Source organism: Streptomyces vastus (genome assembly GCF_039532825.1).
Lineage (GTDB): Bacteria > Actinomycetota > Actinomycetes > Streptomycetales > Streptomycetaceae > Streptomyces > Streptomyces vastus.
Genome location: NZ_BAAASJ010000020.1, coordinates 55,988 through 111,857, shown reverse-complemented (window position 1 = coordinate 111,857; position 55,870 = coordinate 55,988). Strand labels below are relative to the sequence as shown.

Here is a 55,870-nt window from a genome sequence, read left to right as displayed (position 1 = left end):
TGGAGCGGCACCCGGTCGTCTCCGGGCGTCTGTGAAAGGCCCGAGTTCCGGTGTCATTCGCCTTGGTGGAGGCGCTGCAGGTCGATGAGCTGGATGTCGCGGTCGCGAGCTGCGGCTTCTCGCAGGTCGTCGGTGAGACCCGCGCCGCTGAAGCACATGAGGCGTGCCTGATCGGCCGCGGCGCTGCCTCGAAACGGCCTTGCCAGTCGTGTGGGTGGGAAGGTATCGGGGCACTGTGGGACGGTGCCCGCGAGCACGGGATTGCCACCCTGACCACCTGTCAGGACTGGCTGCCGCAGTGTCTCTGGCCTTGCCTTGGGCGGCTTGGCCGCGGGTCAGGTCCAGGCAGCGAGGAGGTCTTCGGGGGTGAGGCTGGGGATGCCTGGGGCGGTGCAGCCGTTGCGGGTGACGGCGAGGAGGGGGGTGGTGTCGTCGGCGCCGGGAAGTTGGGAGCGGTGGGTGATGAGGCGGGCGAGGTCGCGGGTGTCGAAGGATTTGTTCTCGAGCCATTTGATGGATCCGATGAGGGTGATCTTTTTGGCGATGGGGGAGCGGTCGGCGGCGATGATGTCGATCTCGGGGTTGTTGGTGCGGGTCCAGTAGCCGCCGATGGCGTTGCTGTCCGCGGGGAGCCGGTCGTCGGCGAGACGCCAGAGGGCTTCGCGGACGACCGGCTCGATGGCGCGTCCGCGCCATGCCGTCCAGCTGGTGCGGATGGCGTCCAGGACGCGGTCGCCGCGGCCTCGTTCGACGGCGGGGATGCCGGGGCCGATGAAGGAGAGCCAGAAGCGTAGGTAGGGGTCGTCGATGCGGTAGCGGGTCTCGCGGCTGGGGCGGGTGGACAGGGGGAGTTCGGCGGCGACCATGCGGCGTGTGGTGAGCAGTTCCAGGGAGCGGGTTACGGAGCCGGGGTTGAGGCCGCCGGCTGCCCGGCCGATCAGGGTGAAGGTGCGTTCTCCGTGGCCGATGGCGCCCAGTACGGTGCGGGCCTGCGCCTCGGTGGGGAACTCGGCGGCCAGGGTGCGCTCGCCACTGACGAGCAGGGCCGCGGTCGGTCGGCGCAGAGCTGATGCGAGGTATTCCCACAGGTCGGCACCGTGCGGCCACTCGTCGAGGATGAGCGGGAGCCCGCCGGAAACGAGGTAGGCGTCGAAGGCGTCGGCTGCGGGCAGGCCGAGCATCGCGGCGACGTCGGCGGGGCTGAGCGGGGGGACGACCATGTCGGTGCCGCGCTGGTAGAAGGGCCGTCCGTAGGTGTTGAGTTTCTCCATCATGGCGATGTCGGAACCCACCAGGATCAGGAGCACGGGCAGCTTGGACAGGGTCCGGTCGAAGACCTTCTGCAGGGCGCCCTCGAAGCTGGGGTCCTCGCGTACGAGGTAGGGCATCTCGTCCAGGACGACCACGCTGGGTCTGTCCACAGGGAGCGCTCCGGCGAGCAGGCTCAGGGCCGCGTCCCAGGTCTGCGGCGCCGTGAAGTCGGCGAAGCGGGCCGCATCGGGAAGGGTAGAGACCGCCACCTCGGCGGCGAAGCCCGCCAGATCCTCTTCCTTCGAGCCGCCGACAGCGGTGAAGAAGACGTGGGGCAGCCCGGCGCGCTCCAGGAACTCCTCCACCAGCCGGGACTTGCCCACACGTCGGCGCCCCCGCAATAGCACGGCCCGGCCGGGCCGCCCGCTGCGTCCGCCGGTCCGCACGGGGGCGAGCAGATCGTCCAGAAGGCCGAGTTCGGCCCGGCGGCCGATGAATCCGTTCACGGCGACCGACCTCCGTCACGACAGGGTGGGAAACTTGCATCGATGATACTTTCATGGATGCACCTATCGCAAGCCGCAGCCAACAGGGGCTGCCTGTCCGAGTCCGGTCCTGGCAGCTGCGGGGCGCACCGGCATAGCCCCGGACCGGCCCGTCGTGGTCGCGGCCCCATCAACTGCGCTTCCGCGATGAGTACCACCCGCTTTCCCGGCTGTTTGTAAGCACTTCCGTCGGGACCACGGTTCCAAGGTCTTCTGGTACCACTCTCGAACGGGCGGCCGACGGGTCACCGGGCTCCAGACGGCCTCTTCTCGCTGGCCATGCCTGTGCATCAGCCCCACGCCGACCCGGCGGCCGAACGCCTGTCGGAGCCGAAAGAACCTGGTACGGCGGTACCAACGGACCTTGCTACAAACACCCGGCCGCTCCCACTGCACCTCGCGAAGCTGGCCGAGGAGTACTTCCTGCCTCTTTCCGTGGCCCCGACCTCGGCTCCGGTGGCCGGGCAGGGCTCTGAATAGTCGTCTGCGACGTGATGTTGGCAGCTTTGCGGTTTGCTCGAGCTGTGGAGCGTCACCCGGTCGTCTCCAGCATGAGGCGGAAAAGCCCCTGATCATCAGGGGCTTTTCCGCTGGTGCCGAAGGGTGTGGCGCTCCACGGATCGGAAGCCCGTGAGGTACTTGATTCCAGGGTTCTGCACTCTGTCGGAACGCCTGCTGTGTTGTCCTCTGGGCCAGTTGGACGGGCTCGGAACAGAACTGACCCGTCGGTCGAGGAAAGTGGAACGGCCCGCTAAGGCGTGTGCTTTGTTCGCTTCTCTGGCCACAAGCACGCAGCTCGCAAGCGAGTTGTGCGAGTTTTGGATCGAAAAAACCCCGATTCCGGCGTCTCCGTCCCGCACATGTCCCGCAGGGGGCGATGTCACGGGATCGGACAATTGGGGCTTAGGTTGAGCAGTGCGGTAAAACTCCAGGTCGGAGTACGTGGACTGGTGAGCGCTCATAGCCTTGTTGGCCGTTGCTGTTTTGACATGCACAAGAAAGGCCCTGACCGGCGTTTCCGCTGGTCAGGGCCTACATTTCCGGTGCCCCCGGCAGGATTCGAACCTGCGCACACGGCTCCGGAGAGCATGCTCATGGCGTGCTTCGTTGGGGCTCTGACCTGCACGGGAGCCGGACGGGCCGTGACATCTCGTTCCGCTCACACGCTCACCACACGAACGCGGCCGGAGGCGTGCGCGGTCACCTCCAGTTGCTGAGTCTGCGAACGAACCCTCTGCCACCTTTCGGGCCGGCGGTCCGAGCCGAAGGGCGGGCGATGGAGCCCATCGCGAGCTTACCGAGACGGTAGATGGGCAAGGCTCGTGTCACGAGCCACATACGGTGTACCTCTGATCTGCCTCAAACTGCGCTGGCGTGCGATGCAGTGGTACGAGGATGACGCCATGTCGAACTGGTACCAGGCTCATGGCGGTGTCCGCACTCACTGGAAGTTTGTTGTTACGCCTGCCGGGATTGCCCTCACCTACTGGAGCAACGGCCTGTACTACACCCACAAGGCTCCAGGGGTGGTTCTGTTCCTCTGCGGCCTGGCGCTCATGGGGATTGGGCGGCGACCTTGGCAGAGGATCGCAGAAAATTGGCAAACCCCTAAACGTATCCGCCACTGGCTGGGCACGACTTTCGAAAGCCCGGCGTGGATCAGTTGCTGGGGATACCTGAAGCTGACAGTCTGGGGCGTGATCGCGTTCAGAGCCGCTCTGTATCCGCTCAATCAGTGGGACAGGATTGTGGCGGACCCGCATCAACTGATCGACTACTTCAAGAATGCCCAGTTGATGCTGGTATTCTGCTTTGTGTTCCCTTTCTTTACTCGATGGATAGCGCCTAAGGATGACCTGCTCGAACGGTTGGAGGGGCGTCTGTGGCGGGCCATGATCAGCCGGACGCTGGCGAACTTCAATGGTGCTTGCGGCTTGGCGCTGTTGCTGTACGCGTTGTTGTCCATGCTCTCTCTTGGCTACGCCAAGGTGTTGCCAGCTCTGGCTCTCACGATTGGCGTCGCTACGGTGGTGGCAACGCACAAAATGTGGGCCCGCTTTCGAAAGCTTTGCACGCAGGCTCACAAGGACATCCAGGCGCTGATTCGGACCCTGGAGAAGCCTCCCAGCGAGGATGGCGAGTACGAATTCACGGTCCTGGAAGCGTGGGACCTGGTCGAGCGGGACCTTCGCACTCGGGTTGACACGGGGTACGGATTCGGCACGCGGCTTGCTCCGAAAGCGGTCATTGCCGCACTAGATGAGAAATTGGTGGCAGTGAGCAAGGGGGCGCCAGGCGGCGAAGAGGCGCGTGACCAGGCACTGGACGTCTTGAAGGCCATTCGGGATGTCTGTGAAGGACGCATCGATGCAGTGGCCTGAGAGGGGAGACGGGCGTGGCTGCAACACCCCGGGTGTTGCAGCCTGGTACCCCGGGCCGGACAGCTGGGACGTTGGCGAATCTCGCTGTTCCGGCCATTCAGGGCTCACGCTCCGTTGTCACGGGGAGTGTGAACGGGGCAGGTGCGAAGAGTGGAGCCGTCGGGTACATAGACCCCCTGACATTTATCCATCGTGCACTCGCTCAAGACATCGAAAATAGTGCCGCAATAAAAACACAAGGCGACTTCGTCGTCGGGTGACTTAGCGGTCCTGGCTTTGTGGACAAGTTCATCCTCGTCACAGATCGGGCAGCGTTGCGGAGAAGGCGTTTCGGCATCCGGCGAGTCTAGTTCGTACTCCCACCGATGCCAGCGATCCTCTAAGTAGATTTCTGCCCCGAAAGATTGCTCACAGCACCTGCATGCAACAGCGTTGTATCTGTCTCCTTTTCCGTCAACCAGGGCTGCCCACTCGCGGCAGAACGGGCACCTGACAACGCGATCTAGCTGCTTTCCGATTACGGAACGCGCGCGCTTCGATCGCCGCTCTAGTAGGGTTCTTATCTCCCGAGCTTTATTTTCCACTTCCTCTATGGTTCTGATGATCTCCTCGGTTTCGCTCACAGGGCCGTAGTCTGCGGTGAAGAGGTGTTGGCGGACGAAGGACAGAAGGAAGGCGAGCACGTACACGGCTTGTGCCTCTACGCGATAAGCTGAGGCGGTCAGGCCGTAGTGTTGGAGAGCATTGCGTGCCTCCGCCAGGGAGTCGATAGCTCTGGCGTCCTTCTCCTCGATGCTAACCTGAGCGATGTTCCGCAACCGGACGATTACGTCCCTCATGCCGCAGCTCTCGAATGAACCTTTCCTGAAGTCCTCGACGCTAGCGCGTGCTGGGTCTTTGAATACCAAGCTGAAGTGTTCGAGCTCTAGTCGTGCCTTAAGTAGAACTTCAGTGGCCGCCTGAAGGTGCAGCACGGCGTATTTCAAGTTACGAGGATCGGGATTGTCTGCCAGGTGGTCTACAGCGCTGAGCAAGTAATCCAGTCCGTTAAGGACTAGCGGGTAGTGAACGTCTGGCCGAGTCCGTATGGGTTCCATGTGCTCATGTGCTGGTGACCTTTCTTCGGTGCCCCGTTTTCCCTCCATGGCCCCTCCCTACGCAACTGGATGGCTTAAGACCGACTCATCATCTCCCTCGGGCTTGCCTTCCTGCTCCCTCTTTTCGTGGGACTGTCTAAGCCGGAGCCGACAACCCCCTGACTGCCCGGCTTGGCCCGGGGCGCCGCTCTGCTGTTGGGACAGGTGGGACAGCCTGGTTTCTTGCTGTCCCACCTGTTTGCGCAGGTCACTCCGGCTGCTGGGACAGTCGGACAGCTAGGACACCGTCTGCTCGGCCATGTCCTACACAGCACGTGGCACTCTTGGCAGCGGGCAGTGAAGGCAGTGAGAGGAGTAGGAGTGTCGGAGGCCAGTCCGCGCGGAACCTACCTGGTCATCTCAGAGAAGCTACGTGAGCGGATCGGGGCAGACGAGAACGCCGAGGTGCTCCCGTCGGAAGCTGATCTGATGCGTGAGTATGGTGTCGGCCGGAACACAGTCCGGCGGGCTCTGAACGCTCTCCAAGCAGAGGGCGTCCTGGAGTCTGCTCCCGGAATCGGGTGGCGCATCGTGCGGGACGGCGATCGCCGTTCCCTCGCGGAGCGGATGTCTGACCTGATCGCGGAGGAATCGCTGTCGGTGGGCGACCCGTACCCGTCCGAGTCGCAGCTCTGCAACCGCTTCGGCGCCTCCCGCACGGCCGTACGTCGCGTCCTAGCGCAGATGGAGGGAAACGGTCTGTTGGCCACCGTCCATGGCAAGGGGCGTACGGTGCGCGCTCTCCCGACTCCCGCCGTCCGGCCGTAGTCTTGGCCGCCATGGGACTCACTGAGTGGGCGTACTCGCTCTCCGAATCGCTGCTGTCCGATCCGCTCCCGCGTCGGTGGGCGCACTCTTTGGGGGTCGCCAAGCGCGCTCGCTCCCTGAGTCCGATCCTGGGCGACGATGCTGAACTTCTGGAAGCCGCCGCCGTGCTGCATGACATCGGCTACTCACCGACCATCGCCATCACGGGTTTCCACCCGCTGGACGGCGCGCGGTTCCTCAGGGACGAGGAAGGGGCAGACGAACGCGTGGTTCGTCTCGTCGCTCACCACTCCTGTGCGCTTCTGGAAGCTGAGGAACGCGGGCTGAGGCACGAGCTGGAGAGCGAGTTCGAGCTAGAGCGTCCGGACCTCGTTGACGCGCTGCTCTACTGCGACATGACCACGACGCCGGACGGGACTCAAACCACGCCGGCCGAACGGCTGGACGAGATTGTGCAGCGGTACGGCCCGGACACGATTGTGGGGCGGTTCATTCAGCGTGCGGCCCTCGAGATCCACGGGGCCGCGAAACGTGTTGAAGAGCGCGTTGCGCAGGTCTCCGCTGGCGATCAGCCGACGTAGGGCTCACGTCCCGAGTCGTTGAGACCGTGCTGGATGCGCAGCATCATCGACGGGTGAATGTCCAGTCCATCGAGGTCCGTTGGGGCGACCCAACGGACCTCTTTCGATTCGCTGCTTGTGCGCAGGGAACCGCCGACGGGGTGGGCTCGGAAGCAGATGGAGAACTGTTGTCGGACCTCTCCGTCGTCGTACGCCATGACGTGCTCAGGGTCGGTGTAGAGCCCGATGATGTTGTCGACCTTTACCTGAATGCCTGTCTCCTCCAAGACCTCACGGACGACCGTGTCGCCGATGCGTTCGCCGATGTCGTGGCCACCGCCCGGCAGTGCCCACAGATCGTTGTCGGTCTTGTGGATGAGCAGAAGTCGTCCCGCATCGTCCCGGACGACCGCCGTGACTGAGGGCACTACCGAGTTGGCCTTCGGGGCGTTCGGGTCACGGAAGTAGTCGATACGGCTCATCGGTTCGTGCCTTCCCAGTCGGCGGGCGAAGAGATCGGCCGGGCCGATTCCCAGACGCGTTCCACGCTCTCAGCGTATGCGTCGAAGAGTTCGCCACCGGGAACGCGTCGGAGGTGCAACACGGGGGCCAGGTAGGCGCCGACGCCGTAGATGTGGCCGTTCGCCAGCATCTCGTCATCAGCTCGATAGATCGAGTTGTAGAGGGTGGTGCTGTGCAGCCGGAACTCAACACCAGGCAGGCCGAAGAGTGGGCCGTAGTTGACCAGGGCGTTCCGGACCTTCGCTGCCATCGCCGGGCCGATCCCCTCGTCGTCTCCGCGTACGGCCACTGCTGGTGACGTCGGCTCTCCCAGCATGAAGCGGATGGCCACACCCTCGGCTGACTTCTCCTTCACGATGCGGTGGAACGTCGCATCTTCCGTCAGCCAGAAGCCGGAGTACACCAGCACATCGAACTGGCGCCTCGCCTTGGAGTAGAGGTCTGTCCAAAGGGTCTGCATCACTACGGAGCGGTGCGGATAGAGCCTCACCAACTCTGCGTTGCCAGACGCCGTGACCTCGGCCGACGTTCGCTCGTCGGGCCACAGATACGACACCTCGCACTTCAACAGCGAGGCTGTCGCGTACTGGAAGCGTCGGTATGGCTTGCGATCGGGCTCGTTGATCCAGCGTTCGACTGTCTTGGCTGCGACTCCGAGCCGTTGCGCGACTTCGTCGAGCGTCAGGCCCAAGTCCACTATGGCGCCTCGCAGTCGCTCGTTGGGCACGTCAACCTCCGCCTTACTGGGACGACTTGGTAGGACTTCACGCTAGCGAAGGACGACCTGAGCCGTACAGGTGCGAAGTCGAGCGTCGTCCGCCCCGGCAGCAGTCTGTAGGTACATCGAGCGAGGGGCTCGCAGAACCCAAACAGCCGAAGGGCTTGACGGGCTGAACTCCTCTCTGCAAGATGAGGAACACGTAATACATGTTCCTCTCGGTCTGGAGGGCTCCGTGAAACGGGCCTGAAGGAAGCCGCTGACCTTTGACAACTGAATGGGGATCATGCCGCCTCTCCTCGGCCAAGTAGGCGGCCATGCGGGACTTCGTTCCGCGTGAGGTACAGCGCAACTCAACCCCTTCGCAGTGCTTCGGCGCTGCGGCCGGTTGCCTCCCCTGCTCGTCTCGTACGAGCGGGGCTGAGGGGAGCCGGAATATCCCTTCGCTTCCTCGGAGTCCTTCATGAGCGCTTCCTGTGTCTTCTGCGCGATCGTCGCCGGGCAGGGTCCGGCTTCCGTCGTCCGCGAGTGGGACGACGTGATCGCGATCCGTCCGCTCAACCCGGTCACGCCGGGGCATGTGCTGGTCATCCCGCACGCCCACGTGGCCGACGTCGGCGAGGACCCGGCCGTCTCCGCGCGGGTCATGGCGTGCGCGGCGGAGCTGGCCGGGATGCTCCCGGCCGCGAACGTCATCACGTCCAAGGGGGCTGCGGCCACCCAGACCGTCTTCCACCTGCACGTGCACGTGGTGCCGCGCGCCGAGGACGACGCGCTGCCGCTGCCCTGGACGCCGCAGCAATCCGCCGCCTGATCTGCCCTCTTCGCCCTTCAGCCCCGATGGTCGCAAGGTCGGGTTCGACTCCCGGCCGGGGCACCGCCCCCGCCGCATCTGCGGCTGGGGCCCGGAGCGGTCGTCGTCTCGCCAAAGGCCTGCGGCCGCTCCTGTTTCCCGTCCCTCCGATTCAGGAGCCCTCATGCGTACGTATATCGGCGGTCATCAGGCCGTCTCCGTCAACGACTTCATTGAGCTGGCCCTTGGCACTCCGGCTGAGCTGTGGCTGGGTGTCGAGGGTGAGACGGGCGAAGAGCGAGCGGCCCGGCTGGACGCGGCCCGCGACATCCTCGCCGACAACCCGGAGCTCCCGGACGACGTGACCCGCGTCGTTGCCGAGGTGATCGAGGCGCACGCCCCGGAGTTGTTCAACGTCGTCCCGCTGACCCGTCCGGTCGGGCTTCGTCGGCCCTCCCGGAAGGGAGCGGCGGCATGACCTCTCGGGTTCTGCGGGCGCAGATCACCTTGCGGTGCTGCGGCACGGCGATTCCGGAGCGGACCGCCGGGCCGTGCTGGCAGCTCTTCGTCGTGATGACCGGATTGGTGAGTGACTGGCCTGTCTTCACGTGGCCCACGTCGCCGCAGGTCCCGACGGTCGGGGAGCGGGCCAAGTCGCTTGCCTCGCTCGGCTTCACGCTTGCCGAGGACGCCGAGTGGGAGTGGTGCGAGAGCACCACCTCGGAGTTCCACTCGCACCCGGTGCAGGTGGAACTGATGGCCGCGGCTCAGATCCGGCCGCTGGACGGGGGTGCGGCATGACCACCACCGAAACGACACCGGCCATCGAACGTCCGGCGGTGCCGCCGCTGACGAAGCCGGAGATGGGGCTCGCTGGGATCGGCGCGCTCGCTGCGGCCGGAGTCGGCGCGCTCGGCTTGGCCTCATCCTTCGACGCCCTGTCGGCCGCCGCCGAGCAGTGGGACTTCGCCTCTCCGTGGATGCTGCCGGTCGGTATCGATGTGGCCATTCCGGTCTTCACCGTGGCCAACCTGCTGCTGATCCGGATGGACATGGCATGGGCGTGGGTGCGGTGCGTGCCCTGGGTTCTCACCCTGATCACGTGCTGGCTGAACGTCGCGGCCGGACACTCCCTGTCGGCCAAGGTCGCGCACGGCACGATGCCGCTGCTGTGGGTGGTGTTCTCCGAGATCGGTGCGCACATCTACGCGGTGCGGATTGGCGCGGCCACCGGCCGCCGCATGGAGAAGATCCGGTTCTCTCGCTGGTTGCTCGCCCCGCTCTCCACGTTCGCGTTGTGGCGCCGGATGACGTTGTGGGAGGTCACCTCCTACGGCGTCGCGCTCGCCTGCGAGCGGGACCGGCTGCTGTCCCGTGCGGACCTGCACGAGCGGTACGGCTGGACGTGGCGGTGGAAGACCCCGCGGCGCGAGCGCGTGATGCTGCGCATGGGCGAACTGGCCCCCGCCGGCGACGACGTACCGGTCAGGCCGGAGCCCAAGCACGCACCCGAAGAGCCGAAGCGCGAGACGCCCAAGCCGCCGCGCAAGCGGCCGACGGGCAAGGCCAAGACGGCGCAGCGCACCCCGGCCGAACTGCTCGCCGAGGCGCGCACCATCACGGCCGACTGGAAGGACGCCGCGATCAACGCCGAGGCGCTGCGCAAGGCGCTGCACTGCGGCTCCCGTCCCGCCCGCGCCGTCCGTGATGCCCTGCTTGCCGAGCGGGCCGACGGGCGCGCACTGCACCCCGTCCACGCTGCCGACGCCACGGCGTCCGGCGACGGTGCCGAGGGAGTAGCGGCATGACGGCCTTACGGATCGGTTCTGTGTGCACCGGATACGGCGGCCTGGACATCGCCGTCCAGGCCGTGTTCGGCGGGGAGCTGGCGTGGGTGGCGGACAACGACCCCGGCGCCGCGCGCATCCTGGCCCACCATCACCCCGAGGTGGCCAACCTCGGGGACATCACCGCCCTGGACTGGCACGGCGTTGAGCCGGTGGACATTCTCACCGGCGGCTATCCGTGCCAGCCGTTCAGCACCGCGGGCAAACGGAAGGGAACCAAGGATGCCCGGCACCTCTGGCCGCACATCGCCCGCGCCCTTGGGGTTCTACGACCCCGGCTCGCGGTCTTTGAAAACGTCGCAGGGCACCTTTCACTCGGCTTCGACACCGTGCTTGGAGACCTTGCCTCCCTCGGGTTCGATGCGGAGTGGTGCACTCTTCGTGCGGACCAGGTCGGATGTGCCCACCAGCGCAAGCGGCTGTTCTTCCTCGCCCGCCTTGCCGACCCCGAGAGCGCGGGACGCGAAGGGGCGGGGGTATGCGGACGGACTTCCGGCCACGGTCTCGCTGCTGCCCACCCCGTCGACCTCGGAGGCGACCGGGGTGGGCAGGCCGGACGGGAACCGCAACGACACGCTCCGGGCCAGGGTGGCGCTGCTGCCCACCCCGCGGGCGTCGGAGAGCGAGAACCGGCAGACCAAGCGCAGCCCCTCGCAGGAAGCCGGGACGCACGGCAAGAGCCTGGCCGCCGAGGTGGGCTCGCTGCTACCGACCCCGCGCGCGACGGACGGGGAGAAGGGTGGCCCGAACCAGCGCGGCAGCAAGGGGGATTTGACCCTGCCCTCGGCAGCGCACCGGATTGGGGCGAGTATGCCCCCGCGATCCGGCGGTGGGAAGCGGTCCTCGGCCGTCCCGCCCCCGGGCCAGTTGACGCTCTGGGACGGCTGAACCCGCCGTTCGTGGAATGGCTGATGGCCCTGGATGACGGCCACGTCACCGCCGTGCCCGGCTTGTCCCGTACGGCTCAGCTCAAGGCGCTCGGCAACGGGGTGGTGTGGCCGCAGGCCGTTGCCGCCCTGCGCATCCTGCTCAGCCGAGCCGAGCCCGACGCGTGGGGGAGGGCCGCGGCGTGAAGTCTCAGCCCATCGTCGGCGCCGCCGTGTTCGCCACGGTGATGGAGGCGGCCGGCTACCGCTGCCAGTGCGAGGGCGAGTGCGGCCAGCCCCACACCAAGGGCGACGGCCGCTGCCCACACGAGCACGACGGCTACACGAGCAAGCACGGGCGCCGGGTGCGGCTGATGGCCGCGCCGATCGACCCGCTCGCCACCGATGTCGCCGCCGCTCGTCTCCCCGCGAGCGAGTTGCGCGCGTGGTGCCTCGACTGCCACGGCGCTGCCGCCCGGCGCGCCCGCAAGCAGCTTCCCCCGACTCCGACGGATCAGTGCGGCCTTTTCGAGCTGTAGCCGCGTCAAGTGGGATCGAGGGTCATTTCGGGGGTCATTTTCGTCGCCGCTTTGCACGCCATACCGCAGCACTGGGAGGGCGCAAGTTGGGGCGAATGGAGGAAAGGGCCAGATCAGTCGGTTCTAAATGACCCCCGATATGAGCCCCCATCGGGGTAGCGGCGCCACCGAGATCAGTCCCAGAGTCATGCACGGGCCCGGCCTCCACCTCCTACAGCGACGGCCGGGCCCGCTCTCCCTCACACCCGAAAGTGGAAGGAACTGCCAGTGAAACACCCCGACGACGACAACGAACTGTTCAACCGGCTCGAAGCCGAGATGGCCGACTCCGGGGGCGAGGTGGTCGACCTCGACAAGGCCCGATCGGCCCGTACCGAGTCGGCCGACCCGACCGCCCGACCCGACGCCGACTCGTCGGCCGACTCCGGGCCGGACCGGTCGCCCGACTCGGCCGACGACGAGTCGGATGGGGAGTCGGGACGGTGGGCCGACGGCCCGCAGCCCAAGGACCCGGGTCTGTTGGGTCAGGCTCGGGAGGCCGGGCGGCGTGCGGTGCTGCCGCCGTGGCTGCGCTCGTGTGCCGAGCTGAAGACCGCCGCTGTGTGGCTGGCGGGCTATCTGTGGCACATCGTCGCCTTCCACGCGGTGCGCTCGCCCGTGTACGCGGGCCGCCTGCTGGCCCGCACTCCGCGCGGAATCGGCCGCAGCCTGTCCGGCTGGCGCCGGTGGGCGGCCGATGCCGAGTCGGCCCCGCTGCGGTCTGCGGAAGCCTTCAAGGAGCACACCGAGGAGTACCTGAAACTCTCCCGTCAGCGGGACCGTCGGGTGCGCTGGCGCGGCATGGTCAGTGCCGTCGCCTTCCCCGTCCTGCTCACCGCCGCGCTGTTGCTGGTGTTCGCCGCACCGGTCTGGCTGCAACTGGCCGCCTGCATCCTGGCGGTTGGGGTGTTCGGGGTGGTCGGCTCACCGGCCGATGCGCCGATCTCCTCGCACGCGGTCGTCAAGGCCGAGGCGCCGAAGCTCACCGCGACCATGGTCGTCACCGCGCTGGGCTCGCTGGGCATCGACAAGCTGAACGCCGCGGTCAAGACCGGTACCGGGATCGGCTTCCCCTCCGAGATCCACCGGGACGGGCCGGGCTGGCGCGCGGACATCGAGCTGCCGCACGGCGTGACCGCCGAGGACGTCATGAACCGGCGCGAGGCTCTGGCGTCCGGGCTGCGGCGCAAGCTGGGCTGCGTGTGGCCGATGCCCAACCCGGACGAGCACGCGGGCATGCTGATTTTGTGGGTGGGCGACAAGCCGATGAACGAGACCAAGCGGCCGGCCTGGCCGCTGGCCAAGTCCGGCACGGTCGACCTCTTCCAGCCCGTGGCGTTCGGCAACAACCAGCAGATGAGCTGGGTGTCCGTGACGCTGATGTTCGTGTCCATCGTCGTCGGGTCCATCCCGCGCATGGGCAAGACCTACCTGATGCGGCTGTTCCTGCTGATCGCCGCGCTGGACCCGCGCGCGTGGCTGTACCTGTTCGACTTCAAGGGCGGCTCGGACTACCGGCCGTTGGAGAAGGTCTCGCACCGCTGGCGCTCCGGTGAGGACGACGAGGACGTCAAGTACTGCCGGGATGCCCTGGTGGAGATCAAGGATGAGCTGAGCCGCCGCGCCAAGGTCATCAAGTCGCTGCCGCTGGCCCGCTGCCCGGAATCCAAGGTCACCCCGGAGCTGGCCAGTGACAAGCGGCTCGGGCTGCACCCGATCGTGGTGTGCCTGGACGAGTGCCAGAAGGCGTTCGAGCACAAGCAGTACGGGCCGGAGATTACCGAGATCAGTGAGGACCTGGTCCGGCGTGGTCCGGCGTTCGGCATCATCGCCATGTTCGGCACCCAGCGCCCCGACAAGGACTCCATCCCCAAGGGCATCAGCGCGAATGCCGTGCTGCGGTTCGCGCTGAAGGTCACCGGCCAGACCGAGAACGACATGATCCTGGGGACCTCGATGTACAAGGCCGGGTACCGGGCCACGATGTTCTCCTTCAAGCGGGACAAGGGCGTGGCCTGGATGGCGGGCGAGATGGACGAGCCCACCATCGTGTGCGGCACCGAAGTTGACGCGGTGGGCGCCGAGCAGATCACGGTGCGGGCGCGCAAGCTGCGGGAGGCGTACGGCAACGTCACCGGCTACGCCTGCGGTGAGGACCTGACCGCCGACCCCACGGCCGGGCGTGACCTGCTCGTCGACATCCTCACCGTCACCCCGGCCGACGAAGCCAAGGTGTGGAACGAGACCACCGTCGACCGTCTCGCCGAGATGTGGCCTGCCGTCTACGGCCCGTGGGCGGAGATGAAGAGCGAGGACAAGACCGCGCACCTGACGGCCGCGCTGAAGCCGTACGGCATCAAGACCGCTCAGGTCGGCCGCCGTATCGACGGCAGCAAGCCCGTCAACAAGCGGGGCTTCGAGCGCGCCCACATCACTACCGCGATTGCGGAGCGTGACCGAAAGCGGGACGCGAGCTGACCGCACGGGGCCGCTAACGATAGCAGGCCACCCCGCTAACCGTTAGCGGCCCCGATAGCGGCCCACACCCCACGTGATCAGGCCATTAGCTGTTAGCGGCCCAGCTGCGAAAACCCCCGGAAACCCGCCCTGGAGGGCCCCTGATGACCCCTGCCCTGCTCGCTATCACCCTCATCTTATGCGTCACGCTGTGTTACGTCTCTGTGTGTGCTGCCTCGCCGTTCGGGCCCTGCCGCAAGTGCCGCGGCTGGGGCTTTGAGATGAAGACCGACCGCAAGGGGCGGCTCAAGCGCGGCAAGGACTGCCGCCGCTGCAAGGCCACCGGCAAGCGCATACGCGTCGGCCGCTGGCTCTACAACCGCTGGCTGCGCACCTACCGCACAGGCACCGACACCCCCAGCCCTGCCGCTGCGAAGCGGCCTGCCCCGAAGGGATAGATCCGATGGCCATCACCGTCTCCCTGGTCGCCCTGTTCGGCCTGGTCCTGTTCTTCCTGCTCCGCTCCAAGACCCTGGGCTACGGCTCCGCGTTCATCGCCGTCATGTTCGGGTTCTACCTCGCCTCCACCGGCGCCTCCGGACCCATGACCGAGCTGACCGCTGCGGTCGTCGACGCCGTCGGCAACCTCTAGGAGCCCGCCGTGAGCGAACAGATCATCGCGCGCCACTGGCTCGCCCTCGTCGCCCCCAAGGCCGCGCCCGCGCTGGCCACCTCCACCGTGCTGATCCTGGCCCGGATCTGGAACGCCAACGGCGCCGAACACAGCGTCGGCAACGCCGTGCTGATGGCCGCGCTCTCGCTTGCCGCTGCCGCGGCCGGGGCGTGCGCGAGCGTCGGCCGTGCCGGAGACCCCGTGATCGCCGGAACCGCGTTCGCCACCTCCGGCGCGCTCGCGTTCGGTGGGGTCGCCGGATACGCGGACGGGCTGCCCCTGCCGCTGCTGCTGTGGGTGCTGGCGACCGTCGTCGCCTACGGGCTCGCTGCCCGCTACTGGCGCACCGACCGGCGCGAGCGCGTCGCGTACGAGCGGCACACCAGCGCCCGACGCGACGAACATGCCCACATCGAGCGCGTAGAAGCCCTGCGCGCCGGGGCTCAGATCGAGGTGGCCCGCTCTGGTGCCGCCTACGCCGAACAGCTCGCACAGGCACTCATCACCCGCGCCGCACTGCCCGGCTTCGACCCCCAAGCCCTGGAAACCGCAGGCCTGCCCCAACTGCCCACCGCCAACCACACCCTCGAAAGCGAGTGATCCCCATGTCCGTGGGAGAGACCCCAATCACCATCGTCGGCAACCTGGCCGCTGACCCGGAGCTGCGGTTCACCACCGGCGGCGACGCCATCGCCCGGTTCTCCGTCGCCTCCACCCCGCGCACCTACGACAAGGCCACCGGTCAGTGGCGCGACGGAACCGCCATGTTCCTGCGCTGCACCGCATGGCGCGACCTGGCCAACCACGTCGCCGAAAGCCTGACCAAGGGCATGCGCGTGGTCGTCACCGGCCGCCTGCGGCAGCACAACTGGAAGACGGACCAGGGCGAGAACCGCTCGATGCTCGCCCTCGAAGTCGACGACATCGGCCCCTCGCTGCGCTTCGCCACGGCCAAGGTCGAACGCATCCAGCGCAACGGCACCGCCGCCACCGGCCCGGCCGCTGACGCGTGGAGCACCGGCACCCCGGCCACGGCCGGACGGGGTGCGCCCGCGTCGTCCGCTGACGCCAAGTACGACGACAATCCCCCGTTCTAGATACGCCCGGGGTGGGTGCCGTCTCGCCAAAGCCTGCACCCACCCCGGCTACTCCCGTCCCTCCAAAGAACAGGAGAGCTACCAGCATGACGCAACCGCGCCCCTCCGAACAGCTGACCTCAGCGCTTGACGCTGCGTCGCGGGGCTGGCACGTCTTCCCCCTGATTCCTGGCGACAAGCGCCCTGCCGTTCGCGACTGGGAGACCCGCGCCACCGTCGACCGCCATCGCATCACCCGGTGCTGGTCGCATGCTTCCTACAACGTCGGCATTGCCACCGGACCCTCCGGCCTGGTCGTCGTCGACCTCGACACCCCCAAGGGTCCGGAGGACACCCCGCCGGCACGCTGGGCCGAGCACGAGGTCACCGACGGCGCCGATGTGCTCGCCGTGCTCTGCGAGCGCCACGGCCAGCCGTTCCCCGCCGACACGTACACGGTCCGTACCGGGAGCGGCGGCACCCACCTGTACTTCGCCGCACCCGAGGGCGAGCCCCTGCGCAACACCGCCGGAGACAGCGCCCGCGGACTGGGCTGGAAGGTCGACACCCGCGCGGCAGGCGGCTACGTCGTCGCCGCAGGAAGCGCCGTCAAGGGCCACCGGTACGCGACCGTCCATGACGCGCCCGTGGCCCCGCTGCCGGGCTGGCTGACTGCTCTGCTGCGCCCGGTGCCGCTGCCCCCGCAGCGGCCGGTCACGGTTCCGCTGACGACCCGCGACCGGCGCGGCAAGTTCCTCAACGCCGCACTCAACGGCGAGTTGGCCCGCGTCACCAACTCCGGCCCGCACGAGCACAACAACGCGCTCTACATCGCTTCTGTCGCCCTCGGTCAGTTGGTCGCTGGGGGAGAGCTGGACGCGTACGAGGTGACCGAGCGGCTTGTCGAGGCGGCGCTCAGCGTCGGCCAGGGCGAGCGCGAGGCACGGCGCACCATCGCCTCCGGCCTGCGGGCCGGAGCCCACCGCCCCCGAAGGGTCGCGGCATGAGCACCAACCCGATTCCCCCGCTGCACCTGTACTCCGTGCCCAGCGACCCCGAAGCGGCCCCGCGGGAGCTCCCGAAGCGGGAACGCCCGCGCACCGCATGGACCGCGGATCAGCTCATGGCCGCGGACTTCCCCGAGCCGAAATGGGCGGTGCCCGGCATCCTCGCCGAAGGCGTCAACCTGCTCGCCGGTCCGCCCAAGGTGGGCAAGTCCTGGCTGTCCCTCGGACTGGCCCTCGCGGTCGCTTCCGGCGGCCACGCCTTCGACTCCCTGCCCGTCGACGGCGGCCCGGTGCTCTACCTTGCCCTGGAGGACACCCCGCGCCGTCTCCAGACCCGCATGGGCAAGATGCTCGGAGGGCAGGCGGCTCCGGCCGGGCTGACCCTGGTCACCGAATGCCCGCCGTTCCCCCAGGGCGGCAGCGACGCCATCGCCGGATGGCTGGACCGCAACCCGCACGCTCGCATGGTCGTCATCGACGTGTTCGCCAAGATGCGCGGTGCTGCCCCGCAGGGTGTGTCGCAGTACGACGCGGACTATGTCGCCGTCGGCCACGCCAAGCGGATCGCCGACTACTACGGCATCGCGGTGGTGCTCGTGCACCACGTCCGCAAGGCAGGCTCGGATGACTTCCTCACTGAGGTGTCCGGCACGAACGGTATCGCCGGAGCCGCGGACGCCACGCTCGTGCTCAAGCGGGCGCGCGGGCAGGCGGACGGCATCCTGCACGTCACCGGACGCGACGTGGACGAAGCCGAGTACGCGCTTCAGTTCCAAGCCGCATCCGGCGCCTGGCAGATGCTCGATGGACCGGTCACCGACCACACCATCGGCGACACCCGTGCCGCGATCCTGCGGCACGTTCGTGCATACCCCGGCGCCCGGCCCAAGGACATCGTCGCCGCACTGCCGCAGCTCGATGCCGAGAACGTCCGCCGCACCTGCTCACGCATGGCCGCGGACGGACAGCTCACCAAGGACGGCGCCGGGCGGTACTACCCGGACACCGAGACCCGGACCGAGGGCACGCCGGGGATGTCCCAGGTGTCCGACTGTCCCAATACATCACCTGACCTGCGCAAACAGGTGGGGCAGCCGGAATCGGGACTGTCCCACCTGTCCGACTCCCAACCCGCTGACGAGAGCTCTGGGGAGGCCGACCGTGGCGCGTGACGAAATGCTCACGATTTCTCAGGTCGCCGAGGAAATCGGCGTACCGCTGTCGACCTTCTACCGCTGGCGACAGTGCAGGAAGGGGCCGAAATCAATCAGGCTTCCGAACGGCGCTGTGCGCATTCGCCGTTCGGAGTTGGAGCGCTGGATTGCAGCTCTGGAGGAAGCCGCGTGAACGACCGCAAGGTCAGCGCAATTCCGGGCGCTCGTAAAGGCGAGCGCCCGGCCGCGCCCGAAGAGCCCACTCTTTCCACGGATGTCCGCGTGTGGAAAGTCAGCAAGATTGCCAGCAAGACGGCGCCCTATCAACTCCGTTGGGTGGTCGCTGGAAGGGTGCGTCACACGACGTTCAAAACGTCGGCGCTTGCCGAAAGCCGCCGATCGGAACTGTGGCAAGCGATGCGTAAGGGCGAGGCTTTCGACGTAGAGACAGGACTCCCTGAGTCCGAATTCCGAGCCGCAACGGCGAAAGCGAATGCCCGACCAGACCCGTCCTGGTGGGTTTTCTCCCGCGAGTACATGGCAGTCCGCTGGCGCACGGCCGCAGCGAAGACGCGTGAGGGACTGGCAGACAGCCTTGCTTCTGCGGCTCTCGGCATGCTGGGTGACGCCCCTGGCGCTCCGGGACTGGAAGACGTACGGCGTGCCGTGCGGTGGGCTGTCGTCCCGGCTCACAAGGACGAAGAGCCCCCGCCGGAGCTGGAGAAAGCCTGTGCGTGGCTCGCGGCTCACTCCCTGCCTCTATCGGCGCTCACGGATTCCAAGGTCGTGCGAGACGTCCAATACCGACTGTCCTTCAAGCTCGACGACAAACCGGCGGCGACGGATACGTACAAGCGTCGCCGTCGCGGTTTCAACACCGCGATGGAGTACGCGATTCAAGAGGGGTATCTCGACGAAAACCCGCTCGCTGGGGTGAAGCGGCCCACCGCCCAAGGGAGCGACGCCGTAGATCCGCGAGTCCTGGTGAACGAGATTCAGGGGCGGCAACTCCTCACGGCCGTCTCCTATATCGGGTCGGTGCACCGCAATCGCGGCAGACGTCTCATCGCATTCTTCGGTTGCATCCTGTACGCCGCGACGCGACCGGCGGAAGTGGTCGGGCTCCGGCTGGCCGACTGCCACCTTCCCGAGAAGGGGTGGGGAACTCTCACCCTTCGCGAGACGCGTCCCATCTCGGGTAAGAAGTGGACCGACTCGGGGAGCGTCACGACACGCGGGGACTGAAATCACGAGAGCCTGGCACCGACCGGCCCGTGCCGATTCCGCCCGTGCTCGTGGCGATGCTCCGGGCGCACCTGAAGGAATTCGGGACTGCCAAGGACGGGCGCCTCTTCCCGAACGAGCGCGGCGGCCTGCTCGGGACATCCAGCTACTGGCGGGTGTGGCAAGAGGCCCGGCCGTTCGCGCTCCCGCCGGACAAGGTGGGGTCGCCCTTGGCGCGCAAGCCGTACGACCTGCGAGCCACGTGCATCACGAACTGGCTCCGTGCGGGCCTCCCCGTGGCCGAGGTGGCTCGACGCGCGGGCAACTCCCCAGAAGTGATCCACCGCCGCTATGCGGGCTGCATCGACAACAGCGAGGAGGAGAACAACAAGAAGATCGAAAAGACCATGGGGTGGAACGCCGGAGCTCAGTGAACGTGTGTCCACCAGTCGGGCGCTACAGTCACCGCTCATGCGAAGAGCCGGATGGCGTGTAGCGCCCTTCATCCTCATGGTCCTCGTGGCGAGCTGCGGCACAAAGCGCACGACGACAAAGACTGACGGCGTCACGACCACCGTCATCCAAGACAGCCAGTGGGTCACGGCACTGATATCTGCCGGAGCCGTCCTGATCAGTTCTGCTCTGGCCGCATGGACGGCTCACCACTACACAAGCCGCACGGAAAAGGCGAGGCAAGACCACGCTGACAAGCAGGAAGACTCCAATCGCCGCCACGAATCACGACGCGCTGAGGAGCAGCGAGTGAGGGAGCAGGTGATCGCCACGGCGACGGCCATCTCCAAGATGCTGCATGAAATGCGAGAGAAGACCCGTGCGGCGGGAGAGGCACTCAACGTCGACGCAACCGTGCTGTACTTCGAATGCGCGATCCTCGTACGCAAGCACCACGACGAAGCGCTGCCTGTGATCGAGGTCATGCCAGATTTCGATCTACGACAGAGGGCCAACAGGGTGTTCGAAGTCCACGAGCGCTGGGCCGCCAGCATGGCAGACGCGATCATGAACAGCACGGAGCAGCCTGACGCTGATGGGTTGAAGGACAGCCGAGAGCGGTTCTACCGACATGCTCGGACGGTCATCAAGGATGCTGCGTCCTGACCCACACGCCCCTCACACGTGATCAGTGCGCAACAGTGAGAAAGAGCGGGAGTCAGTGAGACTGACTCCCGCTCTTTCACGTCGGCATCCGCCCTGGTCAGACCGTGATTTCCGCTGGCTGTAGGCGAGTGCCCCCGGCAGGATTCGAACCTGCGCACACGGCTCCGGAGGCCGTTGCTCTATCCCCTGAGCTACGGGGGCGTGTCGGGCGCGGTGTGTGCGGCGACGGGTAGAACCCTACCAGCTCTTTCGGGGGGTTCAGGAACCGGTTTTGGTGGGGGGAGACCGGTGGAGGTGCGGGTCCGCGGGCGGGTGGAAGTGGGGAAAAGCCGGACGCGGGCGGGGGTGCGGACCTACTCTCGAGTTGTGCCAGGCGCGTCGGGTCGGGTCCTTGTTGTGGACGACAACAAGGTCATCCGGCAGTTGATCAGGGTCAACCTCGAGCTGGAGGGTTTCGAGGTCGTGACCGCGGCTGACGGTGCCGAGTGTCTGGATGTCGTTCATCACGTGCGGCCCGATGTCGTCACCCTGGATGTCGTGATGCCCCGGCTCGACGGGCTGCGGACCGCCTCCCGGCTCCGTGCCGATCCGCGGACCCGGAATCTGCCCCTCGCCGTCGTGAGCGCCTGTACGCAGTACGAGGTCGAGGGCGGGCTGGATGTGGGGGTGGACGCCTTTCTGGCCAAGCCCTTTGAGCCGGCCGAACTCGTGCGGCTCGTACGGCAGTTGATGGAGCGGCGGGGTGGTGGAGCGTCCCTCGGGAGTCCGCTCGGGGCACCGGGAGGCACGGGCGAGACCGAGTGCGCGGAGCATGCGGGGAGCGCCGGCAATTAGGGAGAACTGAGAGGGAACTGAGAGGGAGGGTGACGGTCCGGCCCCCGGCGGGGCGGGCGCGCCACGGGTACGTGCAGCTGAAGCCCCCGCCCAGTCCCGTCCGCATCCCTCATCCACATCCCCCGTCCACATCCCGGACCCTCCCCAAAACAGCTCGCTTGCCCACCCCCTTCCTCCCATACGCTTGTCCCCGTGACCCCCGTCGAGCTCTCCGGTACCGTCCTGTGCGCCGTGCGCCGCGCCGTGGACGCCGGTGAGCTCAGTGTGGCCGTGCCCGCGCAGGCCGTCGTGGCGCCGCCGGGTCCCGGAGGATGCGGTGACTACGCCACGAATGTCGCCCTGCAACTGGCCCGGCCCGCCGGGCGTCCGCCCCGTCACGTCGCCGAGATCCTGCGTCCGCTCATCACCGAGGCCGAGGGCGTGGCACGCGTCGAGATCACCGGGCCCGGATTCCTCAACATCACCCTTGACGGGGGAGCGGAAGCCCTGGTCAGGGACATCCTGCGGCGCGGCTCTCGCTACGGGTACGCCGAGGAGCCGAGCGGGCGGATCGTGCAGTTGCACCACCCGTGCGAGGTGCGCGCGGCGGTCGGTGGGCAGGTGCTCGCCGGGCTCCTCCGTACGCAGGGCGCCCTCGTCCGTACGTCCTGCGAGGCCGACCTGGACCCGTCGTGGGCCGAGCCCCTCGGCGTGACCGTCGACGCCCAGGGCCGCCCCGGCGCTCCTGCCCCCCTCGACGTGAACCTCCGCCCCGTGCCCGCGGCCGAAGACCCCACCCCACTCGGCCGTGACGCCGCCCGCTGGGCCCTCCTCCACCCCGCCCCCCACGACCGGCCCCGAATCACCGCCGACCACCTCGTGCAGCGCGAGACCAATCCCCTCTTCCGGGTCCGTTACGCGCACGCCCGAGCCCGATCCCTCACTCGCAACGCCGCCGACCTCGGCTTCGACGGCGCCCCCGGCGACGTACACCCAGAACCTCCCGACCACTCCGTAGCCCCCCTCCTCACCGCCCTCGCCGACTACCCCCCCGCCCTCGCCACCGCAGCAACCCGCCACGCCCCCGACCACCTGGCCCGCCACCTCGTCGTCATCGCCGACGCCTTCCTCCGGTACCAGGAGGCCACCCGCGTCCTCCCTCTGGGTGACGAGAAACCCTCGGCCGCCCACCGGACCCGGCTGGCGCTTGCCGAAGCCGCCGGGACGGTGCTGGCCGGCGGCCTGACCCTGCTCGGCATCGACGCACCCGAACACCTCTGAGAGAGCCGAAGAAGAGAAGTCATGAGCCGTTCCGCACATCCCGCCGGGCCCCGTCACGCCGATGTTCTGCCCGAGGGGCACTACACCGCTCCGCCCACCGACCTCAACGCCCTGGACTCGAATGTCTGGGCGCAGACCGTCACCCGGACGCCTGACGGGGTCGTCAGTGTCGGCGGCATCGATGTGAAGAAGCTCGCCGAGGAGTTCGGCACCCCGGCGTACTTCCTCGACGAGGCCGACTTCCGTGCGCGGGCGCGCGCCTGGCGCACCGCCTTCGGGGAGGACGCCGACGTCTTCTACGCCGGCAAGGCGTTCCTGTCGCGCGCCGTCGTGCGCTGGCTGCACGAGGAGGGGCTCAACCTCGACGTCTGCTCCGGCGGCGAACTCACCACCGCCCTGTCTGCCGGCATGCCCGCCGACCGCATCGCCTTCCACGGCAACAACAAGTCCACCGAGGAGATCACCGAGGCCATCGGCCGCGGCGTAGGACGCATCGTCCTCGACTCCTTCCAGGAGATCGTCCGCGTCGCGCACATCGCCGAGTCGCTCGGCAAGCGGCAGCGCGTGCAGATCCGGGTGACGGTCGGCGTCGAGGCGCACACGCACGAGTTCATCGCCACGGCCCACGAGGACCAGAAGTTCGGCATCGGGCTCGCGGACGGCCAGGCCGCCGAGGCCGTACGACGGGCCCTCGCGCTCGACGGGCTCGAACTGATCGGGATCCACAGCCACATCGGCTCGCAGATCTTCGACATGGCCGGTTTCGAGGTCGCCGCGCGCCGGGTGGTGAAGCTGCTCGCCGAGATCCGCGACGAGCACGGCGTCGAGCTGCCCGAGATCGACCTCGGCGGCGGCCTCGGCATCGCCTACACGAGCGAGGACGATCCGAGCGAGCCGCACGAGATCGCCAAGGCGCTGAACGAGATCGTCACGCGCGAGTGCGAGTCCGCGAAGCTCCGCACCCCGCGCATCTCCGTCGAGCCGGGGCGCGCCATCGTCGGCCCCACCGCCTTCACCCTGTACGAGGTCGGCACCATCAAGCCGCTCGACGGACTGCGTACGTACGTCTCCGTCGACGGCGGCATGTCGGACAACATCCGCACCGCGCTGTACGACGCCGAGTACAGCGTCGCCCTCGTCTCCCGCGTGAGCGAGGCCGAACCCATGCTCGTACGCGTCGTCGGCAAGCACTGCGAGAGCGGCGACATCGTCGTACGCGACGCCTTCCTGCCCGCCGATCTCGCGCCGGGCGACCTCATCGCCGTGCCCGCCACCGGGGCGTACTGCCGCTCCATGGCCAGCAACTACAACCACGCTCTGCGCCCGCCCGTCGTCGCGGTCCATGACGGCGAGGCGCGGGTGATCGTCCGCCGGGAGACGGAGGAGGACCTGCTGCGCCTCGATGTCGGATGAGCCACTGACGTACGCGGTCGGACGACCGCTGACGTACGAATGCAGCCGACGGAAGATCTCCTGCGATCGGCCGCCGGAGAAATGAAATAGACGTCTCACGATCCGGACATGGCATAGAAAGTCCCGTCCGGTGAGTGAGACTGGATCCACCGTGACGGTAAGAGGAAACGAGGTCGGATGATGCGTACGCGTCCGCTGAAGGTGGCGCTGCTGGGCTGTGGTGTTGTCGGCTCAGAGGTGGCGCGCATCATGATGACGCACGCCGACGACCTCGCCGCCCGTATCGGGGCCCCTGTCGAACTGGCGGGCGTCGCCGTCCGCCGGCCCGACAAGGTACGGGAGGGCATCCCGGCCGAGCTCATCACCACCGACGCCACCGCCCTCGTCAAACGCGGGGACATCGACGTGGTCGTCGAGCTCATCGGCGGTATCGAGCCCGCCCGCTCCCTCATCACCACGGCCTTCGAGCACGGCGCCTCCGTCGTCTCCGCGAACAAGGCGCTGCTCGCCCAGGACGGCGCGGGCCTGCACGCCATCGCCGAGGAGCAGAACAAGGACCTCTATTACGAGGCCGCCGTCGCCGGTGCCATCCCACTGATCCGGCCGCTGCGCGAGTCCCTCGCGGGCGACAAGGTCAACCGCGTGCTCGGCATCGTCAACGGCACCACCAACTTCATCCTCGACAAGATGGACACCACGGGCGCCGGCTACCAGGAGGCCCTCGACGAGGCCTCCGCGCTCGGGTATGCGGAAGCCGATCCCACAGCAGACGTCGAAGGCTTCGACGCCGCCGCCAAGGCGGCGATCCTCGCCGGAATCGCCTTCCACACCCGCGTGCGGCTCGACGACGTGTACCGCGAGGGCATGACCGAGGTCACCGCCGCCGACTTCGCCTCGGCGAAGGGGATGGGCTGCACCATCAAGCTGCTCGCCATCTGCGAGCGGGCCGCCGACGGGGAGTCCGTAACCGCGCGTGTGCACCCCGCGATGATTCCGCTGGCCCACCCGCTCGCCTCCGTGCGCGGCGCGTACAACGCCGTGTTCGTCGAGTCGGACGCCGCGGGCCAGTTGATGTTCTACGGCCCCGGCGCCGGCGGCTCCCCGACCGCCTCCGCGGTCCTCGGCGACCTCGTGGCCGTCTGCCGCAACCGGCTCAGCGGCGCCACCGGGCCCGGCGCCTCCGCGTACACCCAGCTGCCCGTCTCACCGATGGGTGAGGTCGTCACGCGATACCACATCAGCCTCGACGTGGCGGACAAACCGGGTGTTCTCGCCCAGGTCGCGACCGTTTTCGCCGAGCACGGCGTTTCGATCGATACGGTTCGCCAGCAGGGGAAGGACGGCGAGGCTTCTCTGGTCGTCGTCACCCACCATGCGTCCGACGCCTCCCTGAACGGGACCGTCGAGGCGCTGCGCAACCTCGACACCGTGCGGGGTGTCGCCAGCATCATGCGGGTTGAAGGAGAGTAACCAGCAATGACCCACCAGTGGCGCGGAATCATCGAGGAGTACCGGGACCGGCTGCCGGTTTCCGACACCACGCCGGTCGTGACGCTCCGTGAGGGCGGTACGCCGCTCGTGCCCGCGCAGGTGCTCTCCGAGCGCACGGGCTGCGAGGTGCACCTCAAGGTCGAGGGCGCGAACCCCACCGGGTCCTTCAAGGACCGCGGTATGACCATGGCCATCACGCGGGCCAAGGAGGAGGGCGCGAAGGCCGTCATCTGCGCCTCGACGGGCAACACGTCGGCTTCCGCCGCCGCGTACGCCGTACGGGCGGGAATGGTCTCCGCCGTGCTCGTTCCGCAGGGCAAGATCGCGCTCGGCAAGATGGGCCAGGCGCTCGTGCACGGCGCGAAGATCCTCCAGGTCGACGGAAACTTCGACGACTGCCTCACGCTCGCGCGCAATCTGTCCGACAACTACCCCGTGGCGCTGGTGAATTCAGTCAATCCAGTGCGTATCGAGGGCCAGAAGACCGCCGCGTTCGAAATCGTGGACATGCTGGGTGACGCACCAGACATTCACGTACTGCCGGTGGGTAACGCGGGCAATATCACGGCCTATTGGAAGGGCTACACGGAGTACGCGGCCGACGGGATCGCGAAGCAAACCCCTCGAATGTGGGGTTTCCAGGCCTCCGGTTCCGCCCCGATCGTGCGCGGTGAGGTCGTCAAGGATCCGTCGACCATCGCCACCGCGATCCGTATCGGCAACCCGGCCTCGTGGAAGTTCGCGTTGGCCGCCCGGGATGAATCGGGCGGTTTCATCGATGAGGTGACGGACCGTGAAATTCTGCGCGCCTACCGACTGTTGGCCTCCCAGGAGGGCGTCTTCGTCGAGCCCGCGTCGGCCGCGTCCGTCGCAGGGCTGCTGAAGGCCGCCGAGCAGGGCAAGGTCGACCCGGGCCAGCGCATCGTCTGCACGGTGACCGGAAACGGCCTCAAGGACCCGGACTGGGCCGTCGCGGGCGCCCCGCAGCCCGTCACGGTTCCGGTGGACGCGGCAACGGCGGCGGAGCGCCTCGGCCTCGCGTAAGCGCGGCGCCTCGGCTTCGCCAACCTGTAACTCCTGACAGGGGGTGCACAGGGGGTAAACGACACGCATCGTGCGCCTCCTGTGCGCCCTATGTCGCCACGGAACCTTCCTTCGATAGGCTGTACGTAACCCGCCCGCCGCATATGCCGCGGTATATGCCGCGGTGCCGCGCCGTCTCTGCGGCCGCCGGGTCTTCCGTGATCTTCCGTTCGTCTCGCAGGATTTCGACACATCTCGACAATCTCGCAGCTCAAGCTCAAGGAGAGTCATCGAGCGATGGCCGGTCCAGCGTTCCGCGCCGCCGCCGTACGGGTGCGCGTCCCCGCCACCAGCGCCAACCTCGGCCCGGGCTTCGACGCCCTCGGCCTGTCGCTGGGGCTCTACGACGACGTGGTCGTCCGGGTGGCCGATTCCGGACTGCACATCGACATCGCAGGTGAGGGCAGCGAGACACTCCCGCGTGACGAGAGTCACCTTCTCGTACGTTCCCTCCGTACCGCTTTCGATCTGCTGGGCGGACAGCCGCGCGGACTCGAAATCGTCTGCGCGAACCGCATCCCGCACGGCCGTGGCCTCGGCTCCTCGTCCGCCGCGATCTGCGCGGGCATCGTCACCGCGCGCGCCGTGACCATAGGCGGCGACGCGAAGCTCGACGACGAGGCACTCCTCGAGCTCGCCACCGAGATCGAGGGCCACCCCGACAACGTCGCGGCCTGCCTGCTCGGCGGTTTCACGCTCTCTTGGATGGAGGGCGGCGCCGCGCGCGCCATCAGGATGGATCCCGCCGAATCCATCGTTCCGGTGGTTTTCGTACCCGGAAAGCCCGTCCTCACCGAGACCGCCCGCGGACTGCTGCCGCGCACCGTGCCGCATGTCGACGCCGCCGCCAACGCGGGCCGCGCCGCACTGCTCGTAGAGGCCCTCACCAGGCGCCCCGGGCTGCTGCTGCCCGCCACCGAGGACCGACTGCACCAGGAGTACCGGGCTCCGGCCATGCCGGAGAGTGCTGCCCTGGTGGAGCGGCTGCGGGCCGACGGAATCCCCGCCGTGATCTCCGGCGCGGGCCCCACCGTGCTCGCGCTGGCCGACGAAGCCACCGCCGACAAGGTCTCCCGCCTGGCCGGCGAGGGCTGGGCGGCCAACCGACTGAGCCTCGATGCCCAGGGAGCGAGCGTGCTGCCGCTTGCCACCTGACACACGGTTGCCGGATTTGGAGAGGGGGAATGTTTGTTGGATCCGGTAGTGTTAATCTCAAGTCTGCACCCGACCCCACCATGGCGAGGTGCTTCGTGTCCCCGTCCGGGACAGACCTCTTTCCGGGAGCCTCCCAAACTGCTTTGTGCAACGCATTGGACGCTATGCGCTGAGCAGTCCTGAGCACGCTCCGGAACCGGCGTGACCGAGCCGGCCGACACCGCACATCAGTGTCACGGCACCCGGAAACGCCATCCAGCAGATATTCCCTCCGCCTCTTTGGCGGACCACCGCCCCGGCACGGTCCACATCACAGGACCGAAGCCGGACAGCACAACCGGTCGCCGAGCCAGACAGGCCGACGTCCGCTCCAGGGAAGGACCCTTCGTGAGCGACACCACCGATCTGATGGGCGCACGTGTCGAGGAGACCGCTGCCGCGCCCGCCACGGACGCCTCCGCCGCGCCTGCCACCGGTGCTTCAGGCTCCCGTCGGCGCCGCGGCAGTGGCCTTGAGGGCATGGTGCTGGCCGAGCTGCAGCAGGTCGCATCCGGCCTCGGAATCAGGGGCACCGCGCGGATGCGCAAGAGCCAGCTGATCGAGGTCATCAAGGAGGCGCAGGCAGGAGGGGGTGCCCCGGCGAAAACCGCCGAGGCAGCCACCGAGACCAAGCCGAAGCGCCGGGCCACCTCGAAGGCTCGTACAGGGGACGACGCCGTACCTCCCGCCGAGAAGAGCGAGAAGAAGGCGGACGACGGCGGCAAGGCCGCGAAGGCCGAAAAGGCCGTGGCCCAGCAGCAGATCGAGATTCCCGGCCAGCCGGCCAGTGACGACGCCCCGGCCGAGCGCCGGCGTCGTCGGGCCACCGCCGATGCGGGCAGCCCCGAGACGGTCACCGCCGAGGCGAAGAGCGAGCCGAAGGCCGAGACCCCTGCTCAGGCCCAGCCCCAGGGCGAGGTCAGGGCCGACTCCGGTGACCAGGGTGGCGAGGGCCGCCAGGGCGACCAGGGTGGCGAGGGCCGCCAGGGCCGCCGTGACCGCGACCGGGGCGGCCGTGACCGCGACCGGGGCGACCGAGGCGGTCGGGACCGGGACCGCGGCCGCGGCAAGGGCGACGACCAGCAGGGCCAAGGCGGCGGCAATCAGCAGCGCGGCCAGCAGCAGGGCGGCGGTCGGCAGGACCGCCAGCAGCAGGACGATGACGACTTCGAGGGCGGCCGTCGCGGCCGTCGCGGTCGCTACCGGGACCGCCGTGGCCGCCGTGGCCGCGACGACATCGCCGAGCCGCAGGTCGCCGAGGACGACGTCCTGATCCCCGTCGCGGGCATCCTGGACATCCTCGACAACTACGCGTTCATCCGTACGTCCGGCTACCTGCCAGGTCCGAACGACGTGTACGTCTCCCTCGCCCAGGTCCGCAAGAACGGTCTGCGCAAGGGCGACCACGTCACCGGCGCGGTCCGGCAGCCGAAGGAGGGGGAGCGCCGCGAGAAGTTCAACGCGCTCGTCCGGCTCGACTCCGTCAACGGCATGGCGCCCGAACTCGGCCGTGGCCGCCCGGAGTTCAACAAGCTGACGCCGCTGTACCCGCAGGACCGGATCCGTCTCGAGACCGACCCGGCCGTGCTGACCACGCGGATCATCGACCTGGTCGCGCCGATCGGAAAGGGCCAGCGTGGCCTGATCGTGGCACCGCCGAAGACCGGCAAGACCATGATCCTGCAGGCGATCGCCAACGCGATCACCGTCAACAGCCCCGAGTGCCACCTGATGGTCGTCCTCGTCGACGAGCGTCCGGAAGAGGTCACCGACATGCAGCGGTCGGTCAAGGGCGAGGTCATCTCCTCGACCTTCGACCGCCCGGCCGAGGACCACACCACGGTCGCCGAGCTGGCCATCGAGCGGGCCAAGCGCCTGGTGGAGCTGGGCCACGACGTGGTCGTACTGCTCGACTCGATCACGCGTCTGGGCCGTGCGTACAACCTCGCCGCGCCCGCCTCCGGCCGCATCCTGTCCGGTGGTGTCGACTCGACCGCGCTGTACCCGCCGAAGCGCTTCTTCGGTGCCGCGCGCAACATCGAGGACGGCGGATCTCTTACGATCCTGGCCACCGCCCTGGTCGAGACCGGCTCGCGCATGGACGAGGTGATCTTCGAAGAGTTCAAGGGCACCGGCAACATGGAGCTCAAGCTCGACCGGAAGCTCTCCGACAAGCGCATCTTCCCGGCGGTGGACGTGGACGCGTCCAGCACCCGTAAGGAAGAAATCCTGCTCGGCAGCGACGAGTTGGGGATCGTCTGGAAGCTGCGCCGGGTGCTGCACGCGCTCGACCAGCAGCAGGCGATCGAGCTGCTCCTGGACAAGATGAAGCAGACGAAGTCGAACGCGGAGTTCTTGCTCCAGATCCAGAAGACGACGCCGATGCCGGGCAACGGCAACGACTGACATCAGCGTTTTCTGATTGCTCAAGGGGCTGCCCCCGTCACGAACGTGAGGGGGGCAGCCCCTTTTTGATGTCCCCGGCGCGAGACCTTCGCCACACGTGTGAAGATCGCCACCCATGGTGAACGGGGCCAAGAATTGGCCTGAAATCGCAGGTGAGCAGGCGGATTTCGGTCCCGTACGTCACTGATTGCTCACATTCGCCCACAGGGCGGTCACAGTGCGTTGTGCAACCCTTTTTGCGGTTTCAACGTCTGACGTGACGGGTCCTGACATACCAGTCATGCCTGACGCGCCATGCCTGACCCTGCACACAGGGGGTAACCGACCGGACGAGGACTGAGGAGCACATGACTGCCGAGAGCACGCCCGATTCCGGCAACCCGGAACCCTCCGGCCCCACCGGCCCGCGGCGCCGCGCCAAGGGCCGTCGCCGCAAGCCGCGCACGCGCAGCAAGGCCCTTCTGGTCACGGCGTGGGCTGCGGCGGGCGTCGTGATCCTGGGCGGCACCGGACTCGGCTACGTGTATTTCCGGCTCAACAACAACCTCAACAGCGTCGACATCGACCAGGCCCTCGGCACCGACCGGCCCCTGGACGTCGACAACGGCTCACAGGACATCCTCGTACTCGGCTCCGACACCCGCTCCGGCAGCAACAAGAAGCTGGGCGGCGGCGTCGACGACGGTTCGGCCCGCGCGGACACGGCGATGATCGTGCACGTCTACAAGGGGCACAAGAAGGCCAGCGTGGTCTCCATACCCCGCGACACCCTCATAGAGCGGCCCGAGTGCACCGACACCGAGGGCAAGACCCACGAGGGTTCGTCGAGCGCGATGTTCAACTCCGCGTACACCACCGGTGGCGCCGCCTGTGCGGTGAAGACCGTCGAGTCGATGACCGGCATCCGCATGGACCACTACATAGAGGTCGACTTCAGCGGCTTCCAGAAACTCATCGACGAACTCGGCGGCGTCAAGGTCACCACGAACGAGGACATATCCGACCCCGAGAGCCACCTGGACCTCAAGGCCGGCACCCATCAGCTCACCGGCAAGCAGGCCCTCGGCCTGGTCCGCACCCGGCACGGCGTCGGCGACGGCTCCGACCTCGGCCGCATCCAGCTCCAGCAGGCGTTCATCAAGGCACTGGTCGAGCAGGTCAAGAACATCGGCGTACTGACCAGCCCGAAGAAGCTGTGGGACCTCGCCGACACCGCGACGAACGCCGTCACGACCGACTCCGACCTGGACTCGCCCAAGGACCTGGCTTCGTTCGCCAACGGACTCAAGGGCATCGGCTCCTCGAACATGACGATGGTGACGATGCCGGTCCAGTACGACCCGGCCGACGGCAACCGAGTCCTCATGGTCAAGTCCAAAGCCGACCTGGTGTGGAAGGCCCTGAAGAACGACCGCCCCATCCCGAAGACAGCCACAGAGGGCACGGCAACGGGCAACGCGAAGGGCGTGGTGGGCGCTCCGTAGGGCGCCCCCGGAGGGGCGCGGGGCTGTATCCATTTGCGGCTCCGCCGCGGGGCGCGACCAGCCACGACGGGCCCGCAGACGCCCGCGATGCCAATGGGGCACCCCGTCCCGCGAGCCACTCCCCACCCCGAGGGAATAGACAACCCGAACCCCCGGTTTTGGGGGATAGCGCCAGTGCTGGCAGACTGGTACGTCGGCCCCGGTTCACGCTCCGCAGCCCGCGGCAGCGACCCGGTGCCCTCCCGAAACTAGGAGACACCTTGAAGCGCGACATCCACCCCGAGTACGTCGAGACGCAGGTCAGCTGCACCTGCGGCGCGTCGTTCACCACCCGCAGCACGATCCAGAGCGGTTCCATCCGCGCTGAGGTCTGCTCCGAGTGCCACCCGTTCTACACGGGCAAGCAGAAGATCCTCGACACCGGTGGCCGTGTGGCCCGCTTCGAGGCCCGCTTCGGCAAGGCTGCCGCTGCCAAGAAGTAGCGACCTCACAGCGCCGGTCCTCGTTGTCCCCGCAAGGGGGCTTCGGGACCGGCGCTTTGCATGGTGCAGCCCCTTAAATTTCGTACGTCATTTGGAGCCGGAGATGTTCGAGGCGGTCGAGGAACTGATCGGCGAGCACGCCGATCTTGAGAAGAAGCTCGCCGACCCGTCGGTGCACGCGGACCAGGCGAACGCGCGCAGGCTGAACAAGCGCTACCACGAGCTGACCCCGATCATCGCGACGTACCGCTCCTGGAAGCAGACCGGCGACGACATCGAGACGGCCCGTGAACTGGGCGCCGACGACCCGGAGTTCGCGGCCGAGGTCAAGGAGCTGGAGAAGCACCGTGAGGAGCTCACCGAGAGGCTGCGGCTGCTGCTCGTCCCGCGCGACCCCAGCGACGACAAGGACGTGATCCTCGAGATCAAGGCCGGCGCCGGAGGCGACGAGTCCGCGCTGTTCGCGGGCGACCTGCTGCGCATGTACCTGCGGTACGCGGAGCGCATCGGCTGGAAGACCGAGATCATCGATGTCACCGAGTCCGAGCTCGGCGGCTACAAGGACGTCCAGGTCGCGGTGAAGACGAAGGGCGGCCAGGGCGCCACCGAGCCCGGTCAGGGCGTCTGGGCCCGGCTGAAGTACGAGGGTGGGGTGCACCGGGTGCAGCGCGTGCCCGCGACCGAGTCCCAGGGCCGGATCCACACCTCCGCGGCGGGTGTCCTCGTGACCCCGGAGGCCGAGGAGATCGACGTCGAGATCAACCCCAACGACCTGCGGATCGACGTCTACCGCTCCTCGGGCCCCGGCGGCCAGTCCGTCAACACCACCGACTCCGCGGTGCGCATCACGCACATTCCCACCGGAGTCGTCGCCTCCTGCCAGAACGAGAAGAGCCAGTTGCAGAACAAGGAGCAGGCGATGCGTATCCTGCGCTCCAGGCTTCTCGCGGCGGCGCAGGAGGAAGCGGAGAAGGAGGCGGCCGACGCCCGGCGCAGCCAGGTCCGTACCGTCGACCGTTCCGAGAAGATCCGAACGTACAACTATCCGGAGAACCGCATCTCGGACCACCGCGTCGGCTTCAAGGCGTACAACTTGGACCAGGTGCTCGACGGTGACCTCGACGCGGTGATCCAGGCCTGCGTGGACGCGGACTCGGCCGCGAAGCTCGCCGCCGCGTGAAGCCCCGTGGCGCCGCGCCGCCGCGCAGCGCCGCGAAACAGCGACAAGACAACAGCTCAGCCCCGGAGGACCAGCGTGCAGCAACATTTTGGGGGGCGACCCCCGAACCCCCGCAGCGTGCTGCTCGCGGAAGTGGCCCAGGCCACCCAGCGGCTTGCCGATGCCGGCGTGCCCTCGCCACGCAATGACGCGGAGGAGCTCGCCGCCTTCGTGCACGGCGTGAAGCGGGGCGAACTGCACTCGGTCAAGGACGCCGACTTCGACGCCCGCTACTGGGAGGTCATCGCCCGCCGCGAGGCCCGCGAGCCACTCCAGCACATCACCGGTCGTGTCTTCTTCCGTTACACGGAACTCCAGGTCGGGCCAGGGGTGTTCGTGCCGCGCCCGGAGACCGAGTCCGTCGTCGGCTGGGCGATAGACGCCGTACGCGCGATGGACGTCGTCGAACCGCTCATCGTCGACCTGTGCACGGGTTCCGGAGCGATCGCGCTCGCCCTGGCGCAGGAGGTGCCGCGCTCCCGCGTGCACGCCGTGGAGCTGTCCGAGGACGCGCTCCAGTGGGCCCGTAAGAACGTCGAGGGGTCCAGGGTCGAGCTGCGCCAGGGAGACGCCCTGTACGCCTTCCCCGACCTCAACGGCCAGGTGGACCTCGTCATCTCCAACCCGCCGTACATCCCGCTCACCGAATGGGAGTACGTACAGCCCGAGGCCCGGGACTACGATCCTCAACTCGCCCTGTTCTCGGGCGAGGACGGGCTCGACCTCATCCGCGGCCTTGAACGCACCGCACACCGGCTGCTGCGGCCCGGCGGCGTCGTCGTCGTCGAGCACGCCGACACCCAGGGCGGGCAGGTGCCGTGGATCTTCACCGAGGAGCGGGGCTGGGCCGACGCCGCCGACCACCCCGACCTCAACAACCGGCCGCGGTTCGCGACGGCCCGCAGGGCGATGCCGTGAACTCGGCGCGCGGCATTGCGTTCGGCACGCCTTGTTCGAAGACTTCAAGCCAGCAGTACGTGTACGAGGAGGCTCGCTAAATGGCACGGCGATACGACACCAACGACGCGACCGACCGCTCCACGGGTCTGCGCGAGGCAGCGTCCGCCGTACGCCGGGGCGAGCTCGTGGTGCTGCCCACCGACACCGTGTACGGCATCGGCGCCGACGCGTTCAGCTCGGAGGCCGTGTCCGATCTGCTGGAGGCCAAGGGCCGTGGGCGCAACATGCCCACGCCCGTCCTCATCGGCTCCCCGAACACGCTGCACGGCCTGGTCACCGACTTCTCCGAGATGGCGTGGGAGCTCGTCGACGCGTTCTGGCCGGGCGCGCTGACCCTGGTCGCCAAGCACCAGCCGTCGCTCCAGTGGGACTTGGGGGACACCCGTGGCACCGTCGCCGTGCGCATGCCGCTGCACCCGGTGGCGATCGAGCTGCTGACCGAGGTCGGTCCCATGGCCGTGTCCTCGGCGAACCTGACCGGCCATCCGGCGCCGGAGGACTGTGACGCCGCGCAGGAGATGCTCGGCGACTCCGTCTCGGTCTACCTGGACGGCGGGCACACCCCCGGCAACGTCCCCTCCTCGATCGTCGACGTCACGGGCAAGGTGCCGGTCCTGCTGCGCGCGGGCGCACTGTCGGCCGAGGAGCTGCGCAAGGTGGTACCCGACCTCGAGGTGGCGAATTGACGGCCCCTGACGCGGGGCGTGGCATAGGCAACGGGGACGATACGGGGACCTTCACAGGGCTACCCCGGGACACCTTCCGCATCCTCCACGTCAGCACCGGCAACGTATGCCGCTCGCCGATCACCGAGCGGCTGACCCGCCATGCCCTGGCGGACCGCCTCGGCGATCCGCTGTGGGGCGGCCTGATCGTGGAGAGCGCCGGTACCTGGGGTCACGAGGGCGCCCCCATGGAGGCCAACGCGGAAGCGGTCCTCGCCGACTTCGGCGCGGACGCCTCCGGCTTCGTGGGCCGGGAGCTGCTGGACGACCACGTCATCAGAGCGGACCTGGTCCTGACGGCCACCCGCGACCACCGGGCCCAGGTCATCTCCATGGGCCACTCGGCGGGCCTGCGCACCTTCACCCTCAAGGAGTTCACCCGCCTGGTGAAGGCCATAGACCCCGCGACCCTGCCTCCCCTGGAGGACGGAGTGGTCGCGCGCGCAAGAGCCCTGGTCCGCGCCGCGGCAGCTCTACGCGGGTGGCTATTGGCCCCGACGGTGGAGGCGGACGAGGTGTACGACCCGTACGGGGCGCCGTTGACGTTCTTCCGGTCGGTGGGGGACGAGATTCAGCAGGCCATCGATCCGGTGGTGACGGCGCTGACGGGCGTACCGGCTCGTACCTGATCGCCGCCGGGGGCACCGGCTCGGGCGTAACAGCGGGCGCAGTGGCGGACCTGGTTCTACATTGGACTTAGTTTTCGCCGATCTCAGGCCGCCCCGCAGGGGGTTGCCGGTCCGGAGTCCACCATGGTGGTCACACGTACGCTTGACGGCCTGCTGCCTGCCGATGTGCTCGGTCGGCAGGATCCCGAGCTGGCCGAGCTCCTCATCGGGGAACTGGACCGGCAGTCGACGACGCTTCAGCTGATCGCCGCCGAGAACTTCACCTCGCCCGCCGTGCTGGCCGCCCTCGGCTCACCGCTCGCGAACAAGTACGCCGAGGGATACCCAGGCGCCCGGCACCACGGCGGATGCGAACTCGTCGACGTGGCCGAACGTCTCGCCGTCGAGCGCGCCAAGGCCCTCTTCGGCGCCGAACACGCCAACGTGCAGTCCCACTCCGGGAGTTCCGCCGTACTCGCCGCATACGCCGCCCTGCTGCGCCCCGGCGACACCGTACTCGCACTGGGCCTCCCGCACGGCGGCCACCTCACCCACGGCTCGCCCGCCAACTTCTCCGGCCGCTGGTTCGACTTCGTCGGCTACGGCGTCGACCCGGAGAGCGGGCTCATCGACTACGAGCAGGTGCACGCGCTCGCCCGTACCCACCGCCCGAAAGCCATCGTGTGCGGCTCCATCTCGTACCCGAGGCACATCGACTACGAGGCCTTCAGGGCCGTAGCCGATGGGGTGGGCGCCTATCTCATCGCCGACGCCGCCCACCCCATCGGCCTCGTCGCCGGGGGAGCGGCGCCCAGTCCCGTGCCGTACGCCGACGTCGTCTGCGCCACCACGCACAAGGTGCTGCGCGGCCCGCGCGGCGGCATGCTGCTGTGCGGCGCGGAGTTGGCCGAGCGGGTGGACCGGGCGGTGTTCCCGTTCACCCAGGGCGGCGCCCAGATGCACACCATCGCCGCCAAGGCCGTCGCGTTCGGCGAGGCGGCGACGCCGGCCTTCGCGGCGTACGCGCATCAGGTCGTCGCCAACGCCCAGGCGCTCGCGGCGGGGCTGACCGCCGAGGGCCTCGCCGTCACCACCGGCGGTACCGACACCCACCTGCTGACCCTCGACCCCGCACCGCTCGGCGTGGACGCCCGCACCGCCCGCGGCCGGCTTGCCGCCGCCGGTCTGGTCCTCGACACCTGTGCGCTGCCCCACCCGGACGTGCGCGGACTGCGCCTGGGCACGGCCGCCGTCACCACCCAGGGCATGGGCGAGGCGGAGATGGCCCGGATCGCCGTACTGCTGGGCCAGGCACTGCGCGAGGAACCGGCCGGCCGCCTGGTGCGTGAAGAAGTGCGGGACCTGACCGGAAGATTTCCGCCGTATCCCGGCTAGAGCCGGGTATGCGCGAACCCGTACACAGCCACGCGTGCAACCATCGGCTCTACCCGGAAGTCCCCAACCGTATGCGCCGAAAGCTAGGGTGTGGGGCTGAGATGGCCAGCGAGACCTGTGGGGAAGCCTGTGCGTGAATACCTCCTGACGCTCTGCATCACGGCCGCGGTGACGTACCTGCTGACCGGGCCGGTGCGGAAGTTCGCGATCGTGGCAGGAGCCATGCCTGGGATCCGTGCGCGCGACGTGCACCGGGAACCCACGCCCCGGCTCGGGGGTATCGCGATGTTCTTCGGGCTGTGCGCGGGCCTGCTGGTCGCCGACCATCTGACCAACCTCAGCGAGGTCTTCGAGAACTCCAACGAGCCGCGCGCCCTGCTCTCCGGGGCCGCGCTCATCTGGCTGATCGGTGTCCTGGACGACAAGTTCGAGATCGACGCCCTGATCAAGCTCGGCGGCCAGATGATCGCCGCCGGTGTCATGGTGATGCAGGGCCTGACCATCCTGTGGCTGCCGGTGCCGGGCGTCGGCTCGGTCTCGCTGACCCAGTGGCAGGGCACGCTGCTGACCGTCGCGCTCGTCGTCGTCACCATCAACGCCGTGAACTTCGTCGACGGCCTCGACGGCCTCGCCGCGGGCATGGTCTGCATCGCCTCCGCGGCGTTCTTCATGTACGCCTACCGCATCTGGTACGGGTACGGGCTCGAGTCCGCGGCCCCCGCGACCCTGTTCTCCGCGATCCTCATGGGCATGTGCATCGGCTTCCTGCCGCACAACATGCACCCGGCGCGCATTTTCATGGGCGACTCGGGCTCGATGCTCATCGGCCTGGTGCTCGCGGCCGGCGCCATCTCCATCACCGGGCAGGTCGACCCCGACGCGATGAGCCTGTTCGCCGGGTCCGAGAAGGAGGCCGTGCACCAGACGGTGCCGGTCTACATCCCGCTGCTGCTGCCGCTGACGCTCATCGCCGTACCGGCCGCCGACCTGGTGCTCGCCATCGTGCGCCGCACCTGGCGCGGCCAGTCCCCGTTCGCCGCCGACCGCGGGCATCTGCACCACCGTCTGCTGGAGATCGGGCACTCGCACAGCAGGGCCGTGCTCATCATGTACTTCTGGTCGGCCCTGATCGCCTTCGGCGCCCTCGCGTACTCGGTCAACTCGGCGTCCATGTGGATCGTGCTCGGCATCGTGTTCCTCAGCGCGGTGGGCCTGGTGCTGCTTCTTCTGCCGCGCTTCACGCCGCGTACGCCGGCCTGGGCCGAGCGCTTTGTGCCGCCGCGCTACCGCCGCCGTGGCCAGGTCGCCCAAGACGCTTCGGAGGCCGTGGAGGGGTCGCCCGCGGTCGCGTACGCGGGTGCCTCAGGTGCTGTGCCCGGGGCGCTCGGTGAGGCCACGGAGCCCACTGGGACTGGTGAGGAACATCGCGCGCCGGTCACCGCGGGCGTCTCGGGGGTCAACGGTGCGACGGCTGTCGGCCATCGTCCGCGCATCCTCGACGGACGCAAGGCCGGATCGTCTCACTGACGATTTCACAAACCGCTCCTATACCAGACAAACTCGGCGGCGTGGGCGCACAGACGGGCGGGTTCACTCTCATGTGTGACGCCGAGCACACCAACCAGGTAAAGACCTCATCAAATAGTTTGTGATACGGTTCACGAGACTCGGGGATGAGCCGAAGGGCCGCAGTGCGACGGCCCATTGGCGTGAGGTTCCCTCCCCACCCGGGACTACGCTCGTCCATGACGACACCCTGCCCCCTTAGTAAGCGGAGCTGCCGCCATGCCGTCCAATGACGCCCGGATTCTCCTTCAGGCCGCCGTGCCCACGGCTGCCGTCGGCGCGATTGCCGCCGTCGTCGGCGGGGTGGTTGCCGGTGGCGAGGGAGCGGTCGGGGCGGTCGTCGCGACCGTGGTTGTGATCCTCTTCATGGGAATCGGCCTGTACGTTCTGCAGCGCACTGCCAAATCGCTTCCGCACCTGTTCCAGGCCATGGGTCTGATGCTCTATACGGCACAGATTCTGCTGCTGTTCATGTTCGTCGCCGCGTTCAAGGACACGACACTGTTCCACCCCAAGGCCTTTGCGTTCACGCTGGTCGCCGCCACGCTCGCGTGGATCGGCTGCCAGGCCCTTGCTCAGATGAAGGCCAAGATCCTTTACGTCGAACCCGACTCCTCGAAGGGCGACAAGCCCGAAAAGACGGGCCACTCGTCGTGAGGGGTAGGGCCGGGATAAGTGCACGTAAGAGATCCTGCTATCGTCCGGTGCCAACTGCGGCATCGCGGGCGCGGGCATCCGAGCTGACGCCTGCTCAAGCGCGAGGCTCAATGCCCCACAGCCGCCCCCACATCCGTAACACCTGTCCAGTGCCGAACCGCGGCTGCGCGCCGCGCCGACACAACGAGGTTGCCGTACCTATGCGTCACGCCGAAGGAGCCCGTGGTGAGTGCTGACCAGACCCAGCTCGCCTTTGACTGGAGCTGTCGGATCATGTCCGACAACGGCTGCGGCTTCCCGGCTCCGGGCCTGCACTCGTTCCTCTTCAAGCCGATCGCCGAGGTCGGCGGGTTCGAGTTCAACAAGGTGATGCTGCTCGCCCTCATCACCACGGGGCTCGTCATCAGTTTCTTCTACGCGGCCTTCGGCCAAGCCAGGGTGGTTCCGGGCAAGCTGCAGATGGTCGGCGAGGCCGGGTACGACTTCGTCCGCCGCGGCATCGTGTACGAGACCCTCGGCAAGAAGGAGGGCGAGAAGTACGTCCCCTTCATGGTCTCGCTGTTCTTCTTCATCTGGATCATGAACATCTGGTCCGTGATCCCGCTGGCCCAGTTCCCGGTCTCGTCGATCATCTCGTTCCCGTTTGTGCTGGCCGGCATCGTCTGGATCGTCTGGGTCTCGCTGACCTTCAAGCGGCACGGCTTCGTCGGCTTCTTCAAGAACGTCACCGGCTACGACAAGTCGCTGGGCGCGGTTCTGCCGCTCGTGATGGTCATCGAGTTCTTCTCGAACCTGCTGGTCCGACCGTTCACGCACGCGGTCCGACTCTTCGCCAACATGTTCGCCGGCCACCTGATGCTGGTGATGTTCACCGTTGCCTCCTGGTACTTGCTGAACAGCTGGATGATCCCGGCGGCCGGTGTCTCCTTCGTCATGACCATGGTCATGATCCTCTTCGAGCTCTTCGTGCAGGCTGTCCAGGCGTACGTCTTCGTGCTGCTGGCATGCACGTACATCCAGGGCGCACTGGCCGAGCACCACTGAGCCGCACCGCCCCAAGCCCCTAGAACGTCCGGTGGCCAACCCCCGCCGGTCCATGAAAGAGAAGGAAGAATCAGCATGGCTGCCCTTGAGACCCTCGCCGCTGTCGAAGGCAACATCGGTTCCATCGGCTATGGCCTCGCCGCCATCGGCCCCGGCGTCGGCGTCGGCATCATCTTCGGTAACGGCACCCAGGCCCTCGCCCGCCAGCCCGAGGCGGCCGGCCTGATCCGCGCCAACCAGATCCTCGGCTTCGCCTTCTGTGAGGCGCTTGCCCTCATCGGCATCGTCATGCCGTTCGTCTACGGATGACCGGACCTTGACGAGCGAACTTTTCAACGGAAGGCACTGATGTGATCGCCAACCTGGTACAGCTGGCGGCCGAGGAGAAGCAGAACCCGCTTATCCCGCCCGGTCCCGAGCTGCTCGTCGGCACCATCGCCTTCGCCATCGTGTTCTTCTTCTTCTGGAAGAAGCTCCTCCCGAACATCAACAAGGTTCTGGAAGAGCGCCGCGCGGCGATCGAAGGCGGCATCGAAGAGGCCGACGCCATGAAGACCGAGGCCCAGAGCGTGCTGGAGCAGTACAAGGCCCAGCTCGCCGAGGCCCGGCACGAGGCCGCGCGGCTGCGCCAGGAGGCGCAGGAGCAGGGCGCCGCGCTCATCGCCGAGATGCGTGCGGAAGGCCAGCGGCAGCGTGAAGAGATCATCGCCGCCGGTCACACCCAGATCGAGGCCGACCGCAAGGCCGCAGCCTCCGCGCTGCGTCAGGACGTGGGCAAGCTCGCCACCGACCTGGCCGGCAAGCTCGTCGGTGAGTCCCTCGAGGACCACGCCCGGCAGAGCCGCACCATCGACCGCTTCCTCGACGAGCTCGAGGAGAAGGCCGAGGCGGCTCGATGACAGCACACGGAGCGAGCCGCGAGGCAACCGCTGCCGCACGTGAGCGTCTCGACGCGCTGACGGACAACACGTCCGTGGACGCACTCGCGCTCGCCGACGAGCTGGCCGCCGTCACCGCGCTGCTCGACCGCGAGATCAGCCTGCGTCGGGTCCTCACCGACCCGGCGCAGCCCGGCGAGGCGAAGGCCGAGCTGGCCGGCCGGCTGTTCGGCGGTCAGGTCGGCGGGACCACCATCGACCTGGTGTCCGGCATGGTGCGCTCCCGCTGGTCGCAGCCGCGCAACCTGGTGGACGCGATCGAGGAGCTGGCCGACACGGCCGACCTCACCGCGGCCCAGCAGGCGGGCACGCTCGACGAGGTGGAGGACGAGCTGTTCCGGTTCGGCCGGATCGTCTCCTCCAGCACCGAGCTGCGTGCCGCGCTGACGAACCGCGCCGCCGGCACCGCCGCCAAGACCGAGCTGCTGCGCAGCCTCCTCGGCGGCCGGGCCAAGACCGGAACCGAGCGGTTGGTCACGCGCCTTGTGACCGCGCCGCGGGGACGTAGCCTGGAGGCGGGACTCGAGTCCCTTTCCAAGCTCGCTGCCGAGCGCCGAGACCGCATGGTCGCCGTCGTCACCTCGGCGGTCCCGCTGAGCGACCCGCAGAAGCGGCGCCTGGGTGCCGCCCTCGCAAAGCTCTACGGGCGTCCGATGCACCTCAATCTCGACGTCGACCCCGAGGTCGTCGGAGGGATCCGGGTGCAGGTGGGCGACGAGGTCATCAACGGTTCCATCGCGGACCGGCTCGAGGACGCCACTCGCCGCATGGCGGGCTGACAGCAACTCAATACACGTACGAAGACAGGCAGTACTACGGCCCTGGTTGGGCCGTGCAGAGGATTCCTGGGGGTCGCCCCCAGACCCCCAAGTTGAAACTTCGGGCCCAACAAGGAGAGCAGGGAACCCAGATGGCGGAGCTCACGATCCGGCCGGAGGAGATCCGGGACGCGCTGGAGAACTTTGTCCAGGCGTACAAGCCGGACGCGGCCTCGCGCGAGGAGGTCGGTACGGTCACCGTCGCCGGCGACGGTATCGCCAAGATCGAGGGTCTGCCCTCGGCCATGGCGAACGAGCTGCTGAAGTTCGAGGACGGCACTCTCGGTCTCGCGCTGAACCTGGAAGAGCGCGAGATCGGTGCGGTCGTCCTCGGCGAGTTCAACGGCATCGAGGAGGGCCAGCCGGTCACCCGTACCGGCGAGGTCCTGTCGGTCGCCGTGGGCGAGGGCTACCTCGGCCGCGTCGTCGACCCGCTCGGCGCCCCGATCGACGGCCTCGGCGAGATCGAGACGTCCGGCCGCCGCGCCCTCGAGCTGCAGGCCCCGGGCGTCATGGTCCGTAAGTCGGTGCACGAGCCGATGGAGACCGGCTACAAGGCCGTCGACACGATGACCCCGATCGGCCGCGGCCAGCGTCAGCTGATCATCGGCGACCGGCAGACCGGCAAGACCGCCCTGGCCGTCGACACGATCATCAACCAGCGCGACAACTGGCGTACTGGCGACCCGAAGAAGCAGGTCCGCTGCATCTACGTCGCCATCGGTCAGAAGGGCTCGACCATCGCCTCCGTGCGTGGTGCCCTCGAAGAGGCCGGCGCCCTGGAGTACACGACCATCGTCGCCGCCCCGGCGTCCGACCCGGCCGGCTTCAAGTACCTTGCGCCGTACACCGGTTCGGCCATCGGCCAGCACTGGATGTACGAGGGCAAGCACGTCCTCATCGTCTTCGACGACCTCTCGAAGCAGGCCGACGCCTACCGCGCCGTGTCCCTGCTGCTGCGCCGTCCGCCGGGGCGCGAGGCCTACCCCGGTGACGTCTTCTACCTGCACTCCCGTCTGCTGGAGCGCTGCGCGAAGCTCTCCGACGACATGGGCGCGGGCTCGATGACCGGTCTGCCGATCGTCGAGACGAAGGCCAACGACGTCTCGGCGTTCATCCCGACCAACGTCATCTCCATCACCGACGGCCAGTGCTTCCTGGAGTCGGACCTGTTCAACGCCGGTCAGCGTCCCGCGCTGAACGTCGGTATCTCCGTCTCCCGAGTCGGTGGCTCCGCGCAGCACAAGGCGATCCGTCAGGTCTCCGGCCGGCTCCGCGTCGACCTCGCCCAGTTCCGTGAGCTGGAGGCGTTCGCCGCCTTCGGTTCCGACCTGGACTCCGCGTCGAAGGCGCAGCTGGAGCGCGGTCAGCGCATGGTCGAGCTGCTCAAGCAGCCGCAGTACCAGCCGATGTCCACCGAGGACCAGGTCGTCTCCATCTGGGCCGGCACCACCGGCAGGATGGACGAGGTGCCGGTCGACGACATCCGCCGCTTCGAGAAGGAGCTGCTGGAGTACCTGCACCGCAAGGAGCAGGGCCTGCTGACCTCCATCAAGGAGGGCGGCAAGATGTCGGACGACACGATCACGGCCATGAGTGACGCCGTCGCGGAGTTCAAGAAGCAGTTCGAGACCTCGGACGGCAAGCTGCTCGGCGAGGACACCCCTGCCGCTGCGGGCAAGTGACGACGGAAGGGACCTGACTCATGGGAGCCCAGCTCCGGGTCTACAAGCGTCGCATCAAATCCGTCACCGCGACCAAGAAGATCACCAAGGCGATGGAGATGATCGCCGCCTCGCGCGTCGTCAAGGCGCAGCGCAAGGTGGCGGCCTCCACGCCGTACGCGACCGAGCTCACGCGCGCGGTCACGGCGGTCGGCACCGGCTCGAACACCAAGCACCCGCTGACCACGGAGGCGGAGAACCCGACCCGCGCCGCGGTACTGCTCCTCACGAGCGACCGCGGCCTGGCCGGCGCCTTCAACTCCAACGCCATCAAGGCGGCGGAGCAGCTGACCGCCCGTCTCGAGACCGAGGGCAAGGAGGTCGACATCTACATCGTCGGCCGCCGCGGTGTCGCCCACTACAACTTCCGTGAGCGCAAGATCTCGGAGCAGTGGACCGGATTCACCGACGCGCCCTCGTACGGGGACGCCAAGAAGATCGCGGCCCCACTCATCGAGGCCATCGAGAAGGAGACGGCGGACGGCGGCGTGGACGAACTCCACATCGTCTACACCGAGTTCGTCTCGATGATGACGCAGACGGCGGTCGACAGCCGCCTGCTGCCGCTCAGCCTCAAGGAAGTGGCGGAGGAGTCGCACACCAAGGGCGAGATCCTTCCGCTGTACGACTTCGAGCCGTCGGCGGAGGACGTCCTCGACGCCCTGCTGCCGCGCTACGTCGAGAGCCGTATCTACAACGCGCTGCTCCAGTCGGCTGCCTCCAAGCACGCCGCCACGCGCCGCGCGATGAAGTCGGCGACCGACAACGCCGGGGATCTCATCGAGAACCTCACCCGGCTTGCCAACGCGGCCCGCCAGGCCGACATCACCCAGGAAATCAGCGAGATCGTCGGTGGCGCGAGCGCCCTGGCCGACGCGACCGCGGGGAGTGACAAGTAATGACGACGACAGTTGAGACGGCCGTTGCCACGGGCCGCGTCGCCCGGGTGATCGGCCCGGTCGTCGACGTGGAGTTCCCCGTCGACGCGATGCCGGAGATCTACAACGCCCTTCACGTCGAGGTGGCCGACCCGGCCGAGGCCGGCAAGAAGAAGATCCTGACCCTGGAGGTCGCCCAGCACCTGGGTGACGGACTGGTCCGTACGATCTCCATGCAGCCCACCGACGGTCTGGTCCGCCAGGCCCCGGTCACCAACACCGGCACGGGTATCACCGTCCCGGTCGGCGACTTCACCAAGGGCAAGGTGTTCAACACCCTCGGCGAGGTGCTGAACGTCGACGAGACCTTCGACGGCGAGCGCTGGCCGATCCACCGCAAGGCCCCGGCCTTCGACCAGCTCGAGTCGAAGACCGAGATGTTCGAGACGGGTCTGAAGGTCGTCGACCTTCTCACCCCGTACGTGCGAGGCGGCAAGATCGGTCTGTTCGGTGGTGCCGGTGTCGGCAAGACCGTGCTGATCCAGGAAATGATCATGCGTGTGGCCAAGCTGCACGAGGGCGTTTCCGTCTTCGCCGGCGTCGGCGAGCGCACCCGTGAGGGCAACGACCTCATCGACGAGATGACCGAGTCCGGCGTGCTGGACAAGACCGCGCTGGTCTTCGGCCAGATGGACGAGCCCCCGGGCACCCGTCTCCGTGTGGCCCTGGCCGGTCTGACCATGGCGGAGTACTTCCGCGATGTGCAGAAGCAGGACGTGCTGTTCTTCATCGACAACATCTTCCGCTTCACCCAGGCCGGTTCCGAGGTGTCGACCCTGCTCGGCCGCATGCCGTCCGCGGTGGGCTACCAGCCCAACCTCGCGGACGAGATGGGCCAGCTCCAGGAGCGCATCACCTCGACCCGTGGTCACTCGATCACCTCGATGCAGGCGATCTACGTCCCCGCGGACGACCTGACCGACCCGGCTCCGGCCACGACCTTCGCCCACCTCGACGCGACGACGGTGCTCTCCCGTCCGATCTCCGAGAAGGGCATCTACCCGGCCGTGGACCCGCTGGACTCCACGTCCCGCATCCTGGACCCGCGTTACATCTCGCAGGACCACTACGACGCCGCCATGCGCGTCAAGACGATCCTGCAGAAGAACAAGGACCTCCAGGACATCATCGCGATCCTCGGTATCGACGAGCTCGGCGAGGAGGACAAGCTCGTCGTCCACCGCGCCCGTCGCGTCGAGCGCTTCCTGTCGCAGAACACCCACGCCGCCAAGCAGTTCACCGGCCTGGACGGTTCGGACGTGCCGCTCGACGAGTCGATCACCGCGTTCAACGCGATCTGCGACGGTGAGTACGACCACTTCCCGGAGCAGGCGTTCTTCATGTGCGGCGGCCTGGAGGACCTCAAGGCCAAGGCCAAGGAGCTCGGCGTCTCCTGAACCTCGTGTTCTCGGTGAGGGGGCGGGCGCGTCCCGCCCCCTCACCCACGCCTACGCAGCATCTCCCGGGGGCTGTATAAATGTGCGGCTACCGCCGCGCGGCCCCCGGACCCCCCCAGCCGACGGCCGGGGCGGGGCCCGACACTTGAGAGTTCGGCGCCCTACTAGACTTAGACCCAACACCCGGCAACAACCGCCGGGTGGTGACCCGAGGAGCCCACCTTGGCTGCTGAGCTGCATGTCGAGCTCGTCGCCGCGGACCGCAGTGTCTGGTCCGGCGAGGCCACCCTGGTCGTCGCGCGCACCACGTCCGGCGACATCGGCGTCATGCCCGGTCACCAGCCGCTGCTCGGTGTGCTGGAGTCGGGCCCGGTGACCATCCGTACGAGTGATGGTGGAACGGTCGTCGCGGCGGTGCACGGCGGTTTCATCTCGTACTCGGACTACAAGCTGTCGTTGCTGGCCGAGATCGCCGAGTTGTCGGACGAGATCGATGTCCAGCGTGCGGAGCGGGCGCTCGAGCGCGCGAAGTCGGACGCGGACGCGTCCGCCGAGCGTCGCGCGGACGTCCGACTGCGAGCGGTGGCGGCACGCTGAAACCAGCGCGCCACAGGACTTGACTCAGCCGCGGCCAGGACCGGAGCCTTCTCCGGACCGGGCCGCGGCTGCGGCAATGCGGGTGCTTTTTCCCTTTCCGTTACCTAGGAGACGAGGAGGTCGGTGTCGATGGTCCTCGCTCTGACTGTGTGCGGCTTGGTGGTCCTGCTGGCGGCGGCCGGACTCTTCGTCTTCGGCGTGCGCCGGAGACTGATCCAGCGCTCCGGCGGCACCTTCGACTGCAGCCTCCGCTGGAACACCCCCGAGAAAAGCGACACCAGCGGCAAAGGCTGGGGCTATGGCATCGCCCGCTACAGCGGCGACCGCATCGAATGGTTCCGCGTCTTCTCGTACGCTCCCCGACCGCGCCGCATCCTGGAACGCTCGGCGATCGAGGTGGCCGGCCGCCGCGCCCCCGAGGGCGAGGAGGAACTGGCACTGCTCTCCGACGCGATCGTGCTCGCCTGTCTCCACCGGGGCACGCGGCTCGAGCTGGCGATGAGCGAGGACGCGCTGACCGGGTTCCTCGCGTGGCTGGAGGCGGCTCCGCCGGGGCAACGAGTCAATGTGGCTTAGGAAATCGGCAGCACACTCGTGCGTGAGAACCTCCCCACGATTGCAGTTTTGCTTCAGTGAGAGTTGCTCGGCATGTCGGCGTGTGAGGCGAGGAGCGGGCTGGTGTGACCCGGCCGCCGAATCAGCCGGTGCCGCGCACGGCACCGGCTGATCGGGATCCAGTTTCTGCACCGGGGGTGCCCATCGCGGTATGTCGGCGCTGTAACCCGTGCTTCTGCAGAAAAGCCGCAGGTGGTCCGACTGCCGCATCCCCCGGTGAGAATGGGCGGCCCACCGGCCAGATCCATTCCAGAATCCACGCTCGTCCCGGTAGTCGTGGGGGTTCTTGAATATGTCACTCGAATGGTCCAGCGCTCTCACGGCTTCCTGTCGCTGAGGCGTACCGGCTCCCCCAGTACGAACCCCTCCCACTGTGTGCCGGTGCGAAGGATCAAGTAGTCGCCGCCGCAGGCGAGTTGGCGTTCCGTGGAGGCATTGGCGACGCGGCCGCCGGCGGACCACCTGCTCGTCGCGTTGCTGGGGCACATCCGTGGCCGGTATCGCCATACCGGCCACTGCCAAGTCCCTGCCGCGCGTCAGGGGACACCGGTGCCGTGCGAGGACGTCACGGAGTTGATCAAGCAGGTGAACGAGGCGAACACCCGTGGGCGGGGAACCGTCGTGCCGTCGTCGGGATGCAGCTACGAGCTCAATGCTCCGGCCGTGCCGGACGGCACCAGCGGCGCCAGCGGGCTGCCGATCATCACCGGGGAGCTCACCATCTCCGGTAATCGAGCAACCATCACCCGTCAGTCGACCACGCCGTTCCGTATCGCCGAAGTCGCTCAGCAGGGATCCCTCACCCTCAACGGGATCACCGTGTCGGGCGGCAGCGCGGCCGAGGATTCCGGCACGGCCGGCGGCGGCATCCTCACCGAAGGGACGCTGCGCCTGGTCGCGAGCCGGATCACCGGCAACACCGCTTCCGTCCTCGGCGGCGGGATCGCGGTCGCGTCCGGTGCCACCGCGCGACTTGCCGGCAGCATCGTGTCGGACAACAGGGCCCGACGACGGCAACACTGCGGGCGACGGTGGTGGCATTCACGTGGGTGACTCCGCCCGGTTGACCGTGCAAGGGGGGTCCATCCAGAGCAACACGGCGGCGTCCACCGGCGGGGGACCGGCCACCTTCGGTACCACGGTCCTCGGCGGTACAACGGTCCGGGGCAACAGAACCGTGAACCTCGAAGGCGGCGGCATTGTCACAGCGTTTGGCCCCCTCACCCTCAACGGCGGGCGCGTGACGGGGAACGAGGCCGCCACGTACGGCGGAGGCATCGTCAACCTCGGCCTCGGCAGCACCCTGCGACTGCGGAGCACCACCGTGGACCACAACGTCAGCAAAATCGACGGTGGTGGCCTCTACCACCAGGCCGGTACTTCCGTGCTGGTCGGCGACAGGGTCCTCCGCAACCACGCGGAAGGCCAGGGCGGCGGGATCTTCCGCGTCGACGGCTCGCTCGTCCTGACCCGAGCACCCGTCGTCCAGAACACGCCCGACAACTGCGCACCGTCCGGAGCCGTCCCCGGCTCCACGCAGTGGCGACTGGTCGGCCAAGCACCAGGGTGCCCGGGCTTGGCCGACCGGTTCGGCGGAAAAGAGATGAGATGGGGTGAAAGGCAAGCCATGGCAAGGATTACTCCTTTCGGGTGACTGGAGAGATGGTGTCTTGTCACTCGATTGGATGTGTGGGTCACTGAAAGTGTGAACCGGCGGGCTGCCCATCCCCGAGCCGGGGGAACGTTCGGACAGGCAGCGCTTGCCGGTTTTTCCTTGCCCAGGGGAGATGGCGGAGGCTGCCGCACGCCCGGCTGGGCGTGCGGGGGCGCCTGTATCGGTTCGTTCACCCGGGCGCGGCCGCACCGCTGATCGGTGCTCGCCGCATCGGGAGGGGTCGAGCAGCGGCAGACGTGCGTGCCTGTTGGCGGCGGTCCCACTCCAGCGACGTGGCAGTCGATGGCTGGCCATTCCTGCCGGTTCCTCGCATGTCCCCATCAACGAGCGAGGAGTGTCCTCATGCCAATCTCTCCGAATCAGGGTTCCACCGGGGGCGGGACCCCGGTGACCATCACGGGCACGAACCTGTCCGACACCAGCGCGGTTACGTTTGGCAGCAAACCTGCCACGAGCGTCACCAACGTCTCCCCGACCGAGGTCACCGCCGTCTCCCCCTCGGGGACCGGCACGGTCGGCGTCACAGTGACCACCCCGGGCGGGACCAGCAACCCGCTGTCGTTCTTCTACGTCGGTGCCCCGTTCAAGTCGTCCCTGGGCACCACCTCCGGGCCGCTGGCCGGCGGCAACACCATCACCATCAACGGCACCGGCCTGTCGACGGCCACCAGCGTCTCCTTCGGCGGGGTCACCGCCACCCCGACCGTGAACAGTGACAGCTCGCTCAGCGTCGCGGTGCCCGCGGGCGCGGCGGCCGGGCCGGTTGCGGTGAGCGTCACCACCGCGGGCGGCACAAACAACGGCCTCAGCTACACCTACGTCGACATCCCCGATATCGGGACCATCAGCCCGACCTCGGGTCCGGCCTCGGGCGGAACGGCGGTCACCATCACCGGCACCAACCTGGACAGCACGGACTCGGTCACCTTCGGCGGCACCGCGGCACCGTTCTCGGTGATCAACGCGACCACGCTGTCCGCGGTCACTCCGCCCGGCACCGCGGGACCGGTCGACGTGGTCGTGACCAACCCTGCGGGGTCGGACACTGAGGTCGGCGCCTTCACGTACGTCGCAGGCCCCGGTATCTGACCGGTCAGATCGCCTCCGCGACAGGGAGGCCATGAACCCCGTCCGGGCGGCAGTCCCCCCTCCGCCCGGACGGGCTCGACCTCGCAGTCACGCCATCTCACAGTCACGCCACTGACGTGGCCGCGCGCGTCTTCGATCCCCCAGTCCTGCGTGAAGGAGTACAGCCATGCCTCCCCCTGTGGTCTCTTCAGTCAGTCCCAACCAGGGGCCGGCCTCGGGTGGTACCACCGTCACCGTGACCGGAACCGGATTTACGGGAGTGACAAGTGTCCGGTTCGGGTCCAAGTCGTCCCCGGCGTTCACCAGCAGCACCACCAAGATCACGGCGCGGACACCCTCAGGCACCGGTACCGTGAACGTCACCGTCACTACCAGCGGGGGCACGAGCACCCAGTTCGTGCCCTTCACCTATCTCGCGGCTCCTTCTCTCTCGGGCCTGTCGCCGGCTGAGGGTTCGGTGTCAGGGGGGACGACGGTGGTGTTGACGGGTGCGGACCTCTCCGGTGTGACGGCGGTGGATTTCGGTGGGGTGCCGGCGGCCTCGTTCACTGTCGACAGCAGCAGTCAGATCACCGCGGTGACTCCTGCCCATGCAGCCGGGCCTGCGGAGGTCAGGGTGACCAACTCTTCCGGCACCAGCAACGCGCTCACCTTCGCCTTCACCTCCATCGCCGCTCCTTCGGTCACCAGCCTGTCGCCGAATCAGGGCCCGGTCTCCGGGGGGACGACGGTGGTGTTGACGGGTGCGAACTTCTCCGATGTGACGGCGGTGGAGTTCGACGGGGTGCCGGCGACCTCCTTCACCGTCGACAGCAGTACGCAGATCACAGCGGTGTCCCCCGCTCACGTGGCCGGCGCAGCGGCGGTCACGGTGACCACACCCGGCGGCACCAGCAACCCCAACGATCCCAACACGTACTTCTACTACGCCGCGTTGCCCTCACTGACCGACCTCGTCCCTCCCTCCGGACCCACGGCGGGCGGCACCACGGTCACGCTCACCGGCACCGACCTCCTCGGTGCGACGGCGGTGCGCTTCGACGGGGTGCCGGCGACCTCCTTCACCGTCGACTCCGCCACGCAGATCACCGCGGTGACCCCGAGCCATGCCTCCGGTGTGGTGGAGGTCACGGTGACCACACTCGGCGGCACCAGCAGCTCCCTCGGCTACGTCTTTCTCGACGCCCCCGTGCTGGTCTCCCTTGAGCCCGACCAGGGACCGGCGCACACCGCTACGGTGGTCACGCTGACCGGCGACAATCTCGCGACCACCACCAGTGTCCAGTTCGACGAGGTCCCCGCGTCGTTCACCGTGGTCTCCCCGACGCAGATCACCACCGTCGCTCCGGCAGACACCGCCGGGCCGGTCTCCGTCACGGTGACCACGCCCGCCGGCACCAGCAACGGCTTGACGTACACGCGACTCGCCGCGCCCGCTATCTGATGCGCCGCGAGTTCGCGAACCGCACGTGAGGTCCCCCTGGACGAGTAAATGTGGCCTGAAAGGCCACATTTACTCGTTGGGTGAGGATCCCCCCGGGAGAAGTCCGGGGGGATCGTCACCGTGGCCCAGCGACTACCTGAGGCCGCTGTCGATGGCCTTCACCAGCTCGCCGTTGCTGGTGTCACCGCTGAACTCCCAGAAGAACGCGCCGCCCAGGCCCTGCTTCTTGGCCCAGGCCATCTTCCCGAGGATCGTCGCCGGGGTGTCGTAGGACCACCAGTCGCTGCCGCAGTGCGCGTATGCCGTTCCGGCGATCGTGCCGGTGGCCGGGCAGGACGCCTCGAGGACCTTGTAGTCCTCGAAGCCCGCCTCCCAGGTTCCCGCCGCGGGGCCGGTGGCCGTGCCGCCCGGGGCGTCCTGCGTGACGCCGGTCCAGCCGCGGCCGTAGAAGCCGATGCCGAGCAGCAGCTTGTTCGCGGGCACGCCCGCTTCCTTGTACTTGGCGATCGCGGCGGCCGAGTTGAAGCCCTGCGCCGGGATGCCCTTGTACGAGGTGAGTGGGGAGTGCGGTGCGGTCGGGCCGTTCGCGGCCCAGGCGCCGAAGAAGTCGTACGTCATCACGTTGTACCAGTTGAGGTACTTCGCGGCGCCTGCGTACTCGGCCGCTTCGATCTTGCCGCCGTCGGAGGCGTCGGCGGTGACGGCCGCGGTGACCAGGTTCTGCGAGCCGAACTCGGCGCGCATGGCCTTCATCATGTCCTTGATGGCCGTGGCGCCGCTGGTGTCGCAGGTCAGACCGCAGGAGTTCGGGTACTCCCAGTCCAGGTCGATGCCGTCGAAGACATCGGCCCAGCGCGGGTCCTCGACCAGGTCGTAGCAGGACTGGGCGAAGGCCGCCGGGTTCTTGGCCGCTTCCGTGAAGCCGCCGGACCAGGTCCAGCCGCCGAAGGACCAGAGGATCTTGATGTCCGGGTACTTGGCCTTCAGCTGGCGCAGCTGGTTGAAGTTGCCCTTCAGCGGCTGATCCGCGGTGTCGTCCAGGCCGTTGACCGACTGGTCGGCGGTGAACGGCTTCTCGTAGTCGGCCCACGAGTCGCCGATCGCGCACTTGCCGTCGACGACGTTTCCGAAGGCGTAGTTGATGTGGGTGACCTTCTCGGCGGAGCCGGAGGTCACCAGGTTCTTGACGTTGTAGTTGCGGCCGTAGATGCCCCACTCGATGAAGTAACCGAGTTTGACCTCGGCGCTGGGACCCGGAGCGACCACGCCCTCCGAGGCGGAGGTGGCGGACGTGGTGGTCGCGGGCTGGGCGGGGCTCGCGAGGCCGACCAGCCCGGCGAGCGGCAGCAGCAGGGTGGCGAACCCTGCCACGGCTCTGTGTCTGAAGCGCATGCTGCGCCTCCTTGAGGTTGTTGGTGCATGCGTGAGCGCAGTGCCGCGAGAATAGAAAGGTCTGGACCATTGGTCAATAGGTCTGGACCAGCGCCTACTCAGGTACGCCGCCCCCGGGTGCCCGGCCCCAGAGTCAGACGCCCAACTCCTGCGCCAGCACGGCGGCCTGGACCCGGCTGCGCAGTTCGAGCTTGCCGAGGAGCCTGCTGACGTGGGTCTTCACGGTCGCCTCGGCCATCGCCAGCCGGTCCGCGATGTCGGCGTTGGACAGCCCGTCGCCCAGACACGACAGCACCTCGCGCTCACGGCGGGTGAGGGCGTCCAGGACCGATGGGTCCGGCCCCGGCTTCCGTACCGGCTTGGCCGCGAACTCGGAGATCAGCCGCCGGGTCACCGCGGGCGCGATCAGCCCCTCGCCGCGTGCCACCGTCCGCACCGCCGCGAGCAGTTCCTTCGCGTCCGTGTTCTTGAGCAGGAACCCGGAGGCACCGGCCCGCAAGGCGCCGAAGACGTACTCGTCGAGGTCGAAGGTGGTCAGCACGAGCACGTCGCAGAGGTGCTCGTCGACGACCTGACGGGTGGCCGAGACGCCGTCGAGGCGGGGCATCTGGATGTCCATCAGCACCAGATCGGGCCGGAGTTCACGTGCCAGCGCGACCGCCTGCTCGCCGTCCGCGGCCTCGCCGACCACGTCGATGTCGGGCGCGCTGCGCAGAATGAGGACCAGCCCGGCTCGTACGGCGGACTGGTCCTCGGCGACGAGCACGCGGATCATTCGGTTCCTCCCAGGGTGGTCGGCAGGGTGGCATGTACGGTCCAGATCTTGCCGCCGCGTGAGTCGCGGGAGTCGGGTGCGCTTTCGGGCCCGGCCTCGAAGGTGCCGCCCAGCAGCGCGACTCGCTCCTGCATGCCGACCAGACCGGCGCCCGAGCCGGGGGCGCTCGGGCTGTCGCGGTCCCCGTACCGGCTGGTCACCCGCAGGCTCAGGGTGCCGTCCTGCTGGGCGAGTGTCACGGTGACCCGGCCGGGGGAGGCGTGCTTGAGGGCGTTGGTCAGGGACTCCTGGACGATCCGGTACGCGGCGAGCTCGACCGGCGCGGGGAGCTTCATGTGCGTGCTGTCGAGCGTGACGTCGAGGCCGTTGGTGCGGGCGGTGTCGACGAGTGCGCCGAGTCCGTCGAGGGTGGGGGCGGCCGATGGCTCGGTGTCGCCACTGGAGTCCCGCAGGATCCCGATGAGCCGCCGCATCTCCGCCAGGCCCTCGACGCTGTTCTCCCGGATGACGCCGAGGGCCTGCTTCGTCGTGTCCGCGTCGTCGAGGGAGAGTGCGGCCGTGGAGTGGATGGCGATCGCGGACAGGTGGTTGGCGACCATGTCGTGCAACTCCCTTGCCATCCGGGCGCGTTCGGCGGCGACGGCCTGGGTGCGGTCGATCTCGGCGAGCAGGGCGGTCTGCTCGGCGCGCAGGCGGGCGGCTTCGGCGGCGTCGCGGTGGTTGCGGACGACCCAGCCGGTGGAGGCGGGGGCGACCCCCACAATGCCGACGGCCACGCCGATCAGGATGGCTTCCGGCCTCCGCCAGATCGCGAGGGGCACCACCGCGGCGAGCACCGTGAGCAGGCCGCTGATCCAGGGGATGCGGCGGGCGGAGGCGGGGGTGCCGTACAGGACGGCCGCGTAGACGAGGTCGGTGAACAGTACGACGGTGACCACGTTGCCCCGCGTGATCGTGTCGGCGGTCAGCATCAGGATGCCGATGAGCAGGCCCGTACGCGGCATGGTCCGGCGCAGCAGCTCGCAGCCGGCCATCACGGTGAGCGGCAGCAGCGCCGCCCACTCCGGGGACCACAGGACGATGCCGTCGTCGCCCGGCGGGCGAGGGAAGAGGCCGATGATCCAGATCAGGAGCCCTCCGAGCAGCCCGCCCGTCGCGATGCGCACGTCGTCGCGGTGCGGGCGGGGGAGTCGTACGGCCATGAATCCATCCAACACGGCGTACGCGCCCGGTGCCTGATCCTGAGGAACGGTCGGTGGCTACATCGAAGGATGCAGTGCCGTTTCGTCACTGGCGACGACGATCCGGGCCGCTGCCGCCGGGAGCCTGGAACGGTGACCGAGAGGAGCGAGCCGTGATCGTCACACTCATCGTCGTCTGTGAAGTCGCCTTCTGGGTGCTGCTGGCCGCGGGGCTGGCCGCGCGCTATCTGCTCAAGATGCCGCGGACCGGCCTCGCCCTGCTGCTGTGCGAGCCGCTCCTCGAAGTCGTGCTGTTCACCGTCACCGCGATCGACCTCAAGAACGGCGCGGAGCCCGACTGGAAGCACGGCCTCGCCGCCGTCTACATCGGCTTCACCGTGGGCCTCGGCCACTCCACGATCAAGTGGGCCGACGCCCATGTCGCCCACCGCTTCGCGGGCGGCCCGCCGCCGGTGAAGCCGCCGAAGTACGGGGTAGCTCGCGCCGTGCATGAGTGGAAGGTCGCGGCGCGCTGGATAGTTGCCGCGGTCGTTGCGCTGGCACTGCTCCAGGCAGCGATCTGGTACGTCGGCTCCGGCGGCGAGACCGAGTCGCTGCGCACCTGGCAGTCGAGGATGCTGTTCGTGATCGGCATCAACCTGCTCATCCCGCTCGGCTACACGGTGTGGCCGAAGAAGGCGCCGTACGGCTACGGGGAGAAGGACCTGTACGGGGAGAAGTCAGCGCTCCCCACCAGGGACCCAGAGCACGTCCCCGACTTCCTTGTTCGC

60 protein-coding genes, 1 tRNA gene and 2 pseudogenes (2 of these 63 cut by a window edge) are annotated in these 55,870 nt (G+C 68.1%); 52 read left to right on the top strand and 11 right to left on the bottom strand.

Features of this window, described 5'->3' with window-relative positions; translation table 11 throughout:
* Window positions 1-335 precede the first annotated feature (335 nt).
* Window positions 336-1,757: an ATP-binding protein gene (locus tag ABD357_RS08750; RefSeq protein WP_344388765.1), complete on the bottom strand. Its 1,422-nt coding sequence runs from the start codon at window positions 1,755-1,757 to the stop codon at window positions 336-338.
* 1,418 nt (window positions 1,758-3,175) lie between these two features.
* Between ABD357_RS08750 and ABD357_RS08745 the strand changes: the two genes are divergently transcribed.
* Window positions 3,176-4,177, top strand: a complete 1,002-nt coding sequence (locus ABD357_RS08745; protein ID WP_344388764.1) for a hypothetical protein — start codon at window positions 3,176-3,178, stop codon at window positions 4,175-4,177.
* Window positions 4,178-4,281: 104 nt separating this feature from the next.
* On the opposite strand, the gene ABD357_RS08740 is transcribed toward ABD357_RS08745, so the two are convergent.
* The gene (locus tag ABD357_RS08740; protein ID WP_344388763.1) at window positions 4,282-5,163 is read right to left on the bottom strand and encodes a hypothetical protein; all 882 of its coding nucleotides are present in this window, start codon (window positions 5,161-5,163) and stop codon (window positions 4,282-4,284) included.
* A 471-nt stretch (window positions 5,164-5,634) separates the two neighbouring features.
* On the opposite strand from ABD357_RS08740, the gene ABD357_RS08735 reads away from it, so the two are divergent.
* Complete coding sequence (locus tag ABD357_RS08735; protein WP_344388762.1) at window positions 5,635-6,081, top strand: GntR family transcriptional regulator; 447 nt, start codon at window positions 5,635-5,637, stop codon at window positions 6,079-6,081.
* Between the two features lie 11 nt (window positions 6,082-6,092).
* Window positions 6,093-6,662, top strand: coding sequence for an HD domain-containing protein (locus ABD357_RS08730; protein WP_344388760.1), 570 nt, complete (start codon window positions 6,093-6,095; stop codon window positions 6,660-6,662).
* Here the strand turns inward: ABD357_RS08730 and ABD357_RS08725 are convergent.
* Both ABD357_RS08725 and ABD357_RS08720 read right to left on the bottom strand, forming a co-directional pair.
* The gene (locus ABD357_RS08725; protein ID WP_344388759.1) at window positions 6,650-7,123 is read right to left on the bottom strand and encodes an NUDIX domain-containing protein; all 474 of its coding nucleotides are present in this window, start codon (window positions 7,121-7,123) and stop codon (window positions 6,650-6,652) included. The two genes, ABD357_RS08730 and ABD357_RS08725, sit on opposite strands and share 13 nt — an antisense overlap.
* Entirely contained in the window at window positions 7,120-7,890 is a 771-nt protein-coding gene (locus ABD357_RS08720; protein WP_344388758.1) for a helix-turn-helix domain-containing protein, read from the bottom strand. The genes ABD357_RS08725 and ABD357_RS08720 overlap by 4 nt, the downstream gene beginning before the upstream one ends.
* Before the next feature lie 454 nt (window positions 7,891-8,344).
* Here ABD357_RS08720 and ABD357_RS08715 point away from each other — a divergent pair, with 454 nt between their 5' ends.
* The 5 genes and pseudogenes from ABD357_RS08715 to ABD357_RS08695 all read left to right on the top strand — a co-directional run.
* Window positions 8,345-8,695 carry an HIT family protein gene (locus ABD357_RS08715; RefSeq protein WP_344388757.1) on the top strand — a complete coding sequence of 117 codons (351 nt, stop codon included), beginning with the start codon at window positions 8,345-8,347 and terminating at the stop codon, window positions 8,693-8,695.
* A 163-nt stretch (window positions 8,696-8,858) separates the two neighbouring features.
* On the top strand, window positions 8,859-9,152 hold the full coding sequence (locus tag ABD357_RS08710; protein WP_344388756.1) for a hypothetical protein: 294 nt from the start codon (window positions 8,859-8,861) through the stop codon (window positions 9,150-9,152).
* Window positions 9,149-9,475, top strand: coding sequence for a DUF6303 family protein (locus ABD357_RS08705; protein ID WP_344388755.1), 327 nt, complete (start codon window positions 9,149-9,151; stop codon window positions 9,473-9,475). Before ABD357_RS08710 ends, ABD357_RS08705 begins: the two co-directional genes overlap by 4 nt.
* Window positions 9,472-10,482, top strand: coding sequence for a DUF2637 domain-containing protein (locus tag ABD357_RS08700; protein WP_344388754.1), 1,011 nt, complete (start codon window positions 9,472-9,474; stop codon window positions 10,480-10,482). The genes ABD357_RS08705 and ABD357_RS08700 overlap by 4 nt, the downstream gene beginning before the upstream one ends.
* A pseudogene (locus ABD357_RS08695) lies at window positions 10,479-10,907 on the top strand (DNA cytosine methyltransferase); the annotation flags it as partial. The gene ABD357_RS08700 and the pseudogene ABD357_RS08695, both read left to right, overlap by 4 nt.
* Here ABD357_RS08695 and ABD357_RS08690 read toward each other — a convergent pair.
* A complete protein-coding gene (locus ABD357_RS08690; RefSeq protein ID WP_344388827.1) occupies window positions 10,833-11,126 on the bottom strand; it encodes a hypothetical protein in 294 nt (97 codons plus the stop codon). The pseudogene ABD357_RS08695 and the gene ABD357_RS08690 sit on opposite strands and share 75 nt — an antisense overlap.
* Here ABD357_RS08690 and ABD357_RS08685 point away from each other — a divergent pair.
* The 14 genes from ABD357_RS08685 to ABD357_RS08620 all read left to right on the top strand — a co-directional run bounded on the left by ABD357_RS08685 (window position 11,110) and on the right by ABD357_RS08620 (window position 20,675).
* The gene (locus ABD357_RS08685; protein ID WP_344388826.1) at window positions 11,110-11,409 is read left to right on the top strand and encodes a hypothetical protein; all 300 of its coding nucleotides are present in this window, start codon (window positions 11,110-11,112) and stop codon (window positions 11,407-11,409) included. The genes ABD357_RS08690 and ABD357_RS08685 overlap by 17 nt on opposite strands.
* Window positions 11,410-11,432: 23 nt before the next feature.
* Window positions 11,433-11,594: a hypothetical protein gene (locus tag ABD357_RS08680; RefSeq protein WP_344388825.1), complete on the top strand. Its 162-nt coding sequence runs from the start codon at window positions 11,433-11,435 to the stop codon at window positions 11,592-11,594.
* Window positions 11,591-11,926 carry a hypothetical protein gene (locus ABD357_RS08675; RefSeq protein ID WP_344388753.1) on the top strand — a complete coding sequence of 112 codons (336 nt, stop codon included), beginning with the start codon at window positions 11,591-11,593 and terminating at the stop codon, window positions 11,924-11,926. Before ABD357_RS08680 ends, ABD357_RS08675 begins: the two co-directional genes overlap by 4 nt.
* Window positions 11,927-12,193: 267 nt before the next feature.
* Window positions 12,194-14,443, top strand: a complete 2,250-nt coding sequence (locus tag ABD357_RS08670; RefSeq protein ID WP_344388752.1) for an ATP-binding protein — start codon at window positions 12,194-12,196, stop codon at window positions 14,441-14,443.
* Between the two features lie 260 nt (window positions 14,444-14,703).
* Complete coding sequence (locus ABD357_RS44580; protein WP_425584773.1) at window positions 14,704-14,880, top strand: hypothetical protein; 177 nt, start codon at window positions 14,704-14,706, stop codon at window positions 14,878-14,880.
* Window positions 14,881-14,885: 5 nt separating this feature from the next.
* Entirely contained in the window at window positions 14,886-15,074 is a 189-nt protein-coding gene (locus tag ABD357_RS08660) for a hypothetical protein (RefSeq protein WP_344388750.1), read from the top strand.
* A 9-nt stretch (window positions 15,075-15,083) separates the two neighbouring features.
* Window positions 15,084-15,695, top strand: coding sequence for a hypothetical protein (locus ABD357_RS08655; RefSeq protein ID WP_344388748.1), 612 nt, complete (start codon window positions 15,084-15,086; stop codon window positions 15,693-15,695).
* A gap of 5 nt (window positions 15,696-15,700) precedes the next feature.
* Window positions 15,701-16,192, top strand: coding sequence for a single-stranded DNA-binding protein (locus tag ABD357_RS08650; RefSeq protein WP_344388747.1), 492 nt, complete (start codon window positions 15,701-15,703; stop codon window positions 16,190-16,192).
* An 86-nt stretch (window positions 16,193-16,278) separates the two neighbouring features.
* A complete protein-coding gene (locus ABD357_RS08645; protein WP_344388746.1) occupies window positions 16,279-17,178 on the top strand; it encodes a bifunctional DNA primase/polymerase in 900 nt (299 codons plus the stop codon).
* Window positions 17,175-18,350 carry an AAA family ATPase gene (locus ABD357_RS08640; protein WP_344388745.1) on the top strand — a complete coding sequence of 392 codons (1,176 nt, stop codon included), beginning with the start codon at window positions 17,175-17,177 and terminating at the stop codon, window positions 18,348-18,350. The genes ABD357_RS08645 and ABD357_RS08640 overlap by 4 nt, the downstream gene beginning before the upstream one ends.
* A 4-nt stretch (window positions 18,351-18,354) precedes the next feature.
* Window positions 18,355-18,525 (top strand): helix-turn-helix transcriptional regulator, encoded by a 171-nt coding sequence (locus tag ABD357_RS08635; protein ID WP_344388822.1) that lies wholly within the window; start codon window positions 18,355-18,357, stop codon window positions 18,523-18,525.
* Window positions 18,522-19,577, top strand: coding sequence for a hypothetical protein (locus tag ABD357_RS08630; RefSeq protein ID WP_344388743.1), 1,056 nt, complete (start codon window positions 18,522-18,524; stop codon window positions 19,575-19,577). The genes ABD357_RS08635 and ABD357_RS08630 overlap by 4 nt, the downstream gene beginning before the upstream one ends.
* A 29-nt stretch (window positions 19,578-19,606) precedes the next feature.
* Window positions 19,607-19,990 carry a hypothetical protein gene (locus ABD357_RS08625; RefSeq protein WP_344388741.1) on the top strand — a complete coding sequence of 128 codons (384 nt, stop codon included), beginning with the start codon at window positions 19,607-19,609 and terminating at the stop codon, window positions 19,988-19,990.
* A 37-nt stretch (window positions 19,991-20,027) separates the two neighbouring features.
* Complete coding sequence (locus ABD357_RS08620) at window positions 20,028-20,675, top strand: hypothetical protein (protein WP_344388739.1); 648 nt, start codon at window positions 20,028-20,030, stop codon at window positions 20,673-20,675.
* Window positions 20,676-20,804: 129 nt separating this feature from the next.
* Here the strand turns inward: ABD357_RS08620 and ABD357_RS08615 are convergent.
* Window positions 20,805-20,876: transfer RNA gene (locus ABD357_RS08615), tRNA-Arg, on the bottom strand.
* Window positions 20,877-20,993: 117 nt separating this feature from the next.
* On the opposite strand from ABD357_RS08615, the gene ABD357_RS08610 reads away from it, so the two are divergent.
* The 25 genes from ABD357_RS08610 (at window position 20,994) to ABD357_RS08490 (ending at window position 47,484) form a co-directional block, all read left to right on the top strand.
* The gene (locus ABD357_RS08610) at window positions 20,994-21,509 is read left to right on the top strand and encodes a response regulator (protein WP_344388821.1); all 516 of its coding nucleotides are present in this window, start codon (window positions 20,994-20,996) and stop codon (window positions 21,507-21,509) included.
* Between the two features lie 192 nt (window positions 21,510-21,701).
* A complete protein-coding gene (gene nrtL, locus ABD357_RS08605) occupies window positions 21,702-22,769 on the top strand; it encodes an ArgS-related anticodon-binding protein NrtL (RefSeq protein WP_344388737.1) in 1,068 nt (355 codons plus the stop codon).
* Window positions 22,770-22,790: 21 nt separating this feature from the next.
* The gene (lysA, locus tag ABD357_RS08600) at window positions 22,791-24,182 is read left to right on the top strand and encodes a diaminopimelate decarboxylase (RefSeq protein WP_344388736.1); all 1,392 of its coding nucleotides are present in this window, start codon (window positions 22,791-22,793) and stop codon (window positions 24,180-24,182) included.
* 177 nt (window positions 24,183-24,359) lie between these two features.
* Window positions 24,360-25,652 carry a homoserine dehydrogenase gene (locus ABD357_RS08595; RefSeq protein WP_344388734.1) on the top strand — a complete coding sequence of 431 codons (1,293 nt, stop codon included), beginning with the start codon at window positions 24,360-24,362 and terminating at the stop codon, window positions 25,650-25,652.
* Window positions 25,653-25,658: 6 nt separating this feature from the next.
* The gene (gene thrC, locus ABD357_RS08590) at window positions 25,659-26,717 is read left to right on the top strand and encodes a threonine synthase (RefSeq protein ID WP_344388733.1); all 1,059 of its coding nucleotides are present in this window, start codon (window positions 25,659-25,661) and stop codon (window positions 26,715-26,717) included.
* Between the two features lie 276 nt (window positions 26,718-26,993).
* A complete protein-coding gene (gene thrB, locus ABD357_RS08585) occupies window positions 26,994-27,911 on the top strand; it encodes a homoserine kinase (protein WP_344388732.1) in 918 nt (305 codons plus the stop codon).
* Window positions 27,912-28,298: 387 nt separating this feature from the next.
* Window positions 28,299-30,356, top strand: a complete 2,058-nt coding sequence (rho, locus tag ABD357_RS08580; protein WP_344388730.1) for a transcription termination factor Rho — start codon at window positions 28,299-28,301, stop codon at window positions 30,354-30,356.
* A gap of 347 nt (window positions 30,357-30,703) precedes the next feature.
* Entirely contained in the window at window positions 30,704-31,840 is a 1,137-nt protein-coding gene (locus ABD357_RS08575; RefSeq protein WP_344388728.1) for an LCP family protein, read from the top strand.
* A 260-nt stretch (window positions 31,841-32,100) separates the two neighbouring features.
* Window positions 32,101-32,322: a 50S ribosomal protein L31 gene (gene rpmE / locus ABD357_RS08570; protein ID WP_151478101.1), complete on the top strand. Its 222-nt coding sequence runs from the start codon at window positions 32,101-32,103 to the stop codon at window positions 32,320-32,322.
* Window positions 32,323-32,425: 103 nt separating this feature from the next.
* Window positions 32,426-33,502 carry a peptide chain release factor 1 gene (gene prfA / locus ABD357_RS08565; protein WP_344388725.1) on the top strand — a complete coding sequence of 359 codons (1,077 nt, stop codon included), beginning with the start codon at window positions 32,426-32,428 and terminating at the stop codon, window positions 33,500-33,502.
* A gap of 117 nt (window positions 33,503-33,619) precedes the next feature.
* On the top strand, window positions 33,620-34,459 hold the full coding sequence (prmC, locus tag ABD357_RS08560) for a peptide chain release factor N(5)-glutamine methyltransferase (RefSeq protein ID WP_344388723.1): 840 nt from the start codon (window positions 33,620-33,622) through the stop codon (window positions 34,457-34,459).
* A gap of 80 nt (window positions 34,460-34,539) precedes the next feature.
* The gene (locus tag ABD357_RS08555) at window positions 34,540-35,187 is read left to right on the top strand and encodes an L-threonylcarbamoyladenylate synthase (protein WP_344388722.1); all 648 of its coding nucleotides are present in this window, start codon (window positions 34,540-34,542) and stop codon (window positions 35,185-35,187) included.
* A complete protein-coding gene (locus ABD357_RS08550; protein ID WP_344388720.1) occupies window positions 35,184-35,855 on the top strand; it encodes an arsenate reductase/protein-tyrosine-phosphatase family protein in 672 nt (223 codons plus the stop codon). The genes ABD357_RS08555 and ABD357_RS08550 overlap by 4 nt, the downstream gene beginning before the upstream one ends.
* Window positions 35,856-35,978: 123 nt before the next feature.
* On the top strand, window positions 35,979-37,229 hold the full coding sequence (locus tag ABD357_RS08545; RefSeq protein WP_344388718.1) for a serine hydroxymethyltransferase: 1,251 nt from the start codon (window positions 35,979-35,981) through the stop codon (window positions 37,227-37,229).
* 129 nt (window positions 37,230-37,358) lie between these two features.
* Window positions 37,359-38,756: an MraY family glycosyltransferase gene (locus ABD357_RS08540; RefSeq protein ID WP_344388717.1), complete on the top strand. Its 1,398-nt coding sequence runs from the start codon at window positions 37,359-37,361 to the stop codon at window positions 38,754-38,756.
* Window positions 38,757-39,014: 258 nt separating this feature from the next.
* A complete protein-coding gene (locus ABD357_RS08535; protein WP_344388716.1) occupies window positions 39,015-39,452 on the top strand; it encodes a Cg1360 family ATP-synthase-associated protein in 438 nt (145 codons plus the stop codon).
* A 225-nt stretch (window positions 39,453-39,677) separates the two neighbouring features.
* Window positions 39,678-40,496: a F0F1 ATP synthase subunit A gene (gene atpB, locus ABD357_RS08530; RefSeq protein ID WP_486389221.1), complete on the top strand. Its 819-nt coding sequence runs from the start codon at window positions 39,678-39,680 to the stop codon at window positions 40,494-40,496.
* A gap of 75 nt (window positions 40,497-40,571) precedes the next feature.
* Complete coding sequence (gene atpE, locus ABD357_RS08525; protein ID WP_031485821.1) at window positions 40,572-40,805, top strand: ATP synthase F0 subunit C; 234 nt, start codon at window positions 40,572-40,574, stop codon at window positions 40,803-40,805.
* A 41-nt stretch (window positions 40,806-40,846) separates the two neighbouring features.
* The gene (locus ABD357_RS08520) at window positions 40,847-41,395 is read left to right on the top strand and encodes a F0F1 ATP synthase subunit B (RefSeq protein ID WP_344388714.1); all 549 of its coding nucleotides are present in this window, start codon (window positions 40,847-40,849) and stop codon (window positions 41,393-41,395) included.
* Window positions 41,392-42,213 carry a F0F1 ATP synthase subunit delta gene (locus ABD357_RS08515; protein ID WP_344388713.1) on the top strand — a complete coding sequence of 274 codons (822 nt, stop codon included), beginning with the start codon at window positions 41,392-41,394 and terminating at the stop codon, window positions 42,211-42,213. Before ABD357_RS08520 ends, ABD357_RS08515 begins: the two co-directional genes overlap by 4 nt.
* 131 nt (window positions 42,214-42,344) lie before the next feature.
* The gene (gene atpA, locus ABD357_RS08510) at window positions 42,345-43,937 is read left to right on the top strand and encodes a F0F1 ATP synthase subunit alpha (RefSeq protein WP_344388711.1); all 1,593 of its coding nucleotides are present in this window, start codon (window positions 42,345-42,347) and stop codon (window positions 43,935-43,937) included.
* Between the two features lie 20 nt (window positions 43,938-43,957).
* Window positions 43,958-44,875, top strand: coding sequence for a F0F1 ATP synthase subunit gamma (locus ABD357_RS08505; RefSeq protein ID WP_344388710.1), 918 nt, complete (start codon window positions 43,958-43,960; stop codon window positions 44,873-44,875).
* Window positions 44,875-46,311, top strand: coding sequence for a F0F1 ATP synthase subunit beta (gene atpD / locus ABD357_RS08500; protein WP_344388709.1), 1,437 nt, complete (start codon window positions 44,875-44,877; stop codon window positions 46,309-46,311). Before ABD357_RS08505 ends, atpD begins: the two co-directional genes overlap by 1 nt.
* A gap of 222 nt (window positions 46,312-46,533) precedes the next feature.
* The gene (locus ABD357_RS08495) at window positions 46,534-46,908 is read left to right on the top strand and encodes a F0F1 ATP synthase subunit epsilon (RefSeq protein ID WP_344388708.1); all 375 of its coding nucleotides are present in this window, start codon (window positions 46,534-46,536) and stop codon (window positions 46,906-46,908) included.
* 129 nt (window positions 46,909-47,037) lie between these two features.
* Window positions 47,038-47,484: a DUF2550 domain-containing protein gene (locus ABD357_RS08490; protein WP_344388707.1), complete on the top strand. Its 447-nt coding sequence runs from the start codon at window positions 47,038-47,040 to the stop codon at window positions 47,482-47,484.
* Window positions 47,485-47,840: 356 nt separating this feature from the next.
* Here ABD357_RS08490 and ABD357_RS08485 read toward each other — a convergent pair whose 3' ends face one another.
* A complete protein-coding gene (locus tag ABD357_RS08485; RefSeq protein WP_344388706.1) occupies window positions 47,841-48,011 on the bottom strand; it encodes a hypothetical protein in 171 nt (56 codons plus the stop codon).
* Between the two features lie 61 nt (window positions 48,012-48,072).
* Between ABD357_RS08485 and ABD357_RS08480 the strand changes: the two genes are divergently transcribed.
* The 4 genes from ABD357_RS08480 (at window position 48,073) to ABD357_RS08465 (ending at window position 51,731) form a co-directional block, all read left to right on the top strand.
* Window positions 48,073-48,576, top strand: a complete 504-nt coding sequence (locus tag ABD357_RS08480; RefSeq protein ID WP_344388705.1) for a hypothetical protein — start codon at window positions 48,073-48,075, stop codon at window positions 48,574-48,576.
* A complete protein-coding gene (locus ABD357_RS08475; protein WP_344388704.1) occupies window positions 48,569-49,177 on the top strand; it encodes a hypothetical protein in 609 nt (202 codons plus the stop codon). The genes ABD357_RS08480 and ABD357_RS08475 overlap by 8 nt, the downstream gene beginning before the upstream one ends.
* A 363-nt stretch (window positions 49,178-49,540) precedes the next feature.
* Window positions 49,541-50,287 carry an IPT/TIG domain-containing protein gene (locus tag ABD357_RS08470; protein ID WP_344388703.1) on the top strand — a complete coding sequence of 249 codons (747 nt, stop codon included), beginning with the start codon at window positions 49,541-49,543 and terminating at the stop codon, window positions 50,285-50,287.
* A 166-nt stretch (window positions 50,288-50,453) separates the two neighbouring features.
* Window positions 50,454-51,731 (top strand): IPT/TIG domain-containing protein, encoded by a 1,278-nt coding sequence (locus ABD357_RS08465; RefSeq protein WP_344388702.1) that lies wholly within the window; start codon window positions 50,454-50,456, stop codon window positions 51,729-51,731.
* Between the two features lie 132 nt (window positions 51,732-51,863).
* Here ABD357_RS08465 and ABD357_RS08460 read toward each other — a convergent pair.
* The 3 genes and pseudogenes from ABD357_RS08460 to ABD357_RS08450 all read right to left on the bottom strand — a co-directional run.
* Window positions 51,864-52,973, bottom strand: a pseudogene (locus ABD357_RS08460) (glycoside hydrolase family 18 protein); the annotation flags it as partial.
* Window positions 52,974-53,256: 283 nt separating this feature from the next.
* On the bottom strand, window positions 53,257-53,898 hold the full coding sequence (locus tag ABD357_RS08455; RefSeq protein ID WP_344388701.1) for a response regulator: 642 nt from the start codon (window positions 53,896-53,898) through the stop codon (window positions 53,257-53,259).
* Window positions 53,895-55,100, bottom strand: coding sequence for a sensor histidine kinase (locus ABD357_RS08450; protein WP_344388699.1), 1,206 nt, complete (start codon window positions 55,098-55,100; stop codon window positions 53,895-53,897). Before ABD357_RS08450 ends, ABD357_RS08455 begins: the two co-directional genes overlap by 4 nt.
* A gap of 152 nt (window positions 55,101-55,252) precedes the next feature.
* Between ABD357_RS08450 and ABD357_RS08445 the strand changes: the two genes are divergently transcribed.
* Window positions 55,253-55,870, top strand: the 5' portion of a protein-coding gene (locus tag ABD357_RS08445) for a hypothetical protein (protein WP_344388697.1). It continues 24 nt past the right edge of the window; only the first 618 of its 642 coding nucleotides appear in the window; its start codon is at window positions 55,253-55,255; its stop codon lies off the right edge, out of view.
* On the bottom strand, window positions 55,820-55,870 hold the 3' end of the coding sequence (locus ABD357_RS08440) for a cob(I)yrinic acid a,c-diamide adenosyltransferase (protein WP_344388695.1). 522 nt of this gene lie beyond the right edge of the window; only the last 51 of its 573 coding nucleotides appear in the window; the start codon falls outside the window, past its right edge — the gene reads right to left on this strand; it ends in the stop codon at window positions 55,820-55,822. The genes ABD357_RS08445 and ABD357_RS08440 overlap by 75 nt on opposite strands.

Excerpts from the sequence above, each read along its gene's own strand:
- ABD357_RS08745 (WP_344388764.1), top strand. The coding sequence starts at position 3,176 with ATGCAGTGGTACGAGGATGACGCCATGTCGAACTGGTACCAGGCTCAT.
- ABD357_RS08730 (WP_344388760.1), top strand. The coding sequence starts at position 6,093 with ATGGGACTCACTGAGTGGGCGTACTCGCTCTCCGAATCGCTGCTGTCC.
- ABD357_RS08725 (WP_344388759.1), bottom strand. The coding sequence starts at position 7,123 with ATGAGCCGTATCGACTACTTCCGTGACCCGAACGCCCCGAAGGCCAAC.
- ABD357_RS08715 (WP_344388757.1), top strand. The coding sequence starts at position 8,345 with ATGAGCGCTTCCTGTGTCTTCTGCGCGATCGTCGCCGGGCAGGGTCCG.
- ABD357_RS08710 (WP_344388756.1), top strand. The coding sequence starts at position 8,859 with ATGCGTACGTATATCGGCGGTCATCAGGCCGTCTCCGTCAACGACTTC.
- ABD357_RS08705 (WP_344388755.1), top strand. The coding sequence starts at position 9,149 with ATGACCTCTCGGGTTCTGCGGGCGCAGATCACCTTGCGGTGCTGCGGC.
- ABD357_RS08700 (WP_344388754.1), top strand. The coding sequence starts at position 9,472 with ATGACCACCACCGAAACGACACCGGCCATCGAACGTCCGGCGGTGCCG.
- ABD357_RS08680 (WP_344388825.1), top strand. The coding sequence starts at position 11,433 with ATGGCCCTGGATGACGGCCACGTCACCGCCGTGCCCGGCTTGTCCCGT.
- ABD357_RS44580 (WP_425584773.1), top strand. The coding sequence starts at position 14,704 with ATGAAGACCGACCGCAAGGGGCGGCTCAAGCGCGGCAAGGACTGCCGC.
- ABD357_RS08660 (WP_344388750.1), top strand. The coding sequence starts at position 14,886 with ATGGCCATCACCGTCTCCCTGGTCGCCCTGTTCGGCCTGGTCCTGTTC.
- ABD357_RS08650 (WP_344388747.1), top strand. The coding sequence starts at position 15,701 with ATGTCCGTGGGAGAGACCCCAATCACCATCGTCGGCAACCTGGCCGCT.
- ABD357_RS08645 (WP_344388746.1), top strand. The coding sequence starts at position 16,279 with ATGACGCAACCGCGCCCCTCCGAACAGCTGACCTCAGCGCTTGACGCT.
- ABD357_RS08640 (WP_344388745.1), top strand. The coding sequence starts at position 17,175 with ATGAGCACCAACCCGATTCCCCCGCTGCACCTGTACTCCGTGCCCAGC.
- ABD357_RS08635 (WP_344388822.1), top strand. The coding sequence starts at position 18,355 with ATGCTCACGATTTCTCAGGTCGCCGAGGAAATCGGCGTACCGCTGTCG.
- ABD357_RS08620 (WP_344388739.1), top strand. The coding sequence starts at position 20,028 with ATGCGAAGAGCCGGATGGCGTGTAGCGCCCTTCATCCTCATGGTCCTC.
- lysA (WP_344388736.1), top strand. The coding sequence starts at position 22,791 with ATGAGCCGTTCCGCACATCCCGCCGGGCCCCGTCACGCCGATGTTCTG.
- ABD357_RS08595 (WP_344388734.1), top strand. The coding sequence starts at position 24,360 with ATGATGCGTACGCGTCCGCTGAAGGTGGCGCTGCTGGGCTGTGGTGTT.
- thrC (WP_344388733.1), top strand. The coding sequence starts at position 25,659 with ATGACCCACCAGTGGCGCGGAATCATCGAGGAGTACCGGGACCGGCTG.
- thrB (WP_344388732.1), top strand. The coding sequence starts at position 26,994 with ATGGCCGGTCCAGCGTTCCGCGCCGCCGCCGTACGGGTGCGCGTCCCC.
- ABD357_RS08575 (WP_344388728.1), top strand. The coding sequence starts at position 30,704 with ATGACTGCCGAGAGCACGCCCGATTCCGGCAACCCGGAACCCTCCGGC.
- prfA (WP_344388725.1), top strand. The coding sequence starts at position 32,426 with ATGTTCGAGGCGGTCGAGGAACTGATCGGCGAGCACGCCGATCTTGAG.
- ABD357_RS08555 (WP_344388722.1), top strand. The coding sequence starts at position 34,540 with ATGGCACGGCGATACGACACCAACGACGCGACCGACCGCTCCACGGGT.
- ABD357_RS08545 (WP_344388718.1), top strand. The coding sequence starts at position 35,979 with ATGGTGGTCACACGTACGCTTGACGGCCTGCTGCCTGCCGATGTGCTC.
- ABD357_RS08535 (WP_344388716.1), top strand. The coding sequence starts at position 39,015 with ATGCCGTCCAATGACGCCCGGATTCTCCTTCAGGCCGCCGTGCCCACG.
- atpE (WP_031485821.1), top strand. The coding sequence starts at position 40,572 with ATGGCTGCCCTTGAGACCCTCGCCGCTGTCGAAGGCAACATCGGTTCC.
- ABD357_RS08515 (WP_344388713.1), top strand. The coding sequence starts at position 41,392 with ATGACAGCACACGGAGCGAGCCGCGAGGCAACCGCTGCCGCACGTGAG.
- atpA (WP_344388711.1), top strand. The coding sequence starts at position 42,345 with ATGGCGGAGCTCACGATCCGGCCGGAGGAGATCCGGGACGCGCTGGAG.
- ABD357_RS08505 (WP_344388710.1), top strand. The coding sequence starts at position 43,958 with ATGGGAGCCCAGCTCCGGGTCTACAAGCGTCGCATCAAATCCGTCACC.
- atpD (WP_344388709.1), top strand. The coding sequence starts at position 44,875 with ATGACGACGACAGTTGAGACGGCCGTTGCCACGGGCCGCGTCGCCCGG.
- ABD357_RS08490 (WP_344388707.1), top strand. The coding sequence starts at position 47,038 with ATGGTCCTCGCTCTGACTGTGTGCGGCTTGGTGGTCCTGCTGGCGGCG.
- ABD357_RS08485 (WP_344388706.1), bottom strand. The coding sequence starts at position 48,011 with ATGTGCCCCAGCAACGCGACGAGCAGGTGGTCCGCCGGCGGCCGCGTC.
- ABD357_RS08470 (WP_344388703.1), top strand. The coding sequence starts at position 49,541 with ATGCCAATCTCTCCGAATCAGGGTTCCACCGGGGGCGGGACCCCGGTG.
- ABD357_RS08465 (WP_344388702.1), top strand. The coding sequence starts at position 50,454 with ATGCCTCCCCCTGTGGTCTCTTCAGTCAGTCCCAACCAGGGGCCGGCC.
- ABD357_RS08455 (WP_344388701.1), bottom strand. The coding sequence starts at position 53,898 with ATGATCCGCGTGCTCGTCGCCGAGGACCAGTCCGCCGTACGAGCCGGG.
- ABD357_RS08450 (WP_344388699.1), bottom strand. The coding sequence starts at position 55,100 with ATGGCCGTACGACTCCCCCGCCCGCACCGCGACGACGTGCGCATCGCG.